Here is a 57,671-nt window from a genome sequence, read left to right on the forward strand (position 1 = left end):
AAACAGCATGCCCAGCGGCAGGTCGAACGCGCCACCGGCCAGTGCAATGTCCAGGGCCTCACGGGCCGATGGGCCGTTCCAGGGTGCCTGGCGGCTGATGATCAACAAGGACTTGGCCATTTCAATCGCCTCCGAAGCAGATCAGCCGATCGGCACTCTGCGCCGCCTCGTGCAGTTGGCCGAGCCCGGACAGCTCCCAGGGCTTGGGCAGGTTCGCGGCTGGCCGTTGATAGCGGTTGGCTTCGGCCTCGTCGAGCACGCCACGGCGCAACGCAGCGGCAATGCACACCACCGCGTCCAACTGGTGGAGGTCGATGAAGGTGCGCCATTGAGCGGCGACATCCAACTCGTCCTGGGGCGTTACCACGTTGGCCGAGGCACTGTGCACCCCGTCCTGATAGAAGAACAACCGGGCAACCTCATGCCCGCCGGCCAGCACCGCCTCGGCAAAGCGCAGGGCGCGGCGCGAGGAGGGCGCATGGGCCGGGGAAAAAACCGCGATAGCGAATTTCATGGACAACTCATGCAAAGGAATGCCGCCATGATAAAGCAAAAAAGCCCAACCCCGCTCATACAAGGACCTCGTGGCCTTGTGCAGAGGGGGTGGGCTTTTCAGCGAGGTGCTGAAGGGTCAGGCGCGCTCTTTGCTCTCTGGCAGGAACCAGTTCAGCACCAGGGCGCAAATACCGCCGGTGGCGACGCCCGACTCCAGCACATTGCGGATTGCCGCCGGCATGTGGGCCAGGAACTCAGGTACCTGGGCCACGCCCAGGCCCAAGGCCAGCGACACGGCAATGATCAGCAGGGCGCGACGGTCCAGCTGCGTGCTGGCCAGGATGTTGATACCCGAGGCCGCTACCGCGCCGAACATCACCATGGCCGCGCCACCCAGTACTGGCTCTGGTACCGCCTGGATTACTCCGGCAACCGACGGGAACAGGCCCAACAGCACCAGCATCACGGCGATCCAGATGCCGATATGGCGGCTGGCGATGCCGGTCAGCTGAATAACGCCGTTGTTCTGGGCGAAGATTGAGCTGGGGAAGGTGTTGAACAAGCCGGCCAGCAGCGAGTTGGCGCCGTTGACCAGCACGCCGCCTTTGATCCGCTGCATCCACACCGGGCCTTCGACCGGTTGGCGCGAGACCTTGCTGGTGGCGGTAACGTCACCAATGGCTTCCAGCGATGTCACCAGGTAGATCACCAGCATCGGAATGAACAGCGCCCACGAGAAGCTAAGGCCAAAGTGCAGCGGCGTGGGCACCTGGAACAGCGCAGCCTCGTGCATGCCGGTGAAGTCCAGGCGGCCGAGGTAGCCCGCCAGCGCATAGCCCACCGCCAAGGCGATGACGATAGCGCAGCTGCGCATCCATACCACCGGGATGCGGTTGAGAATGACGATGATCGCCAGCACCACGCCCGACAGCAGCAGGTTTTCGCCATTGGCGAAGGTGCCGTTGGCCATCGCGCCAAAGCCGCCGCCCATGCTGATCAGGCCGACCTTGATCAGGGTCAGGCCAATCATCAGCACGACGATGCCGGTCACCAGTGGCGTGATCAGGCGTTTGACGAACGGCAGGATGCGCGACACGCCCATCTCCACGAAGGAACCTGCGATCACCACGCCAAAAATGGCCGCCATCACGCCTTCTACCGGCGTGCCTTGCTTGACCATCAATGCACCGCCAGCAATCAACGGCCCGACGAAGTTGAAGCTGGTGCCCTGAACAATCAGCAACCCCGCACCAAACGGCCCGAAGCGCTTGCATTGGACGAAGGTGGCGATGCCGGAGATCACCAGCGACATGGATACGATCAGGTTGGTGTCCCGCGCCGAAACACCCAGTGCCTGACAAATCAGCAGGCCAGGTGTCACGATCGGCACGATGATGGCCAGCAGGTGCTGCAGCGCCGCCAGCAGGCCGATCAGCAGCCGTGGCTTGTCCTCAAGACCCAGCACCAGTTCATTGGCAGGCGCCGATGCGCCTGGGCTGTGTTCGTGTGAGCTCATTGCAGAAAGCCGCCCCGGAAGAAAAAAGGAGCGCATTCTACGGGCTGAAGCGCAATTGGGGTAGGGGCAAGCACGATGGCGGCATGATCGGTGTCTGTTCGCTCAATAAGCTGACTTTTAAGTCAGTCTTTGGCGCACAAAAAAGCCCGCCGAAGCGGGCTTTTTGTCATGAGGCGCGGTATCAGTCGTCGCGGCCCATGATGCCGAACAGCTGCAGCAGGCTGACGAACAGGTTGTAGATCGATACATACAGGCTGATGGTCGCCATGATGTAGTTACGCTCGCCGCCATGGATGATTGCGCTGGTCTGGAACAGAATGCAGACCGACGAGAACAGCACGAAGCCAGCGCTGATCGCCAGTTGCAGGCCGCTGATCTGGAAGAAGAAGCTGGCAACCACCGCACCCAGCAGCACGAAGAAGCCTGCCGTGATGAAGCCGCTGAGGAAGCTCATGTCCTTGCGGGTGATCAGCACATAGGCCGACAGGCCACCGAACACCAGTGCGGTCATGGCGAATGCCGAGCTGACCACTTCAGCGCCACCGGCCATGCCCAGGTAACGGTTGAGAATAGGGCCGAGGATGAAGCCCATGAAACCGGTGAGGGCGAAGGTGGACACCAGGCCCCAGGCCGAATCACGCAGTTTGTTGGTGAGGAAGAACAACCCGTAGAAGCCGATCAGCACCACGAACACGTTCGGGTAGCCGACGCGCATCTGCTGGGCCACGAAGGCCATGACACCGCTGAAGGCGAGGGTGAGTGCCAGCAGGCTGTACGTGTTGCGCAGGACTTTGCTGATCTCCTGCTGCTCGACCTGCTGGCCGTGGTGTACGGCGTAATCCTGTTCGCGCATGGCGAGGCTCCTTGGTAAACCTGTGGTTTCAGACGTTCAGATGCTAGGAGTCTATCAGACGTCCTGCAACCCGCGACACAGAGAGTTTGACAGCGTGTTTCATTACGGTATTATGGCGGCCGCAAAACGAGCTGGAAGCGTGGCCGAGTGGTTTAAGGCAACGGTCTTGAAAACCGTCGATGGGCAACTATCCTAGAGTTCTTATCTAAGGTTCCTTCCAGTTGCAGCTTGTTGTATCGCGTCATCGGAACAAACGGGGAATTGGCAGAGTGGTTGAATGCACCGGTCTTGAAAACCGGCGAACGTTAATCGCGTTTCCAGGGTTCGAATCCCTGGTTCCCCGCCGCGAATTCAGTAAAATCAAGGGTTTAGATGAAAATCTAGACCCTTTTTTTGTGCTTTTTGCTTTTGAAAAACGCCCATTATTCTATCAAATCCGTGCCTGATCACCCTCCGCTTAAAGGTGCAATCGTCCAGTTGCACGTTGTTGCGTTCTATTGCATCTTGCGCATGTCCTTTGACCTCTCGAATGCCATGGAGCCAGGGTATTGGTCGGTTATGTTGAATGACTAAAACGCTCAGCGCTGGTCGACGTCCCCAACAAAAAAGCAAGCGTGATTCGGCCCTATGCATTGCCTTGGTGGGGGAGGGGCTTGAGTTAAGGTCTACCCCTCAACCTTGAGATTGCACCAGCCTGAGGCGGTCGGAGCTGTCGCAGTCCGGCAGGATGCTTTCAGCTTTACCTCGCTGTGGGTGATGTCGCTCCTAGGAGGAGAGGCCAAAGGGTTGATCCAGTTTTGGCTGAAAGATCCCAGGCGAAATCCTGGAGAAGTCCAGCATTACCCCGAATCCGCTGCAAGTGGCTCACACTCGCCCAGTTGGCCTGCAGTGGTCTATTGAAAGGCTTGTGTCCGTTCGCAAAACCCTCCCAGCCGTCTAATCCTCCCCAAAGGCCACCTTACCTGCGTGACTGGTACTCGTACTGGTGGCTGGCGTGGTTAATTCATCAGTCCCGATCAAATGAATTGCGTCAGGCTTCCTTTGTTGGCAAGCGATGCTAGGGGGATGCGTTGTCCCAATAACCAGTCAATCTCCATCACCCCACAGCTAAAGCCTAATAATTATCATTATATTTTTATGCATCAGAATCCTGTTGCCTGCACGGCTATCTGCTCTCAGTCCCGTAGACAACGTTTTTATGCGGTTTCTGGAAAATGCGTATCCCTCCAGTATCCGTCCTTTCTCATGATTAAAAAGCGGTAAAGAACGCGTATTAAAAACGATATACTTTTGGCATACCCTAAGTTGCAATTAAATAATTGCATCTTGTTGATTTGTGAAAATTCCTGTGGAAGGATGCGCCGAAATTCGGAGCGATACGGTGCCGAATTATCTCCATAGGTAATAATCAGTTTATGAAACACGTTGAGCTATATGAGACGGTGCGCAATGGAACTCCTACGTTTAGGATTCTCTCGCCGGACTCAATGTTGTGTGAATTTTTTGATAGCTGGGCATATCAGCTGGCAAAAGCGAAAAAATGGTTGACCGTTAAGGCGTACTGCTATGCGGTTGCGGAAAAACTTAATTACATCCATCAAGTTGGTTTAAATAATGGTGGCCTGACGCCGTTGTTGCTTAATGAGGCACTGGATTGCTACGAAAGCTACTTGGTGTTTGGGAGTGATAGCGATTCTGAAATTGCACGGGATGCAGCAAGGGTTCTCGGGTCTCGTAATTTGAGCGGGTCTTCGGTTGCTGTGAGTTTGGCCGGCTGTAATAACTTCATTGCATCAAGCGAGGCGATGCGAGATGGATTGTTGCAAATGCAGGAGAGTGGATACATTACAGGTGTGGCACTTTCTATGGTGCCGCTTACTGTAGCGAAGTATGCCGATGCGCCTAGAAATATTAGCGCCGCTATTAAGGCGAATAGCTGGTTTGCAGGCTGTTTGGCCGGAGGTGCTAAAAAGATTAAAAGACAAAGGCTTGCGGCAACATCAAAGCCACAATTGATGGCGCGCACTGACGAATTCGGAGGTGACCAGACGGCGTTCCCTATCGACAAATGCGTCGAGTTGATCGAAAGCGCAGAGTGCTTGCGGGACAAGGTGCTTTGGTCTTTTCTTGCTGCAGCAGGATGTCGGGTTTCCGAAGCGCTGACTATAATCATGGACGATATTGTGGTGAACCCAGAAAGCCCACAGAACAATCGGGTTTACATTGTCGATCCCGACACTCGGCGAGAAATTCTGATCAAGTACATCCCTGAAGCAAAGCTGAACAAACTTGAGCACAAAGGGCGAGACAAGCCGGATACTTTTCTGATTGAGCCGTTTGCATCAATTTTTTGGGCAAATCTTGGCCTTTATCATGAAGAAGAGATTGCAAAGGAAAAGGCAAGGCATAGACCTGTCATACACCCTTTTTTGTTCCGTAATATGCGCGACGGCGGGGCAATGCCGTCATCCTATCAGGCGGTATGGGAGCGTTTTAATAAAGCAGCATTCAATTTGACTGGTACTAGCTACGGATTTCACTCGCTTCGTCATATGTACGCTTACTACTTGGTAAATCACTGCCCAAATCCGAGAGATCCAAATCGGTTTGGGCTTGACTTGAAAATGGTACAGCTTTTGATGGGCCATAAGTCGATCAAATCCACAGAGCGCTACGCCCGGAAGGATGCAAAGATGCTTGAGTCGACTTTTGCTGCTATGAACATGATTCGTATGTCGTCTTCAAATTTCAGTGTTGTAAAAGTACAGCTTCAGCACCTTGAGAGTGAGGTTGAGCAAATCAAAAAGCATCTTGAAGGGGGCGCCAAGTGATGATCAACCTTAGTAAGGATAAGGCAGTCTGGTTGTGCCCGAAGACGAAGTGATCGCAGCGTTCAAGAAGGCGGTCTCTTTTGTTCGAAGTATTTATCGGAAGGTTTCAAAAGGCAGGGGTACCTCGACAGAGAAAATTGAGTATTTATTCAATGGTTATGGCCTTGATTTTAGTCGTTGGGGACTAGCTCACATTGAGCGTTTGCTTGAGTCGACATATCGTGGATCAAGTACGCGGATTGGGGATATTGATCGATCATATCATGGCTTGCCGGAGAGTTATGATATGACGCTATCCCAATTCGTCCGGATGGTATTTATCACTCTTTGGGCACGTAAAGTGTTCATTGCTCCCTTGTCCATACAGACAATTAACCATCAAGTCGAAATTTTCGATGAGCTATGCCGCAATCTCGATCTTGAGTGCCTTACTATCATTCGCGGTGTTCATCCCGACTCTGAGATTGAGAGTATTTACAAGCGTGGTGAGTTTAACGACGGAAGCAGTCGAGTAAGCTTTTGGTTGAGGCTTTTGCTGAGTACCGATTTCTACACCGTTGATGACATTACTGAGGAAGGTTGTAAGGTACTCTTTGATGGCGCTAATGGTTCGGGTACGTTGCCGCTTCGAAGATATTATGTAAATGATTTTTTGTTGACCATCACCCATCCCCGCCCATCTAGTAAGAAGATGGTAGAAGATATCATTAGCGGGTATCAGGCCGTTAAGCGAGAGTGCAAGCCTGAAAGGGTGTACAAAGGACGTAGAATCGCGACGAAGACAAAGCATGCCAAAAGCTCTGCGCAACAGGCTCATGAGGCGGCGCTCAAAATGGCTCGATCTCTCGCCAATGGTGAGCTTGAGTTTAATTTTGAACTTACGTTCAAGACGCATTTCCCTACACACCGCATCAAAGGGCTCTTCAGCTTGGGTGAGGAGAATGATCGGCTTCCTTTCATTGAGGAGTCGCATCCTCAAGTGAAAAGTTTTGCCATTTATATGGATCAGGTGTTTGGCTCATTTATGAAGTCCAAGCGCCTGCAGAGATCGAGCGGTTATGAGTTTCTGCGTAATTTGTATATGAGCTATCTCACAGCTTATTTGCCAAATTTTTACATGCGGCGTGATGGCTCGCTTGAGAATTACCCTAGGACTATCAATCAGTTTAATTGCAGTCTCTATTTTACCCATGAGTCGGTTTTTCTGGATGGTGTGATCAAATTTGATAAGGCACCTCCGAGGACTTTCTTGGGTTACATGGAGGAATTCGCAAGCGCCCATGGCTGGGTTAACGAAACGCATTATGCTCGCGTTTTGGTGATTGATCATTTCTGCCAGTATATTGAAAGCAACAGGCTTGTGCTGCCAGATGCGGACAAATTTAAATGCAATTTTACGAATGCTTGCTATCCAGCTGTTGAGAAAAAGTCAGGCACGGTAAAAAGACCGATTCCAAGGCCCTACTTTGCAACATTCCTGAGTATGCTCTACAGTCTGGAGTATCTCACTGATCATATCAACAATATGCCCTACTATGATGGTCAGAATGAAAAAAATATTAACTATGGAGTTTTGAATGGGCAGCTTTGCCAGCCGAGCCTGACAGATCTGTTGAACAGCCACGCCTGGGCCGGGCTTTTTTCGAAGGAAGTGCGGGGGATTGGGGAGGTGAACCAATCACTGCTTAACTACACGCCAATTTTCTACCATGAGGGGAAAATTCATCGGTTTGAGGTGCTTCCTAGATTTTATAAAATTGTAGATTTTGAGTTTATGGGAAATGTGGTTCAACGCATTTCGCCAAACTCGGTTCGCCTGACCATCCTGATGTGTGAAACAGGACTGCGCCAACAGCACCTGATCTGGCTTAATAAAGAAAAGTACGACTGCGTCTTGGATAGATATTGGAAGAGTCCGTTGGCGCCTCTTTTTGTTAGTTCAGATAAATCGCATGGAGAGTGGACGGCGATTGTTTCGCGCCACGTGATTGATGTTTTGGATCGACAAAGGGCCTGGTATGACTCCTGCAGCTCTGAATCTTACAAGGAAAATCTTTGGTATGGATTTACCAAGGGCTCAAAATTTGGGCAGTTCAAGCCGCTCTTCAGAGAAGCGGGAGTTGGTGCTAGCCAGTGGGCGAATTATCGGCATTATCCTGTTTACCTACTGATGCTCCAACATTTCATTAGGGAGGTCATGCAAGACGATACTGGTGAGGACATTGTGTTTCTGAAGGGGGAAGATGGTAAGCGTGAGCCGGTTGAGGGCTATGATCATGCCTATCTGAGCACACTTTCTGCCGATGGCTTCACCAGTCCTCACACCCCGCACGGATTGAGGGCTGGGTTCGTATCCGAAGCTATGCGTTTTCTACCGCCTTCGTTGATCGGAAAGTTCATGACAGGCCAGACTGAAGAGCTGGTTTGGTACTACACCTTGTTTGACGGCGAGAACATGCCAGATCATCAAAAGCTGCTGGCTGATTACATGATGAAGAACATGGATAAGCTGAGCGGCGGCGAGGCTCCGGAGCTAGCGGAAGCTGCATTGCGGCTGAATGCAAGGCTGGGAGCAAGCATTCATAAAGATCCTGTGAAAGCTATTGATATGCATGGCCTGATTAGCTTGACGGGGGTCAGGGAAGGGCAGAGCGGCTTAGAGGTATTGCGTGCTAGGCGGTACACCAAGCTGGCCTATAACCTGTGTCATATCTGCCCGTTTGATAATCGTTGCCCTGAAGAAGTGGTGAAACAACTTGGAGCTGGTCGACCTTGCGTGCTTTGCCCATATGCCATCCGTGGGGTAGACCACCTGCCAGCTATCTGCGCGGAAAAAGATAAATCTAAGGAAATTATGAAGGAAATCCTGGATAAATTACGCGAGTACCGGGCGCTGAAAACTTCTGCACGCAATCCTCAGGTTATGGAAAACCTGAACATGGAATATGATCATCATGCTAGAGAGGCGTATGCTCTCGAGGCGATTGAACAGCAGCTTTACCTCATGGCCAAACGTGGTGAATACAAAAGCTATTTTATTCCTGAGAAGGAGGGGGTCGTTGCGCACCTTGAGAGGGTTAATGTTTCGGAGGCTGAACACATTCTGAAGCGTTTAGTTGATGTCCAGAACTTCCCAGATGCGACAAGTGAAAGCTTGAACAAGAAGTTTGCCTATATGCGTATGGCCATGCTGGTTCAGCAGGGTAAATTTGATGAGCTTCTCCGCGTTGATCCAAGGCCTCCGTGCCATCAGTTAACCTCTCAAATCTCCAGTATGATGACTGCCGGGGTGCTCGATGTGCGGGATGTGATTAAAATTGGCCATACGGTTGCTAACCCGCCAGTGGAAGCTAAGCCTGTTCGTTTGATCGCTTCAACCCTGGGTGTTGGTGAAGTTGAAGACTGATGGCTGTGGCTTTGAACGCAAGACTGGACTGACCTGATAATACGCTCGCCCCGCCACTACATATTTCTGTAGCGGGGCTCGCTATATCAGCATTATTTTGGTTGCCCGCAACAAATGTTGATGGGGCTGTAATTGTCACAGAACTATCGCATGGGGTTCGATTTTATGCAGCGTAAAGACACTTTTCAGGAACACAGGGATTCGCATAGGGCAGCACGTATTGCCCATATTAATAGTGCTCTAAAGGTACTATCTAGAGCTAATTACAAGAACATTACCAGCCTTGCTAGGGGTGTGGCTGAGATTGTTACAGAGTATGAGCTTAGCCATAATCTTAGCTTGCCAGAGCATGATAGAGAGAATGATTTAAAGCCAGTAAGTCACGTTACGCTGCTTAGGAACTCTGACTATCGAAAAATACTGGAGAAGACTCTTGAGTCGGAGGAGGTTTCAGCTCTACCAACATCGATTAGCTCTTCTGATTATGAGGCGTTGAAGATACGGAATGCAGGGCTTGAAGGGCAGATCGCTCAACTAAAACATACTATAATAAATCTAGACTCTGGTGGATTAATGGTGTCTGGTGATTCGGAGCAGTTTAAGGAAGAGATTGTCAAACTTAACGGCGACATAAGATTTTTGATGGCATTTATCGATGGTATGCAGAGCGAAGCTATGGATGTATTTGTAATTATTAAGCCGGGTGAGGAAAATTTTGAGTATAGTGAGGCTGGGTATCATGGGGTTATGAATATGGTCGCAACTTACGATGATCTTATACGTCTTGAAGTGCTGCGGCGGAAATTCGATGTATAAAAATTAGGGTTTAATGAACTTTCCAACGATGGCGCCAAACACCGCCACTGCAACCGTCATCTTGCCAGCGTCCGCAATGCCGCTGGTGCACTCCGGGCACAGCTCATCGTCGTAGTATTCACCACCCTTAGCGTAATTGTTGCATCCAGGGCTGCGGCAGACGTAGACGTCTTCGCCACAAGCCGGGCAGGAACACTTGTCACGTCTGACCAGGTTCTCCTCCGTGACGGTAGGAGTGACCACCTCAGCGCAGAAAGGACAGATACCCTTCGACTTTGTGCTCATGATGCTTCCCTACAGAGGACGCACAGCGATTCGGGTGGAACGGCACTTAGGGCAGTAGTTAGGTGTGCCAAAGCCTGCACGGCTCTTCCATTTGTTGCCACAGACGGGTTTTTTGGGGTCAAGGCATTCAGCCCAGTAGACCTGATCTTTTTTTGCGACAGCCATGCGCGCTCTCCATTTCTGATGTACGGACGTGAGCATAGGAGTGACTCTGTGAAATGTATACTGCCAAATTGCCGGATTTAACTTCATAAGAATCAGTTGGTTAGCGAGCTGTATTTATATACAGTTCTGTAAATTATTGATTTATCGACAAAAAATTTGCTGGTTGTGTAGATTGGGCGTGGAATCAAAATGACATTATGTGAACTGCGTCACAATGCCTTGGTTTCGGATGGAAACCCGGCGATGGAACTTCGCGGCTCTGAGTCGTGACCTTGGCCACCTACATCCTTCTCCTTTCTGACGCCGATAGCTCTTCAGGCGAGCGTCGTAGGGGCCTACATCCACTTTATGATGGCTTCGCGATGATCACCGAAACCATACATAAGGCCTGCCACTAGCCACTCTCCACCTGGATCACCTACCTTCTTGGCTACCGTTCATCATGCAGTGTTAAACTGCTATCATCTTTTGGTTTGGAAGGGATTCTCCTGTGAAGTCTGTTGTTGCTTGGGGCATAAAACATTGGGTATGGATCGCTATGGTCTTACCCATAGTGATCTTGGGTGGTGGCCTCTTCATCACCTACGCGCTAAAGCTTCCATTCATTTCTAGCAACCACTCAGCCTGGGCAAGCTTTGGTGCCTTGCTCGCAGGCTTTTTCACACTGACGAGCACGCTTGCCACAGTCGCTACTCTCCTTTTTCTGGCCCGCCAGAACAAAGGTATGCAGAAGGTTACTCAGGCCCAACTCGCAGCGATGACGTTTGATAGGTACATCAGCCATCGCAAGCTATTTATTGAGTTGTTAGAGGAGCAGGAGAAAAGTCTGGGTAAGAGTTACAGGTTTCGTAATCCGACACTCTTATATAAAGCGATCTTCCCCAACAACTCGCTTCACGATTGTGAGCTGACAGCTTCTCCACTTTTTGATGTGAATGGCGATGGCGTCAATCATTTGGGGAAGCTTTGGGCAAAGCTGGAGCGTGTTAAAAAAGCCTTGGCTAGCGCCTCTGCTAGTGACGAAGAAGGTCACGATTTTATTCTTGATCTGATTGGTCTTCGACATGATTTATTAATGGTTGAGCAGCAACGCGCTCTGCGAGAGGGTGATGTCCTGTTTAAGGGTAGGGCGCAGGGTTTTAATGTGTTTATGCTTGATAATGTTTTGCTTGATTCTGTTAAAGTGGCTGGCATAATATTCAATTTTGCCAATGCTCCGATTACGGATGCGGATTTGTATCACACTTGTCCATCAGATCTAAAGGATAAGATTTTGAAAGGGCTATATGTCCCTCGTAAAATATCGGATCTAACGGTTCATTCGGTGGGTGGGTTTATTGCCGAGTTAGTGTGGGTCAGAATTTCGTTGGCTGAGGTGTGCGAAATTGATCCTGAGTTTATAACCGCTAAGCATCGTCTGGATGAAGTTTTCTCAAATGTTCAGGCTGTTGAACGTTTGAAAGAGAGGGCTGTCCTCAGGACACTGATTGAATTATGTCTTAAAGATGTTAGATCTAAGTACGATAAAATGAGCGATGGCGAACATTTTTCGTTAGTTGGTAAAATTGATTCGCGTCTAAATCGTCTGAAAATTAATTTGTGATTTCTTTGGGCGGGTTACATCAGGAGATGTATGTGGGTAATGATATCAGGCAGGGTGATTCAAATTTTGCTTATTTGCCAGTAAAGACGCTGTTACTGGCATTTTGTATGGCTTTATGCTTTCGAATTGCAGGTGCAGGAGGGGATTTTCTAAAGGGTAATGCATCATGGGCCAACGTTGCCATGGCCATATCCATGTCATCGTGTTTGCTGGTGCTTTACTTTATTTCGGTCTTTTATCCAGGCAATGATAGTAAATTTATAGGGCTGGTGCGAAAGCTGTTTTTTGAGATTGTCAAATTTAGTTTCGATTTTGGATTCTTTGCAATTGGCTTTATTGTGGTGGTCGAGTTTGGGGATCCCGGCTACTGGGGGGCTCTGTCGACTTGGTTGCCTTTATATCTCGCGATATTCGTGGCATTCAATCACGCATTGTTGGTGGTGCATGGTGGTACGGGTGGTACGGTGCGCCTCGCGAATCGAGTGGATGAGAAGATGGGATGGAAGATAAATTTCACAATTGAAGATAATCGTATTGCATTTATGATGTTTGGTTCGCTTCTTGCGATTATCTTCGGCGCTATCTTTCTCCACTTGAAACAAGATATTGCTGGTACTCCATAGGCCGAAGCTATCCGGCCAATCACCTTGTATTCCTTGTTATTAGAAATCGGAATTTACGCCTTGGGATAGCAACAGCCCAGGGCGACTCCTGCAAATTCTTCCGCTCCAACTGTCCATGCGGCCTGAATGGTTGTTAGGACTTCCTCCAATAGTCCCTCACGCTCGTCAACGCCAGGCCAAGCTGATCAGCCACCTGCTGTTGCTTCATGCCAGCGGCTTTGAGGGCCAGGACTGCAGCTTCGTTGTCAGCGTTGAGCGGCTTGCCGCGTTTCCGTTTGACGAGGTTGCCGTCCTCGTCGAATTGCTCGGTCAGCGCCTTCAATCCTCCCTCAGCCTCAAACGCTGCGACGTGGGTCAGCGCTCTGCCAACGACTGTCAGAGCCGGCTCATTTTGTTTTTTGGCAATGGACATCGCGAGCATGGCGAGCGGGTCGACGCCGAGGCTCTCCGCAATCTGCTCGAGCTGCTCGATGGTGATGCTCGTCTTGGCGTTTTCCAGGGCGCTGATTTTGGTGCGGTCAGTCGCTTCAGACAGATCGGCGTATCGGGCCCCCCTGACGTGGCGAAAAGCGCGTAGCACGCCGGCGAAGGCAATCCTGAGCTGCATAGTTCATCCAAAAGTCAGGATATAGCCATAGCTGAGCTTTGCGGATAAACGGCAATTTACTGTATTATCCGTATCATGTGGATGGCCCTGGATGGCACGTCTAGGTGAGAGAGGGGCGGTCGGATGCCGCCAGGCTTCTCTGCAGTAGCACCAGCGAGGTGAGGAATTGGACACCGCTGACATCGAGCTCTTTAGCGAACCGTCAGAGCGGCGGGAGGGCGCAAGCGGGGATGAGGCGCAGCTGATCGAGCTTGTCACTGGCCGCTACCAGGCCAAGGCGTACTGCCTAGTTCGGGACTGGACATTGTTCCGCGCGGAGCTCACTGAAGCTGAGCTTGCGAAGGTCTCAGCGGCCGGAAACATCCCCTTATTCCTGCTTGCTCACAATGTGCTGGCAGATAGCTCTGGCCGCTTCCAGCCGGGCAATTGGGTGCGCTCGAGCATCGGCGTGGCGCTCGTGGACGGGTATTTCTTTGAGACTCGGAACACGGTGTACGTGCTCGTTGGAGAAGGAGTGGAGCAGAAGGCTTCGCTCAAAACGATCTTCTCATTTTATTGACACACACGAGCAAGGGCTCGCGGCTGAGGCTGATGTTTAGAACAAACGCGACAGATATGGCAGGCGTGCCAGGCATGTTTGGAGAGGGCTTGGCTCACTGGTATGGGGTGTCCAGGGCCTTGTCGACACACTGGTATCACGTAAGTGTGAAAAGGCGGATGGATGGTCGCTTTGTCTCCAGTGAAGAGATGCTGAATGACGAGCCTCGGTTGCATGAGCTAGTCAGTGCTCAAGGCGACGATCTTCAGATTCAAGACGTGCAAGTGGTGACGCCAGGGCGGCTGAATGGCACTGCGACTTGGCGTATGGAGCGACTGAGGTCTGTGTCTATGGGCTTTGACAGGAACGACTGCCCCGTATGCCTGCTCGAGGTCGAGAGTGGTCAGATCTACAACGACTCCCATGAGGGTGGGTTTGATCATGACTCTCTTCGGCAGGTGAGAGAGCTGTACCGGGCTCCGGTGTAATTTCATTTCGTGATCAGTTTTTGGCTGGGTTCAGCCATGCAAGGAGCTTTACGTGGCAGCGTCAAATACCTACTCCATCGATTTGCACAGCAGGCGGTTCACGGATTTTGATCTTCTACGTATTGCGCGCGCCGCAGGCCAAGGGTATGCAGAGCCTGTCACCGCTTACTTGGTGAACGCTCAGATCATTGCTGCTAGTGCTGTTGGTGTTGTTTTCGGCCATGTAAATGCTGGCCCGGATGGGCGATTTGCTGACGGGCACTACCTACGCAGCTCTGATATCCAGTCGTTGCATAAGGAGGGGCGCTTCTGGGTAGCGACTACTCAACGTTCCCGTTATGTCATTGCTTCTTTCCGGAAGGATGGTGGGCGTGCAGGGCTGCGGGAGTTTTTGAAGGGCGGGGCTAAAACCTTTTTCACAAGCCCGAACCGGCTCCAGTAAACCCTAATTTTTGAACAAGGTAGCTCTATTCGGAGCTGCCTGCGGTCTCCCTTTGCCTATCGCTAGGCATTGGATTTTTTGACAGGAGTTATATAGTGGCAGCCACTGATTACATCAAGGTCTCTGGGAAGCTTGAAGATATTCGTGTTTTTGAGCATCGCGAGGGAAGTGTCCAGGTCATCATGAAAATTGATGGTGTGCTGGTTCCAAACACTGTCATTCCCACTCAGCTCTATGAAGAGATTGAAGCTGGTAAGCACTACGACTTTTATTGTGTTTACAAGAAGTCAAAAAATAAGCTCAAAAATCACGGGGCGGTGTATGCGTTTAAGGAGGAGGGCGGATTCGCAGCCTTACCAAGCTTCGCTTGGCCACACCTGTGTATATGATGTTCCATGGAGCTATTTGGTTTGTCGTGGCATACGTAGCAGTATTTCTTCTTGCGCTTCTACCAGTGCTCGCAGAGCACCCTACCACGGGAGCTATACCCGTGCTGCACAGCTATTCGATGATAGGTGGGGCAATTCCTGGAATGTACTTCCTTTGGCGTGCTATTGATTTCTGGCGCAAGTCGGCGGATTTGGAAGCCTGGCCAAGTGTCGCCCCGAGTGTTGTGGTTGAGCGGTTCAGTAAGCTTCACAAGTAAAGTCCAGTGCGCTTGGGCGTGCCGCTTTGCGGCCAGGCTGTCGTAAACCGAGTCCCGCTTTGCGGGGCTCGGCCCTTCGGGCTTCCATCCTTCACGCCTCCGGCCTAGGCCTGCGCGCTCCACTTACATAGATGATCGGTTCTACGATGGTATGAGCGCATTCATGGCTAGGTAGGATATTGCTTTGAGCGTCTCAGCTGGTCAGTGCCTTTGCACCACTGGTGCTCGCCAGCTCGAGTAATTTTGAGCCAAGAGCCTTGGCCTGGGCGGGGGTGAACGTGAAATCAATGCCTCCAACAGTGAGCATTATCATATTGGCGGGATCGATGCCTGTCATAACTAGGTAGTTGTATGGGTCAGTGGAGCAGGTCTTTTCAGGAACATCAGGGGGCGAGAAGAATGCCATTTCATAATCAAGTTTTTCCGATTTTGTTTTCAGGAATGTATTGATAGGTCGTTTCACAGCTTTTATCCGTCAAGAAGGGTTCTAATGAATAAAACGGTTGTTGCTGGAAAAACTTGAGTGGGTAGCGAGTTTTTTATGCATCTTGTTACTCATGGTGTTATAGCCAGCTGATCAAGGAGTCAGTCGCCCATCATCAGGAAGTATTGAGCTGAATACAGTCTAAAATGCGTAATCTGCTTGCTCGACCCAATCGCCCGCTGGAGTACGTATGTGACGAAGCCTCCTAATACTCGAATCAAGAAAGGGCACAGGCGAGATTGTTCTTAGCCGGGGAGGAACTCTAAAGGGGCTGCTGGAGTGGAGGCATAAATACGGTTCTGACGTTGTGAGCTGGTGGCGGTAGCCGATACACCGTGAGCCTCAGTCAGCCTGTTACGTTGAGCTCTGGCCTGCTGTGAGGCCAGCAATTATCTGGATTAACCCCATGAGATCGCTGTACCCTTAGAGACATTTTACAGCCAATAGGATTCACAAAATGTCGCGCCTTGCCGAGTACCGTCGCTTGGAACAGCAGCTTGCAGCTCAGCTTGCCGAGCTGGAAGCCTTAAAGGAAGACAACGGCCTCAAAGAGGAAATGGAGTTTGAGAGCAAGCTGCGTACTCTCCTGGGTGAATACGGTTTCAGTCTGCGAGATGTCATCAATATTCTCGATCCGCAAGCCAACAGCCGTCTGCGCGCGGCAGCGGAGCCTGCTAGCCCTCGCAAGCCACGCGAGGTTAAGACGTACAAGAACCCACATACCGGTGAAGTGATTCAGACTAAGGGTGGTAACCACACCGTTCTCAAGTCGTGGAAGAGTGAGCACGGCGCAGAAGCTGTAGAGACCTGGCGTCAATAAGCTCCTCAGAGGCCTGCTTCGGGAGGCCTTTTCATTTGAGCGCTGTTCTAAGTTTTGTGCGAAAAGAGATGCGGCAAATCTTGTCTGGAGCTTGCCACGTAGTACCTGAGCAGAGCAGCCAGCGCGGGCCATCAAACATCAGTCGGCCGCTCAGGCGGGGCCCCTTGGCCATGGATTTCGATGGAGATCGGTGGCCACAGTCCAGGCCTCATCCTAGAGTTCGTAATGCTTTGCCATCGCGGAATTTACTTCCGTCGATGGCGTACTCTGAAAAACTCAGCGTTTGAGGGCTACTGACTGGGCTTTACAGGAGTTCGTACAGAGCCTAGAGACTATTCAAGGTCTTCATCGACTTCTGCTTGCGGGCGAACCCAGCCATGGCCGCTGAAGAAGCTGAATACCTCCGAAAATTGGGTATGGGCTCCCTTGCGAACTGTCTCCTGGAAAAAGTCGTCAGTTGATTGATGACTTGGCAAGTCATGCGGCTCCGCGTCTCGAAGCAGTCCCAGTAGAAGGCCCTCCGTCGCGGTAGCATTCCAGCACTGACTGTTACCCATGAGCGCACCTAGGAGAAGCTCCAGTTGTGAACGGTTGAGTCTTCCAGAGAACGGTGCAAGCAAGTTGCGGAAGCGGATCTCAGACCCTCTGAAGCTTCCAGAATCACCATAGCTCGAGACAGCCCGCTCCCACAGTTCTGTTATCGGGGAGGCACTAATCGCTTGTTCAAGATAAGTGTCACTCATGTCCTGGATGACTCTCAGCAGACCTTGACGCAAAGCGGGTACCGACACACCGGCGAGCGTCCGATAATCAGGCGCGTTCGCGGGATCAAAATTCGCGGCGGTTTCAACAAGCACGGTTTGAGTGGAGGGCTCCAGTTGCGACCAGAATGCTGGGAACGCCGCAAGCAGAGAAATTGCCCGAGGGCGTGAAGCTGGCTCGGCGCTATCAATGAGTTTCAGGATTGCGGAACGGATATCTGGCCAAGCGTCAGGAACCCGATCACGCAGTGCGATCAGGGTGTGGGCAATTTTTTGCTGGTGCGCTTCCCACTCTGAGGGAACGCCTTTCAATAAGGATTTACCCAGAATTGTGCCGAAATTTTGCACATTTGGCGTCTTGATGCGCTTCAAATACCGCTGATCCACGTATTCATAAATCTGGTCAGGGGCAGCCGGAAAACCTGTGGACTGTACGTCTAGGCTAAAGATGTCATAAATCGCTTTTCCTTGACGCGGCTCACGCGAAAGCACGCAATCAATGACATTAACGAGATGAAGCCTCACCAGTTCAGGTGAGGGTTCGAAAAGCTCGGCTTCAGCTGAGAATGCAGGGTGTGCGCATAGGTGTCGATCGTCGCGCATGCGTTGCAAATGGCGCTTGGCGATAGGATCAATGACCTGCGTGGTGTCTGTCGCGTGGTCAAGGATATCCGCCTCAAGGGTCAGTAATTTAGAGATATTGCCCGCAGCAGTGGCAGCATCCCATTGCTTGACGAACAGAGTAGCCGCTGCGTCCCCTTGAGCACTGATCTCACGATACTTGGCGATCAAATCATAGGCTAATGCAACCCAAAGCGACGTGAGTGATCCCCGCAGGGCGCCGGCTTTGTATGCTTTGACAGAATCGAGAAAATAACGCTTTGAAGCGGGGTTTCGAATTCGTGTGACTAAAATGTCTAAATCTACAAAGCCAAAATCCATCTGTGTCCATGCTCCGCAGTACGGAAAGATAAAGCTAGTTCACCTCAGCGACCCTTGCTTCCACAATAGAGCTAAATCGGCAGTCGACGACAAAGCACCTTCCGAGGACGCCGTTATTGGTACCTGGCCTCGTGAATATCCCATGCCAGTAAAGGCGCAGCCATTGAACGATCGAATGATGGTCGGCAGCGCCTCAGTATGATCGTCCTGCATTCGCGGTGAGTGTCCTGCCAAAAGCCGACACCTGTGATCAACAGGGGCATCGCGCATCGTCGGAAAGGTGTCTGCACTGGTGGCACTCCTTGATCCTCACAAAGTGGAAATTGCGCAGGTGGACTGATAAGCAGCCTGGGAGGTGAGGTCAGTGATTGCTACGCTTCAAAATGGGGGCATGCCCAGGCATACGCCTTGGCTCCTATTCCTTCGAGGTGGTTATGAAAAAGACACCTGACTATGAGGCTGGCTGGACGACGCCAACCGTCAACCCAGAAACGCTGTTCTGGAGGAGCAGCGCGCAACCTGAGACTCAAGGCAGCGAATGGAGCGAGTGGGGTTTACAGCGCGGGCTTTACTGCAGGGCTTGCCCATCTAGCCCCGCTGATAGAGGAATTTCAGCGAGAGCTGAGGAAAGCCCAGGCCATGAACATCGCAATGATGAAGCAGCTCGAGGCACTGAGCTCCACATCCCTCCTGCGAGGCAGGCGCCGTACATAATCTCGAGAGAGGTTCCTTGGACGGAGTGGATCGCAATGATGCTGGGAGTCCAGTCATCGATCACTGGTGATGCTCACCCGCAGGTGAGGGCAGAGGACATGTTAGTCCTCTGCCTGGGCTCGCTTTAGCTGCGCGGCTTGTCAGCGTCGCTGCGCTTCTTCCGGATCTGTCCATCATCGTTACGTGAGCGGGGCTGCTCGCCACCGCCTGGCTTCGGCACGTTCACATTCTTGTTGATAGGGCGTCGGTCTGTCATGACGGTATTTCCTTCGTAGATTGGACAAAGGTGAGATCGCTGAACAGCTGACCCTGACCTCTGAAAACACATGATGTGGTGCTTTCATCTAGGGTTGAGCACAACATAATGCGCTTCGCTTTACCGCGCAATACGGTTAGCTAAGGTTATTAGCAAGCTGTGATCGGGTGCGCCTTGTTTTGTCGCGTCGCCGGTAGGAGAACATTTGCATCCCTTCGAGCTACTCGTATGAATGCCCGTTTCAAACATCCGCTATGCCTTCTGGATGCCTCAATGGGGGCGGGCGGCTTTAGTAGCTTGGCGTGATCTGACGATAGTGCAGCGACTGGAGGTAAGTACCAAGACAATCGATCTCTATCGCGTTCGGGTGATGACGCGCACGAAAGCTGAAAGCTGGCCGGCTCTGGTAGGGGATGGCCATTGCTGCTGCCAGGTTGGTCACCGAGCCCGGGCAGTACATTCGAAGTGCCTTAAAAATCCCAGAGAGCATAAAGTTAGAGGCTAGGTGCGCTTAGTCGACGTGGCCATGACGCCGACTCTCTCGCAAGGTGGCACCGCGTCTGCAATTCTGCCGGCGCTCAATCTTCCTCATGGATCTGGAGTAGGTATGCGAAGGGATCAGATCACAGATGAGCTGACTCAGCTCGCTTTCGAGTTCTTTTATAGCTTTTCTCGGTTCGAGTTTTGTTTGAAAGAAAACGGTTTTCTGGGAAATGACCAGCCGGGTAGCGCCGCTGAACCAGGATGGAATGCATTTGTAGGGCGGTATTCGGAAACCTATACGTTGTGCCCTGAGGCCGAAGATCTGCTCGCGGCTCCTCCCAGCAAACAGGTGGTTGGTGAGAATAGCGCTTTAGAGTGGCGCGGTCTCAGATTCGGTGAGGGAGAATCGGATTTAGCAAAAGTGGTTCGTGTAGTTAAGACCGTTCGCAACAATCTTTTTCACGGCGGAAAACATGGTGACGCTGGGTGGGACAATCCAGATCGCACGCGGGCGCTTATCACGAACAGTCAGGCCGTACTGAGCACTCTAGTAAAGCTTGGAGATTTTCAAGAGGACTATGAGCGCCGGTACTGAGATATGGACGTACCTTCAAACGGGTGATGGCAATTCTTCTCCATCGCCTTGTAATGTCCAGTCCAGCAAGGGGGTACGGATGTGCTCTTTGTGGCCAAGGATAGGTTGGCCTGAGTTATATGGGCATCACATAAGGTTATGTTAATGTGCCATCATTCCGCTTGCGAGGGTAGGACGTCGGAGGGGAGCCTTTCCTTCACAAGCGCTGCAGTCAGCACTCGAAGTGGAGGGATGTGTTCTACTAAGCCGAGAGTCTGGGGTGTTGGTTACTGATTAATAAAATGTGGGATGGATTCTAAAAATGCCGATTAACCAAAAAACAGTGGCTTCCAGTGAGTGCGAATTCTCTGAGTGGGAGATCAATCCTTTAAAAGAAGACAAGCTTGTAGAAATCGTTGCCTATCTGTATTTGAGGCAAGAAGAGAATGCACAACGAGTAATTAGTCAGGTTGCAACGCAAAGGGTTGAGCCCTTTGGTAATGTTGTTGCAAATGTGATAAAGAAACTCGGGGTTCTCAGTTCAACAGACCCCTCAAATACTGCAGATCAGATAAAAAACTCGAGAATTCACCGAGATGGACTTTTGTTTCAGCATATATCTTGGGTTGTTACAAGGATTTCAATTCCAAATGGTGTCATGACTTCGCCGCATGTGCGACAAGCCGACAAGGGGTTTGACGGCTTCGTACTTGAGCTTGATGATAAAAAAGAGAAAGTTGATAGCATCATTATATCCGAAGATAAGGCATCGGCCAACCCCAGGAAACTGATTACGTCTAAAGTTTGGCCGGAGTTGAAGCAGATAATTGATGGTGAGCGTGATGACGAAATTTTGGCTGAGCTGGTTACTTTGCTCAAGGGGGTCGAGGGTGTAAATAAAGAAGGGGCGATAGGGCGGGTAGTGTGGGAGGAGGCGAGACGGTTTAGAGTTTGTGTGGCTACTGGGGAAAATATTCGAGATACTGTTTCTGGCAGTTTTGACAAGCTTATGAATGGTTTTTCAGGCACGGTTAGCGGAGCGACGAGTTCACGCACGGGTGGGGTTCTGGCATTCAAGGACGTTCGCGATGGTTTAGATAAGTTTGCTCTCGCAGTCATCGAAAAAGTGAAGGAGATCGATCGTGTTTGACTCCACTTCTCGTGCGCTCTTGAAGAGTGCTCCAGGCCTTCCCGAATTCGACCCGGATACCATCGATACTCTACTGACAGAGGCTCATGTAGAAATTGCGACCGCACGCCTGGCTATTCAGCGGGGTGCTGATCCGGACAGATCGACTCTGACCAAGGTTAGGCGACTGGCGTCAACCTTTGAAGCATATGTTGCACTTGATATACAACCTGAGAAAAAGCGAGCCGCCGCTTTCGTCGCCGGTGTTGCTCACCAAGTAATCTCGATGGCACGAAATGAGGAGAATAGTAAGCGCACGCTTCTTAGTGCAGAAGCTATTGACTCTACAATCTCAGCGACGCTGCTGTTTCTCATTGCGGATCGTTCAGCAGATGCCGCTGAAGCTGCCAGTCGTCTCACAGTAGTTAATGTCACTTCGCCAATGCGAAGCGCATTAATACTATCTGTTAAAGATCTGGCTATGGGGCGGCTTGACTCTCTTCTGGCGAGAGAATATCCCGTAGATGCGATGTACTCAGAGGTAAATATTGGGCGCGATAGTCGTGAGTTTGCTGCAGATCTACTTTTTCATGAGTGTGCAATAGCTGTCAAAGGTCTTGCAGCTGAGGCGCATGGCGCTGATTACGAAGTTGACGTAAAGGATGCTCTAAACAAAGTATTGGATTTATCGAGGGCGACTACTGAAAATCTACCTGGCCTATCAGGTGTGGTTAATTATCAGTATGCTGGCCCGCATCATTTGGCTAGTCTTTTACTTGCTATGATCGAAGGCGTCAGATCATCGATGCTTGCCCGTCTGGCGACTCCGGAAGGGGCCAATATTGGAGAATGGGATAAATGGACAATCAGCCAGTCTAAATTGCGACCGTTTTTATGGGTTAACCATCAAAAGGCAATCCAGAGCGGCTATTTGAACCGTGGAAATTCCATGGTGATGACATCGCCGACTGGCTCAGGGAAGACCACCCTTTCCATGCTGAAAATTGCAGCGGCTCGTTGTTCTGGGAGGTCAGTTGTTTATCTGGCACCGACGCATGCATTAGTAGATCAAGTCGAGAACGACTTCGCGCACCATTTAGCAGATATTGAAGCAGTGAGCGTTGAAGACAAGGCACTCGAAGAGCTTGGTGAAGCGCTTCCCCCATTCGCAGTTATGACGCCTGAGCGATGCCTAGCCCTCTTAGGTTTCGCTCCCGAACTATTTGGAAACGTCGGGCTTCTTGTATTCGATGAGTTTCACCTAATCGGTATGGATACAGATCCCAAGAGCGTTAAGGTGGGTTCGAGGTCAGTTGACGCTATGCTGTCGCTCCTTGGGTTTACTCGCCTATGTCCAACTGCTGATCTATTGCTCATGTCTGCAATGGTCAAAAATGCCAATGAGATCGCTAGTTGGATTAGCCATGTAGTAGGCCGAAGAGTGCATGTCTTTGACGATCCATGGAAGCCAACCCGTCAGTTGAGAACATGCGTCGTATATGATGAGAAAGCAGTTGATGCAGCCGTCGAGGTCGCTGCTAAAGGGGAAACAAAAAAAGAGCGCAGTCGAGTGTCCTCCGAACCTCTTGGCCTTTTTTCTTTAGTCGCAGGCTGGCACCCAATGCAAGCAGAAACATTTGCGATTAGAAGGCTTAGTGATGCCAATCCATTTTTAAATATTAATGACAAGGGTTATCTGACGGCTAATCGCAATGAGTTGGCTGCCACGCTAGCCGCAGATTTTGCACGCCTAGGCAAGAGGGTAGTGGTTTTTTGTAGCGACGTGAGAGTGTGCAGCTCGGTTGCTGATAGCGTCAACAAGTTATTGCCCCCGCCTTCTGTAGTTCTTGATGAGAATCAAAGATTCATCCGTGAAACCATCATAGAAGATGTTGGTGATGTTTCTGCTATTTTCGAGGTGGACTCCAGGCGTGCAGGTGTCCACCATAGCGACCTTCTTCCATTGGAAAGACGGTTGGTTGAGGCTGCTTTTCGTAGTAAAAGAGGAAAGAAAGAGTTGGGGCTTGATGTTCTGGCTGCTACCTCAACTATCGCCCAAGGATTGAATCTACCTTGTGATGTCGTAATTTTGGCAGGAACAGATCGTAGCGCCGCTGACGACCCAACTGGCAATCCTCGAACTGACTTGCGCCCGCATGAAATTTTGAATGCTCTCGGTAGGGCGGGCCGAGCCGCATACGCTGCTACTGGGCTTTCTGTGGTCATTCCCGCAAAGCCCATTGTTATTGAGCTAGACGAAGCTATCACTTCGAATAATGAAGATCTGTATACGACATTTGCTCAGCAAGATGCATGCGAAATAATTTACGATCCTATTGATTACCTGCTTGACCGAATTGAAGTTTCTTCTGCGAATGATCTGAGAGTGCAGGCTTTGATCCGAAGGCTGAATGCAGTCACTCCCGAGGGTAGCAGTGGTCTCGATGGAATTGTCAGGCGCTCATTCGGATATTTCCAGCGGAGCTCTCGAGACGCCAGCATTGCGGAGACTTGGCTCGAAGGCCGACGCGTTGCTTTGAAAGCTGCAGAGCAAGAGTTAGATGATCCGGAAGCTGACGACTGGCAGAAGGAACTAGCCATTCGCAATGGCGTTAGCCCGCGTGTTATTGCCAGCTTTGCTGAAGCCCTAGTAAAGTTGCCGGGTGAACTACGTACAACCTCGGATTGGGTTGGGTGGGCGTTTGACATAATTTCGAAAAATCCTACAGATCTGAATAGTTTCTTGCGCGAAAGTGCTCTTGAGTCTGTGTTTGCCAGGGCTCATGGGCCTGGTAATGATGCAGCAATAAAAATCCTCTCTGCGCTGAAAAAGCTAGTGGAGATGTGGTGTTCAGGAATAACTGTAGTGAATATTGAAGCGTGGCTTCTCGCGTTCATTCGAGAAAATGAGGGTGAAGTATCTAGGCAGGCGACTAAGTCGAAAACTGCGCATCACGCAAGGCGATTTATTGTTAGGTTAACGCCTGATATTGGCTTTCTCTGTGGGGTAATTGGACAGGTTGCTGCCCATGTGTTCGCGGAGATTGAAAACTCTCCACTAGACTTCATCGAGTTGCTACCGCAGATGATACGCGCTGGTGATTATAATCGGCACCAATTGGTGTTGCGTCAAAATATGGCTGGTAGTTCGAGAGTAGCTGTTCATGAAGGATATCTTCGTCTCCAGGCAAGCTTTGACCTGAATCCGAACTCAAGCATAGATGCGGTGCGATCTGAGGTGAAGGATGCCTTATTTTTAGACTTGCTAAGGGATTTTGACAGCTGACGCCGGATATCATTTTTCGTAACTGGTTGACTGGTCGACACCACATTCCCGACACGAGCGGATGCGATCGCGAAAGCGGAGGCGTTTGGCCATAAGCCGAATTTAGCTCATGTCCGGAATACCACTGTGGAAAACCCAGAGCATTGGCGTAGTGCTGACTGATTCGCAGATCCTTCTAAAAAAAATCCCTGAACCAGGGCTTTTTTGTGCCGGTCGTCAGCAATTTGTCACCACAGCCTTCGATTCTGACGGACGGCCACATGATATTGAATTCTTTGATTTTGAACGAACATTCATCGATGAATGGGGCAAAACCGGCATCGTGATACGGTGGATAACGTCAGGTTTCGGCCGAGAGAATTTGCCACCTATTGTCAAGCGTCTAGGCTTCTTCCGGCGACTAGCCTAGCGGCGGCCTAAATCGCGAGCGGCACAACCCACTTCGCCGCGAATCACCTATGGGGTACCTATCCCATGGAAGAAAATCTAGAACAGCGGGCTGAGCACTACCTTGGGCTCCGCACCCAAAATCCCGCTTGGTTAGTTCTTGCCTCTCGGCGTGCCCCGGTTTTTCTAGCCAGCCTGCGGCTGCTTTTCGAACCTGGTCAGGATGGCATCGAGATGAGTGATGCACTTCGCTCGATTGCCGACACGTTGGCGAACTGCTCCGACCCAGAGATCTATCAAGTACCTCGAGGGGCTGAGCTGCAGGAGGCTAATCGAGAGCTCAGGGAGTGGATCAACCGTCGGTTAATTGTCGAACGGAACGGGAGGATTTACGCGACTGACTTCCTCGAGTGTGCTTTTCGGTTTACCGAATCTCTGGAAGACCGCGTTATGACGTCGACCGCCTCACGATTATCAGTAGTGCAACGGGAGATCGAAAACCTTGAAACGCATCTGAACTCAGACCCGAAAAGCAGAATGTTGGCACTAAAACGTCGGATCAAAGAGCTACAGGCTGAGCTGGAGAAGGCGAAAGCTGGACTTATCCCTGTATTTGACGACGGGCAGGCGATTGAAGCCATACGAGAGGTGTATGGACTTGCGATTGGATTGCTGGCCGACTTCCGACGGATGGAGGACTCTTGGCGTGATGCCGACCGAGAACTGCGGCATTCCATAATTAGCGAGAAATTCCACAGGGGTGAGATCGTTGATAACCTTCTCGATGGTCAAGAAGCACTGCTGAACACGCCCGAGGGTAGGGTATTCGATAGCTTCCTACAGCAATTGTGGACTGATGAGCTCAAGAAAATGAGGCTCCGTCTTCAGAACATCATGCGCCACCCAGCTGCTCCCAAGGCACTCAACAAGTCACAGCAGTTTGAGCTGCTGCGTTTAGTACCGCGATTGATTCAAGAAACCGCGCTGGTTTTGCAAGCCAGGGCTCGGAGCGAGCGGGACGTCAAAAGCTTCATGAAAACCGGGCTTGTGGTTGAGCATCATCGGGTCGGACATCTGCTGAACGAGATTTTCAGTGTGGTCGTCAAGCTCGATTGGAATCGCAAAGCAATACGGCTCCTTGAAGTGCCGTTACCTCCTATAGGTATGGCCTTATACAAAGTGCCTGTAGTCGATAGGCTGCGTTTCAGGGGTATTACAGGTGAAGCTGCCCCAGTTCTCGACCTCAGTAGGCGCCGTGTGTCGCTTGAGCAGATGGAGGAAGAGTTCTGGCTCTCCTTTGATGGGCTTGATCGAGATGCCTTCATTAAGGATACGTTGAGGATATTGGCAGAGCAGGGGCGTCCGCTATCGCTTTCAGAGCTCGCCTCACTGCTTCCCCCTACGCATGACCTTGAGTGCTTCACCATCTGGATCACCATGGCTCGTGAGGCTGGCATTGACGTGTACGACGCTCAGACTGCCCCTTTTGAGCTCACAGACGCAGACGATCGGCGATGGCGGTTCCACCTGCCATTCACCCAACTTGAGAGCGAGAAGCTTCGCGATATCAAATGGGAGCTCTGACATGCCAAGTATTTTTGATGAGTTGACAGGCAGCCCTCCTGACGAGGATGGGTTCAACGAGAGTCCAGGGCAGGAGCCAGAGCCGGAAGACCTAGGGCTCATTAGCTCCGAAATTGACGATGACGATCGAACTCCGCGCAGAATTCGGGAGGTTGTACAGGAGCTGTTTAAGCACGGTTTCATCGAGGAGGCGTGCTATGAGCGGTTATATCAAACTGCATTAGGCAACGCCGAGCTGGTGAGTCAGATAGTCGAACCCTTCGATCTAAAGATCCAATTTGATGAAATTAGGGGCTTGGTTTTTATTCGAGTTCTCCATGAGACGGCTGAAGTGGCGGAGGGGTGGACGCATCCACTCATTCTTCACAAATCCTTCACTCTCGAAGAGACACTGTTGGTTGCTGTGCTGCGTCAATATCTGATTGAGTGCGAAATGGAGAATGGGGTAGGCACTGCAATACCCCAAATGACAGTGGATGATGTCATTGTTCAACTTCGGGCTTATCTTGGAGAGCGGGGAGCCGACTTCAAAGATAAGAAAAGAGCAATGGGGCTCCTGAAGAAGTTGAGAAGCCGCCACCTAATATCGATGAATGAGCACAGCGACCGGTTCACGATACGTCCGTTGATCGCGCATGTGGCCAATCCTGAAAGTCTGACCGCTTTACTCCAGTGGTTGTTAGCTCATGACTTCAGTGCAGATCAGTTCTCACCTACGGGTGAAGAAGGAGATGACTCTGATGATTAATTCTCCAAGCGGCAGCCCTGAAGGCTATGTGCTGACCGAGTTGATGCTCTACAACTGGGGTAGTTTCAATGGACTACACCCTGTTCCTATCGACCCTGCAGGTACGGCTCTTATTGGCGTTACAGGTAGCGGTAAAACTACGATAGTGGATGCATTCATGACGTTGGTTTGCCAATACCCTCGTTACAACCTCGCCTCTACTGGGGGTAATGATAGCGATAGAGATTTGGTTTCATACGTGCGGGGCGTGCAAGGTCTGGGCGAGGGTGAAAACCCAAAACAGCGGGGCACTCGCCTGGGGCAAACGATTACGGCTATCTGCGCCACCTTTTGCCGAGGTATTCAGCTCGTTAGGCTGGGGGTGGTCTTCCATTTCGAAGGCACTAGCTCAGCCATGGCAGAGCTTAATAAGTATTGGATATTTAGCACGAACCCTGAGCAGTCTTTGGAGTCTTGGCTTGCTGTTTTTCATGAAGAAGGGAAGCGAGGGCTCGAGCTTCTTGAGAAGAATGTTCAAGGGTTCAATGTTCATCCTGTCAGACGCGATTACATTGCACAAGTTCGTGCTCTATTCCAAGTCGGTGATAATGCTTTCGCTCTCTTGAATCGCGCGGCTGGTGTTAAGCAGTTGACGGATATTGACTCAATATTCCGAGATTTAGTATTGGATGACCGCTCAGCATTTAAGCGGGCAGGTGAAGTCGTCAAAAGTTTCGATGATCTGAACGTCATTCACCAGGAGTTAGAGATCGCCCGTGCGCAAGCGCACAAGCTCAAACCCATTGCCAAAGCCTGGGAGGATTTTCAGAACAAATCTCAAACACTCGATGAGCAAAAGCTTGTAACGGAGTTAGCACCCACCTGGTTCGCGGAGCAGTCTCATCACCTGTGGTCTGCCCAGAAGAATAAGCTGGAGGACGAGGTTAAGAAAGCCGTATTTGAAATGGAGCAGTTGGCTCAGCAACGGAATGAATTGAAGCAGAAATGTGAGATGTATCGTCAAGCCTACCTGCAAAAGGGCGGGGCCAGCATCGATCAACTGCAAAAACGGGTGAGGGAGTGGGAGTCCATAAGAATTTTAAGGACAACCCAATCTTCGCAGTATCAGGCGCGGATGCGTAGACTAGGATTTGATGATCAACTTACTGAATCTGTATTTTCGGCCAACAAAATTTTGGCAAGCCAGCATTTTGATTTTCTAGTGCATCAGATTTCCGAGCAGCGTTCCGAAGCGTTCCAGTTGGGTATAAATGAGTCTGACGCTAGGGTAAATCTCCATGGGCTGCAAGCTGAGATAGATGAGGTCAAGGCTCGGCCCGGATCAAACGTGCCAACCAAATACCACGATTTTCGCTGTGAACTCGCACAACACTTAAATGTAGATGAAGACCAGCTGCCGTTCGTGGCTGAAATGCTGCAGGTAAAGCAGGACGAGCAGCAGTGGAGGGGAGCAATTGAGCGTGCTATAGGAGGGAATCGACTTCGTGTTGTCATTCCGTCTGATATTGCCCAGCAGGCCCTGCAGTGGATTAATGGTCGTGATAATCACCTGCATGTGCGAGTTCTTGAGGTCGGTAAGGATGTTGAAGTCAAAGACACCTTCACTGATGGTTACGTTAAGAAGCTGAAGTTCAAACAGCACCCTTACAAAAAAACCGTCGAAGCGTTACTTTCTCAGTGCGATCGTCATTGTGTTGACAGTGTTGATGACCTGCTGGTTACCTCTCATGCAATGACAAAAGAAGGAATGATGTCTGGTCAGCCCCGGTTCTTTGAGAAACGTGATCAGCGACTTCTGCATTCTGATTGGTTTACTGGATTCGATAACCGTGATCGGTTGAACTTCTTGAGTCAGGAAATTGCTGGTGCCACTAAACAACTCGAAGTTGCTTCGGATGCTCTGGTGGCAGCACGTGATCGGTTGGGTGATCTGGAGGAGTCGGGCAGGATATACCAGTATATTAATGAGGTTGAATTTGACCTGATAGACCTAGTTGGGGCGGAGAATCAGTTGACGGACTTGCAGGGGCAGTTGGATTACCTGACCCGGACAGATTCTGATGTAGCCTCGGCGAAGCTACTCCTAGAGGGCGCTTCTAAAGCTGCAGAAGAAGCTGAAGGCGAGTATCTGCAAGTTCGTGATACCAATACTAGGTTGGTAGATCGTTTGGACTTTGCAATCAAGAAACTACGGAAAACATTGGACTTGACGGAACAGGGGCTGAGTCCTGAGGCGCGTGAAGTGCTTGTTAAGTATCTCCCGCCGATCAGCGCGGGTGATTTGGAGGATCTAGACAACATTGAATTGCGGTTTTTCCATGCTCATTCAAATGCTGTTCAGGTGATGCAGAATGAAATCACGCGCGCTGAGGGTGAGCTTATCAGGATAATGTCTGATGCCAAAAGTGTTGATACTGGTGCTTTAGCAGAAGCTGGTCGAGATATCGAAGATGTCCCTACGTATCTTGAGCGTTTGAGGATATTGACCACAGAAGCTCTTCCAGAAAAAGTCGAGCGATTCCTACACTATCTGAATCGTTCCTCTGATGACGGTGTTACACAGCTTCTAAGTTATGTTGAGCAAGAGGTTGTTCTTATCGAAGAGCGTATCCAGGAACTCAATAACACTCTTCGACGTGTGGAGTTCTTGCCAGGGAAGTATCTTCGGTTGGTAACGACAAAAATTGTCCATAAGGATTTGATATCTCTTCAGTCCGCTCAGCGAAAGCTCAACACCGCTCGTTTCACCGATGATGTCGGCGAAACCCATTACAGAGCGCTGAGGGTAGTGGTAGATGGTCTTAGGAAGGCTTGTGACAAACGGAAAACAATGGGCGCCCGGGCCATGCTTGACTCAAGGTTCAGGCTCGAGTTCTCAGTCGCAGTGGTCGATTCGCTCACCAAGGAAGCATCTGCTGGAAGGAAAGGATCTTACGGCGACAGTGGTGGTGAAAAGGAAATCATTGCTTCCTACATCCTGACCGCCGCACTGGGGTACGCCCTGTGTCCAGTGGGGGAGAGCAAGCCTCTATTCGGTACCGTAGTGCTGGACGAAGCATTCTCGAGAACCTCTGTGAGCGTCGCTGCTCGCATCATCGCGGCGCTAAACGAGTTTGGCCTGCACCCAATATTCGTGACGCCAAACAAGGAGCTGCGGCTGCTAAGGCTCCACACACGAACCGCAATCATAGTGCATAAAAAAGATGGCTCATCCTCCCTGGTTTCAATGAGCTGGGAGGAGCTGGAGCGTTACTACCTCAATCGTAAAGGGGAGGATGATGGTGAAGGCGACACTGGCTCTTCAGGGCCGCAGTAATGGCGATGAAATCACCTGGTGAGCTGCGGCAGAAGCTTGTGGAGTCTTGGAACAAGGCAGGAATACGTTCCAAGCAACTTCTGAACGCAGCGGCTTGGCCCTGGGAGCTTAAGATCGGGAAACCATCTCCTAGGTCTTTCAACACCCGTATCTCTACCGTTCAAAGCCATGTGGAGGCATGGCGCCAGGTGAAGGTTGGCAAGGTTGAATGGATAGATGCCTCCTATAGAAATGGAGCCGAATCGGTCAGGGTGCCTGCTAGATGGTGCCTGCGTACACCGTCAGAGTGGGTCGCGGCTACTCAAGACACGGGCATTGCAGAAGAGTACGAAGCGATGGGGTATCTGGTAGAGCGGGTACCCGATCATTTCCATAAATTGCTCGTCATCCAGCGAGGTCTATGGAAGGGCAGAGACCGTTCAGAGATCATCCAAGCCGCAATCGTAGCGTCACAACTGACACCGGGATGTGCCAGAGGCCTACCTTTGCGGCTGCTTTCAGGCTATGGCGTGGACACCAAGTTTTTTGAGCGACACGAGGTGCTCCTCAGAAAAATGCTGGACGTTCTGTTTGAGGGGGAGGCGTCAGAGCAAACCCTTTGCGGTTTTCTCGATGCCTATGATGAGTCAAACCATTGGGTGCTGGTGATGCCACTTGAAGCTGGGCTGCTCCAGTACCAACGGCTGAAGCTGACGACCTCTGAGCTTGGCCGAGTGGAGCTGCCTGGCGAGCGACTACTAATCGTCGAAAACGAAAAATGCTTTCATCAGCTGATCGATCTACCTGGAACGATCGCGGTTCTCGGATGTGGTCTGGATTTGGCGTGGCTTGGATCTGAAGCCCTCCGTAACAAAGCTACAGGCTACTGGGGTGACATGGATTCTTGGGGAATGCAGATGTTGGCTCGAGCAAGGGCCAAGCATGGTGGCATTACCTCCTTGCTCATGAATGAGGCCGTCTTTGATAAGTACAGGGGAGAATCCGCTGTGCCTGAGCCTGTACGGGCCCAAGAGATGCCCCCGGCTGGATTGACCGATTCTGAGTCAGCTCTGTTCAGACGTCTCGTAGAAAGCGCCAAAGGTCGGCTAGAACAGGAATTCATCCCGCACCCTGAGGTGCATCAAGCCCTAATGAGGTGGGTGGAAGATACGCGCACCTTCCAATCATTACGAGATGCCTAAATGCGACATAATTTGCATATTTGCGACGTGACCAAAGTGCCATCATTGAATGATTTTTTGAAAAACGGAGATCTATTGGTTTGAGATCAAAAACAAAGCATCAGTGGCCAAGCCACCTCATCCACTCAGATTGATCGCGCCGGCTGTGCGAATATTTATTGCTGTCCTCACGTTCTATCCGGCTATTTTGCTCAGATTTCGAGCAAATTTCGCCGAGATGGTGTGCTGCTACTGCCCCAGCCAGCAAGCTCGTCAGTTTGGGGCCGATAGGCCCCGGCTTTGTTTTTGCTCTCAAACAGGCACGTAAATAAGCCTGTTTTTTTTGTGGTTATTTGAACGATTGGCCATCATTCCAGGAGTATGTTTTGAAGCCTTCAAACGCCATTGCAGGCCGAACTCTCGAGATCAAGGCAGTGATCGAGGCCTACGGTTTTGTCTCTCCGAAGCTTTTCGGCTCAACGGTTCGCGGGCAGGACAGGGACGGAAGTGATCTGGATCTACTGGCGACCATTCCACCCTCGAGACAAGGGGCAATCTCTCTGTTCGACATTGCTGATCTTGAAGATGAGCTCGCAGCAATGTTAGGCGTATCAATCGATTTCAACATTGAAACCGACATCCCTGAGCATCTCCGATGCGCCATCATGGCCGAGGCCGTAGAGCTTTAGCTTGATGCTTTTCTTACACCCGCTACAGGTCGGGGCGGTGAGCCTATGCGAGGTCACCGTACATGCTCATGGCCTTCCGCAGCGTTTGGCAGATGTGCTCGCGCAGATAGCCAGGCTCCAGAACTTCGATCTCGTCAGCGTTACTCATCAAGAAGAGGCGCAGCCCTTGTGTGTCTTGGATGGAGCACTTCAAGATCGCCCCCGATTCTGTGGGTTCGATTTCCTGAGTTTCGCTGAGGCGATTTTCAGTGAGTCGGTTCAACAGGTTCGCCTCCAAGCGCAGTCTCAAGTTGATCGCTTCCTCGCTGTGCACGGTCATGAGGTCTTTCTGCACCTTGAATGACTTGAAGTTGTAGTGCTCCGGCTCAGGGATGTCGAGGAAGTCCGTGCGAACACTAACCACGCGGTGGAGCATCAGAACACAGGTCTTCCCTGGGCCGTTACTGCTGTATTTACCGCGCGGCTCATCAGGCTCGGGTTCCTTTCCTTCAGGCCACTCCTCTGAAAAAACATGGGCTGAGAGATAGATGTTTGAGTCCTGAAACGACAGTGCGAGTGGCTTCAGCACATACGTGCATTCCGCTCCGTCAGCGTCGCGAGGCAGGTAAACCACTTTCAGATTCCTGCCTGCGAGCATCTCAGTTTGAATGATTTCTAGGTGGGCCGGACTGTAGGCGCCTGGAAGGAGAGTCATGAAGCGCGTGCCAGACGTGATCCTGCCCTGGGCGACTAGGTCTTGGGTCGCGTTACGGTTAATCACGCCTTGCGCGTAGTCACGAAGCCGCACCATCTGCTCTGTCACCAGCTTGAAACCGAACCGTTCGGCGTGTTGCAGAATCGCGATCAGCGTCACCGACTCAGCCGGCTTCAGCACCAAGTCCAGGCTCACATTGTGCAGGCTCCAGTAATAGGATTTCTGGCCTTTGGGTTTTGTGCCAATGACCTGATCGTCATCCTGCAGAGATCTGAGGTCGCGCAATGTAGTTTTTATGCTGGGGACTCGATCGCGCCACTCTCGCTGCTCAGCATGAATCTCTTCAGTGGATAGTGATCTGCCTGCAAGGTGCAAAGCCCTCATCAGAGCGGTGCGTCTCAGCTCTCTGGAAGTTTTTCTAGGCATGGTGGTACTCAGGGACAAAAAGTGTCCCTATTGTCCTGCAGCATAGCTTTGCCAGCAACGAACCCCCGGATATTTCCCTGGAGCGTCCATGAAAGCCAAAGTGACACGTCGCACCTATCCCCCATACAAGCAACGTGCTGAGGTAAAAGCCTTCATCGAGTGGCTTGCTCAGCGCCTCGGATCGAATCAACCGTTGAAGCACGAGTACGTCAAACGCAAGACGGGTAAGCGCTGGCAGTTCGCTGACATCTACGACGCCTTCAAACAATATGAGTGGCATCACTCCGGTATTCCGCACCTTAAGGTCAGCGCCGGCAGCTGCGCAGCTAGTAATAACCAAGCGCTGAATGCTATGAGCACCGATCTCCTCACTGCGACCTGCGACAGCACGATGCTCCGAGGGACGAAAGCCATGATGTCCTGGGGTGGTGTGTCTGCTCACAACAATCAGTGGCTTGAGGACAATCAGGACGGCTTGGCCAAGACGATTGAGTTGGTCGCTGCAGTGCTGCGCGCCGGTGATCTCGACAGCCCTCAATTTGGGGCTGGCCTCCGGTTCAATGCAGGCATGACCAAGGTGTATTCGGTGATCTGTCAGAACTTCATCATTTACGACAGCCGTGTAGCTGCAGCCCTAGGCATGCTTGTAATCATCTATTGCGAGGAAAACGGGCTGCATGCTGTTCCTGATGGCCTGCGTTTCCCCTGGGCTCCTGCGAAGGAGGGTGAGAGCGCCGCTGTCCCTAAGCGTCGCAATCCAAGCAAAAACAAAGCATTCAAATTTCCTGGCCTGCGGCGGGGGAGCCATCATGCCCTTTGGAACATGCGTGCGAGCTGGGTCTTGAGCCAGGCGTTGGCTCACCCGCATGCAAAGAGCAGCCAGTTCCACGCGGGAGGTGGCAGCGCACTCCGAAAGCTCGAAATGGCTCTATTCATGATCGGATACGATCTCGGCAGTTCGGCAGCTTGAATGGCCATGAGCACCTTGCCTGATATCAAAGCGCTCATCGTCGAACTCATCGGACATGAAGTGGTGGACGCAACGTTGAGGGCGCTGCTGAAGGAACGATTGCCGTGCATGGCTGCAGACCAGATAGATGCGGCCCTCCTGGAGTTGCAGCGCACTGGTGTGATCACTGGAGCTGGCGGAATGTGGCTTCTAGGAGATGCCGAACTTGTGGAGTGCTACAACCCGGAGATCGTGGAGCAGTTGCTCAACCCGGGTGAATTCGTAGAGGTCGATGTCGATCAACTGATCGCCGAGCTCGAGGCCATGCTCGTTAAAGCTCGGTCGAAGAGCTAGCGTCGTGCCGAGAAACCGAGAACGTCTTCGATTTCGGATTTGGCGAACCTCTGCACCCACCGCATTACATGGCCCGCAGCGGAAAAGGAGCTTTTTTTCTGCGGATATTTTTGCGGATGTGTGTTCGGTCGGATCAGCATCGACGATAGGTTGCTCCATTCGGCAGCTAAACCACCCCATTGGCTTCATAAGCCTATGCTTAAAGGGTTGGACTGTCCCAGTGGAGGTACCGCCGCTATGTCCGATCCATTCACCAAACCGTATCTGAACCCTCGTACTGGCAAGACAAGCTCGGGAGGGGCCGCAAGAGAAGGGCGCATCAAGACTCTGGGAGGCGTTGACGAGATCATCAGCCAAGCCGTTACAAAGGCGCTGATAGCGAACGCTGACCAGATGCAAGCCACCACAAAACCTGGCAGGTGAGAGTAATTAGCCATGTTGGGTAAAGTGATTGAATTCAAGCCCGCTAACGCTAAGCAGCGAGAGTCCAAACCTCCTGTTAGGAGTAGCTTGGCAGATGCAATCCTTCAGCAGTTTCTGGCGGAGGCTGATGGCCCCACTAGGAACACCCATGCGCCGGCGCAAATCCTGGAGTTCAGCCCGGAAGGAAAGGGTAGGGCTTTGAGAATCATCTCCAAGGTTCAAATGCACCTTCCGTTGCCATTCACCTTGGCTTACTGGCTGAAAGAACTGATCGGCCACGTCGATCCCATATCTTAAGGGGAAAACAGCACAAGGAGTACAGATGTACTCCTTGCGTCTATTGGGGAAGATGTCGATCATCTCTGAGGTAGATATCAGGCTGCGCCAAGCCCTCAGCCGAGTGGCTAGCAATGAGACTAGGTCTTGCTAAGTAGCTGTGCTTAAGGCCAGGCCCGCTTTACTTGCTCAATCTTCAGGCTCGGGCATGCCCATCAATAGTTCGTTGAGCCCAGCAAGGCTTCGCTGGTGGCCAGCGAAATCTGGGCTCCAATTTGCTGGCAGCATGTAGGCTTCTGATTTGCCCAATCGGCGCTCCCGGTCGGAAGTCCAAATCTCCACAGAACCGTTGCAGTACATGAAGAATTTGAACTGCTCAAGGGAGATCTCGGACTGAATGTCGCTTCGGCTCTCGCGCCTTGTATTCAGCAGCACAAATCCATGGAGAGGGTCGATGATGAGGCGCTCATTTCTGAAGTCCATCCAAAATTCAATCGCCACTCTTCCATTAGGCGACTCGAGTCGGACGCCGAGCTTTCCTTCATTCATCCCGCCATCTGTCATGCGCATCCCGCCCAGGTGAACGTACGACTGACCTTTGCGAGCCATCACATAGAAATCATCAGGAAGCATGTACTCGCGGCCCTGAGCAAGCTCTCCTCTCCGGAGCGCCTCTAATTGCTCGTTGTCGAACAGGGCGCGAAAACCTTCTAGCTCGTAGAGGTGATCGCGCTCATAAGAGCATGGAGGCGGTACACCGAGCCGTTCATCCAATGCCAGCTCCGCGAGATGGCGCATCAACGGCTTGTCGAGATGGATTCGCTCGTGATCATCTGGATCGTCCGGATCGACGATATCTTCGCGCTCAGCGTGGGCGATTGCGTGACGCCCTTGGGTGGCAAGGTACTCGGAGATATCGGTTTCTTGCGCCCGCAACTCTTCACGCCGGGAGATTGCTTCTCTGTCCGTCATGCGGGGCAGGGCCTGCTCAATCCATGGCCCTCGTTCACGGCCATTGGGAAGAGAGCGTGCGAAGGCCTTGTAGAAGCCTAGGAAAGAATAAAAAGGATTACCGAGCGATAGACCTTCACGGTAATAGGCCAACGCCTTTCGTGCCTCATCACTCTGCGGAACATGAAGATTGTCGCTCGAGAAAAACTCGGTAAAAGCATTGTTGAGCATCCTGCCCACGCGGTGGGGGTGACTCCCACCACCCCACATCACGATGTCTACTTTCTTGCTTTCACGCCAAGCGATAGCCGTCGCCAAGCGCATGACAGCAGCACGGCCCTCGTTAACCGTCAGTCCAAAGCCATTTGCTCGAATCGCGATTGCAGGAAGGCTGCGGTGCTGGCCGTCGGCCATTGCCGGCTGCAGAAGGAAATCTAGACCCTCGAACCTGACGGTTTGAGGACGGCTTGGCCAGAAGACCTGGGTCTCCAATCCTCCTACCACCCATTGCCCTCGCTGATTCTGGTACTGCTCGGCCAGTTCGAAAGGATCGTCGGTTGCCAGCATTGAATAGCTCCTTGTTGGTAACGGGAACAATTGGGGGTCTAAAGCATCGACTTGGCTGGCAAAAACTCTGTCACTCAGGCCAGTATTAAAATTTGCAGCTAAAGCCCACTTAAATCAAGAGTGCTCTTTGGTCGCTCTTCTGCGAGGGCTGGGTACACGATTAGAAGCCAATCGATCGGTTTGTCTGTAGGGAATGATTTTGCGAATTCTTGAATTTCCGAAATTTCCGGATAGTCAAGCGTGGCAGATTTAAGTTTATCGATTGCTTTAGAATGTTCGCCGGATTCCCTGTAGCGCTCGGCAAGAGCTAGCTCCAGGCAGGCTTCTAATCTGCTCGGTATCTTTATTTCGGACGCCTTGTAGCGCTTTTTAAAATAACTCTCGTGGTGCTTTATTTGCTCGCTGATAGGCCAGCCTATGGATTCCCCAGTGGCTATGTGTGTGATAAGGGATTCAACTGAAGGCGCATTTATTTTGTCGAAATCTATCTTCTTCAATTTGGTTTGAGGGTGGTTGTGGGGGTGGGTAATCCTTGTAAAAATTAAATATAGTCCGACGAGTGATCTGTGTTGCTCCTGCTTCAGTTGGGCGCGTTGTTTTAGGCCTGTATCAAGCACGCCTCTCACATCGTAGGGCTTTTTGTTTGGAAAGCTTTCAAAAAACTGATCTAGAAGCGAAACATAGCCATCAAAATAAAGCCTGTAGCTGTTTGCTGACAAGCCGTCAGTCCTGGATATCCACGTGCTTGGGCACATTTTTGCCCTGATAATGTTTGGACTTTCTAGGGAGTAGTTGTACGGTTCTTTAATGATTTTCTCTTGATTAAGTATGAAGGATTGGATTACTGTTTTCGCTATTCTTCGCAAGCCCCTGATTGTGAATATAAGATCGTCACCTATGTGGACGGCTTCTCTAGAGTCCGAGAATGCCAAAAATTCGTTAGGCAGAGGTCTTAGAGTGTGTACATATTTAGAGCGAATGTCATACACATTGCCCAATGCAGTTTCAAAATCGCGCTTGCCCACAGGTGCGGATTCGCCAGATGCCTGAGGGGAGAAGTGATCATCAGTAATGTGCTTTTTTATGAATGCTTTGAATCTTTTGCTTGCTGCGACATGCTCCACCTCTACTATAGTATTTTTGATGATGTCGGCTTGAGCAGTGTCAACCCCTTCGAGTGCCTTTTCCAGTGGGCGGCGTTTACGTTCCTCGATGTCAGACCAGTTGCTTTCATATCCGTCAAAGTTTTGAACAAGTGTTTCAAGTGACATTACCAGCAGCGTGTAGGCCAGGTTTACATCTTCCTCCAGGCGGTGGAGTGCTGCTACATATGTCCGGATGGATTTCATTGCGCCTGTAAACTTTGCACGGGGCAGGCCTATTAGGTCTTTAGTCAATGCTTGAAATTGTGGGATTAGCTCCTGTCGTACATAGGTATTTTCTTCGAAGATCTTTGGTAAAAGTTTCTTTGCTGAATCGCGGCTGCGGCGGCTACCTTTATTTAAGAGCCTTTCCGCGACTGTTGAGCTCGGCGTGCAAATGCAGTCCAAAGCGAAAGAGATTATGTCGGCGCAATCGTCGATATATGTATCGATGCCGTTTGAGATTAAAACTCCTGGGCCATTTTCAGTCCCCTCTACCTGTTCTATGAGATTCCAGCTAATGGCGTTGCCGTGGCGAGAGTGAGCCAGAGGGGTGAACGTGCCTATAGCAGTTTCCACGCTAGTATCAGGAGGTAAATGAACATTTGTGTAGAGCACGCCCCTAAGCAAATTTGAGCGCGCGGGGTGGGTGAAAAGCTTGCCGCTTGCAACCTGAAGCATAACTACTCCATTAGTGTATGACCCAAGCATCGAGCCTATCAAACTGGAGGGTGTCAGGCGAGGTTAGAGCCGCCATTTGGCCGTTCTAAGCCTAGTGAAGTGTTTGATCAGCCTGGCTGGTAACCTAGAAGCCCGGGTTGTTAGGCACGTGAGGTATCGAGCTCACAGTGGTGGCTCTATTTTGCATACCGGTTTGCCGTGCTTTGAGATCACCACCGTCCAGCCAAGCTCAACAAGCTGGAGAATACGACGCCATCGGCGCCTAGCCTGGCTCATTCTAAAAACCTTATACATTACCTAACCTCCTCAGTCGTGTCGTCGCCGAAGCATGGGCTCAGTTTGGCGGCTGGCCTGCATGCTGCAAAGATCTGCCTTGGCGCCGAGCATACCGTTCGTCGAGGCCGGGACGTACAGCACGTCTATCAATAGAGTTTTCTACTGTCTCACTCTGAAGCTCCTACCTTGTCGGGTAGCCTGGACGGTCGAGATCATAGCTTCTAGTTTCTTAGCGTCTACGCAGAGCGGAAGACTTCTGGGTAATCAGTGCCATGCTAAGCATTTGGTAGCCCTTCTTCATGTATAGCGGCTGACGCACTGGCGAGGGTTAGGACCCAGCTCTATATTGATTTTGCACAAAAATGCACTGATTGGTGCGCTCATGGAGGGGTACAAATGCATTATCGAAAATTACTGACGCTGGCCTCTGTGTTATGCGTGGGTTGTTCGGCTACGAACCTTAAGGAAAGTCCAGCGCAACTCTCGTTCGAGAAGCTTGGTTCTGACTTCACTTCAAGGGGCGATTCGCTAGGGCATGAAAATCGGACTGTTATTAATGTGTCAGGTATGGGGCTGCCAGTTGGGGTTGGACAGACTGTGACATCCCCTGGTCGAGCAAATCCCGATCTTCTTGCTCTTCCTGTTTCAGCTACTTGTTCAAGAGTCGTCGTGACAAAATATGATACTGATGCAACGTATGACGATGTAAAGAGTGTTAGTGAGAAAATAGATGAGATCGCTGATGAAGCGGCGGAAATTGGGGCAGAAGAAGTAAAATTGGTGCTGATTGAGATTGCTTTATCTAAAGCATTTTCCGTAGATGCTCAAGCCTTTTCCAATGATATTTCGATAAGGTCAATTGCGGGATCGGTCGGTGCTGCCTCGGTTGACTCAGCGGGGTTCACAAAAGCAAAAACTGATGCGCTACAAAAAAAACTAGCGGCTATGCAGAAAGTTACGACGCTTCGTCGAGATCTGAGGGGGCTTTTGGGTAAGAAAAACATTATTGTGTCTAGATGGTCTGGCGATAATTCCGATTCGGGAGGCTTGTCTGTCGGTAGTATTGTATCAGTCGATGGGAAGGGAAGCTCGGCAGAGTCTGGATTTGTTGTGATGGCAGGGATTCGAGACGTTTCGCTGCAGTTGGGTAGGGATTTTATAACCAGGCTTAAAGTCGAAGGGAAGCAGTTTAAGTCCGGGAGGTATGGTGATGATGTCGAGACTATATTTGGTGATCCATATGTTGTTACCTTTTCTAGGTCTGCACAGTTCGTAAAATATTCGAGGCAGCTCGATGCTGCTGCAGCTCTGGCTTTGAAGTTGCAGCTAAGCCCTGAACAAATTACGACTATAGGTGGTGAGGGGCTTAAGGCGCTTTTGGCTCAGCAGAGTTTCCAGGTCGGATATGCTGTGTCAGCGGCTATTGCAGCATCGAATCAAGGCGGCCTTTCAACGCCAAGTCGTGAAGCATATGAGTATAGATTCTGGGCGCGAGAGGTTAGGTCGAGATCGCTAGAGCTTGAAAGCAAAAGAGGTCAAGGCTATGGAATGATCTATTATAATCGTGCTGATATTATTAAAGCTCGGGAAAGGATCGGGGACGCCAGTTCTGAGGCCGATGAATGTATGCATGTCGTACCGAAATCGGGAGCAGTGATGAACTCGGGGATTGAGCGGTTGGGGGATGAGTTTTGCCTGCCGATTAAGGAAGGAAATTGGAGTGATAAGACATGGAAGAGTTGGCGTCCGGACATTAATCACTGCATTAATTTAGGCGAAAATATCTTGTCCAGGTAAATTTACACAGGTTCGCCTTTTGTGAGTGCGCGCTAGGGCAGGTTCGGCTGTAATGAAGGGCTGGTGAGGAAACTGACCAGCTCTATTGCACTTCTAAATTTCACTAAAACAGTCTGCGAAGCAATCCCTCAGTCTGACTGCCAGCATGCTTCATGCAAAGCTCATCGAGCTTGGCGTTGCGCCCTTCACCATCAACCAGACTTAAGCCGTGAAGAGCATTTACCAGCTTCTGTTGCTCAACCATGCCCTCTTGAACCTCGAACCACATTGAAGTCACCTGCTTCAAGACCACGTCGACCGCGACGGCGTGAACCTGCGATTCGATGAGCTTGTTGCCGTTCAACGCTGTCTTCAGCTGTTGCGCTTTCTCTTCAAGTATCTGTAGCTTTTCAGTCAGACGCTCTGCTTGATCGAGTGATGCCGGCACCCCGTCAATGTAAGTCGTGTCGTCCTGAACGCAATAGATCGCTAGCGAACCATCCCCGCCACCGGTGATGTCAAGGGCGATGACGTTACCGAGCCTCAAGGGGCGGGGCACCCAAGTGTGGCCTGTGCACACTCTCCAGACTTCCGAGACGCCATCCCGAAAGTGCTTTTTCACCCGCTCTCGCCCCCAAAGTGCCACATCCTCAAAGGCTTGGTTATCCAGCTCTGCCAAGAACTTGGGCCATGCCACTCCTGCTGGCACGTCCGCGTGTACGACCCCAACGATCCCGTTCTCTGTTTCGATTTCGATAGCCAGAGGTAGGCTGCTCAGCTTATCGATGATCATGCTTTTTGATTCGTCAGCGATCGTGAGCCACCAACCTGCGCCGTGAGACGCATAGCGGGCCGAGGGGTTCTCACGGCATGCATCGATCAGCATTTGCTCGTGGTTGCCTCGTGCGCTGAAAAACCAGGGCTCGCCTAGCAGCTTCAGGCCATCTAGAACCCCAGGCCCGCGATCAATCACATCCCCTACTGCGATCACCCGATCTTTTGTTTTGTCGAACCCCAGAGCGTGCAGGCCACGGTGCAGATCCATCGTTTTAAAGTGAATATCGCCGACTACAAAATCTCGGCCGAAGTGGTTGACTGGAAGGCGAAGGATCTTCGAGCTCATAGAGGAGGGCTGGCTCCAGATTGGGTGTGCGGTAAATCCTTAGATAACCTATTTTCCGCTTGATTGGTGCATAGGTCTACCTTAAAAATCCCATGGGTAGCGCCTGCCATAATGTTCCCAAAAAGGATCATTAACACCCTTTTAGTGGCTTAATGTTCCCAAACGGGATCACTATGACGAGCGCTGATCGCCACGAAGGAGGGGGCAATGGATCACAATCCAAGGACTCCTCTGCTTCCGGACGACCCGCTGTATCAGGAAGCGGTTGAGTCACTGAAGAGGTATCACCAAGCCCAAATTGACGAGAGACCGGCTGACGAGATTGAGCGGTTGCGCTTGGAGGCTGAATAGGCGTTTCAGCCGGTGACGGATTACCAGATTGAGGCTCTGGGTGGCCCTTCTCCAACACGACAATAGAGCCCGGCCTCGGTGGCCTCGTGTGACTCGACTCAGGTCGATATGCGGTAGGATGCCGTAATCGCTGCAGACCACGTCGGGACTGCACCAGACCTGTTTGAGACTCGCTATGGCCAGGCAATCGGACGCCTTCATTGATCTTGATCGAACCTTCACCAAAATCCTTATGGATGGCGATGTTTCCGACGATACCGATTTGAGCAATCAGCTTGGCAGAAGCGGAGATCTACGTTGGCCTGATTTGCTCAACCATCACCGAGTGGTGCTGCTCTCGGAAGCGGGTTCTGGCAAGACAGCTGAAATTCGGAATGCGACCCGCCGGCTTCGGGCAGAGGGAAAAACCGCGTTCTTCCTCCGGATTGAAAACGTTATCGCTCAATTGGAGGATGCGTTTGAGGAGGGTGGCACATACGATGAGTTCGAGCGCTGGGTCAGTTCGGATACTGAAGGCTGGCTGCTTCTGGACTCAGTGGATGAGGCCAGACTCAGTGATCCCAGGGAATTCGCAAACGCAATCCGAAAGCTCGGCAGATTGACCAAATCGATCCGCGCCAAGGCACACATCATCATCACCGGACGTAGCACTGCTTGGCGTGCTGTCACAGATCTAAAGACTTGCGAACAGGCCTTTGAATTCGACTCTGCCCTTCGCCAGGCGCTACCCGCAGAAGACGGCGGAATAGAAAGCGCTGTGCAAACGACCTCAAATAAAACAGGGCCAGAGGCTTCGTTCCTGGTGGTGACCTTGGACGATATCCATGGGGAGCAAGTTGACCGGTTTCTCGAGGCTACTGGCGTTAATGACGCCAAGGCGTTTCGCACTGCAGTAGAGCGAAAGGAAGCGGAATCACTGACTACCCGACCATTAGATTTCCTAGAGTTAGTCGATTTCTGGCATGAGCACCATCGGATCGGGACACGGTTGGAGCTGATGCGGAGCAGCATTAATCGCCGGCTTGAAGAGCGTGATCAAAATCGAGCCGAATTCAAGCCAATTGCTCCGGAGCGGCTGCTTGAGGGGGTACGCCTACTTGCGGCAGCAACGACACTCGGTCAGACCGCCGCAATCTGTGTCCCCGATGGAGATGCAAACAAAAAAGGAATTCCCGTTCGTTCGGTGCTGATAGGTTGGAATGATGCCGACGCAGGAGCTCTTCTGAGCCGACCCATTTTCGAGCCTGGGATTTATGGAACAGTCCGATTCCACCATCGAACTGTCCGAGAGTAACTAGCCGCAGAATGGCTCAACGGGCTGATCCGGAACTTCGCTTCGCGGGTCAAAATCGAGAACCTGTTTTTCCTTACTCAATACGGTGTGCAGGTCATCAACCCCTCCCTGCGCCCAGTGTTGCCGTGGTTGGCAATCTTGGATGAGCGTATCCGTACTCGGCTCGAACAAGTCGCCCCCGAAGTCTTTTTTGAAGGAGGCGATCCTAGTGAGCTCCCGCTCAGTACCCGTCAGAGCATTCTGCGGAAAGCCTGCGAACAGTTAGCTCAACCTGCTCATAGCTGGGCGATGACAGACTATTCGGCTGTGCAGCGCTTTGCTCACAGTGACCTAACAGCTGACATCAATCAGCTGTTGGTGCTTTATCGCTCAAACGACGACATCGTCTGGTTTCTATTGAGAATGGTGTGGTACGGCGAGGTGGTGGGGGCGCTTGCAGAGGTCAAGCATTTCGCCTTGTACGCCGACCAGAAATATACGCGCCTGGCAGCGATGCGAGCCATTATTGACCTGGGAACGCCTCAAGATATCGCTGACGTCCGCTACGGCCTTCTAGCTGGTGAGGCCAAGCTCAGCCGGGAATGGTTGGCCGAAGTGATCGATGGACTACCACTCGATAGCGAGTGGCTGCCATGGCTTCTACACGCGATCGAGAGAACCACTAAAAAGGAGCGATTCAGCGGTAGGGACACCCTAGCGGTGAAGCTTTTTTCGTTAATAGCTGAGTGCGCCCTTGAAAAGCTTCCCGCCTTCATTCGAGGCCTTAGCGGTCTCTTGGACAAGCCTCCGCTCAAAGAGCAAGGCTTCAGCGCTATCTCTAAGAAACACCGGTGGCTAGCCGAGATCGCAGGAGCAGCGGTTCTTCGTCTGCTGGAAGCGCGAGACCCATTTACGCAGGACGATTCAGCGCTCTCGATTCTGAGCAAGCTTACTCATGGGCGTGATTATGATGATCGAGATGATCCAGGGCTTTGCGAGAAAATACGGGGAGTTGTTCCGACGTGGCCTGAGCTTGACTACAAATTGTTTTGGTATGAAGTTGCGGTTGCCCGTGGGGGCCGGGTGCACCGCGACCCCGTTATTCATGTATCGCAGTTGATGGGCTTCCAACCATTTTGGTCACTGAACAAAGAAAATTTCAACGTCGCCTGCGACGACATCATGAGGCTAACGGATCAGCAAGATCGTCTTATGGCGCTCAGCATGGCGTACAGAATTTTCGCAGAGAATGGCACACCTGACCCATGGGAGATTCAGCTAAGAGCTGCGACCGAACGGCAGCCAGAGCTGCGCGGTAAGCTTGAGCTTTTCTTGAATCCACCTGAGCATGAGGTTCAAGAGTGGGAGATTCAGCAGGCCGACTGGAAAGCGAAATCTGATCAGCGCAAAGCCGAAGCAGCGGAGCACCGTCGCTCTTGGCGCGAAGGGCTCGCTGCTGACGTAGACCGGATCAGAAGCCCAGAAGCAGGCGTCATGACACAAAGCCAGGCTTATCTGCTGGATCATATGCTCGAGCGCTCCTCGTCGAATAAATGGGGAAACAGCGATTGGCCTTTGCTGATTGATGAGTTCGGTCTCCCTGTCACAGAAGCGTTTCGTGATGGCGCTATGAGCTTTTGGCGCGGGTATCGCCCAACGCTGCCGTCAGAGGGCGCGGAACCCAACTCAACCCCGTATCAAGTGATCTTCGGACTCTCAGGGCTCGCGATCGAAGCCAGAGAGCAGCCATCTCGCTTTAACCAGATGTCCGCTGAAGATGCTCGAAATGCAGCTCGATATGGGCTGCTGGAGTTGAACGGATTCCCTGAGTGGCTTCCAAGGCTATTCAAAATTCATCCTAAACAGATCCAAGAAGTCGTAGCCAATGAAGTTCACTATGAGCTGGATACTCCTCATTCTGAGCCCGGCAGGTATCGGGTGCTACAAAGGCTGAGCAGGGGAGGGGACTGGATTTGCGATAAACTGGCTGCTTCCCTTTTGATCCGGCTAAAGCAACCTCTTAAGCATCTAGAAGCCCTTCAGCTTGCTCTCACCATTGTCCAGGAGTCTTCGATTGTTGATGACGCAATAGCTGCGCTCGCGAGCAAAAGGGCATTGGAGGAAAGCAGCAATTTAGAGGTCGCACCAACCTGGTACGCAGTGTGGGTTGGTACTCAACCCTCTCTCGCCATACCAGCCTTGGCTGAACGTATCGAATCGCTTTCGTCCGATGACGAGAAGGCAAAATTCGCCATGGTTTCCCTCATAGCTCTGGTGGGTAGCCGTACCGCCAGTCGCTGCCGACAGAACTACAAAGCTGTTGAGCATGCCAAGGCGCTGTACCTGCTCATGCACAGGTATGTTCGCATCGCAGACGACATTGATCGTACTGGCGGAGGAGTGTATTCGCCAGGCCTTCGTGATGATGCGCAGCATGCTCGTGACGGACTTCTCGCCATCATTCGAGAGACACCAGGTAAAGCATCATTCCTAGCCCTTCAGGAGATCGCGCAGGCTCACCCTGCAGAGAGCCTACGGCCATGGAGCGCTTTTTATGCCCAGCAGAAAGCTACCGCAGACGCCCAAACACCGCCTTGGAGCCCCGATAAAGTCATCGATTTCCATAACAACCTGGAAAGCACGCCCTCTACACATCGTGAGCTCTGGAATCTTGCAGTCGACCACCTTCTGGACTTGAAGCATGATCTGGAAGACGGCGATTCGAGCTATGCCGAGATACTGCTGAAGACGAGCCAGGAGACTGCGATCCGAAAATTCATCGGGAACTGGCTGAGAGATCGTACGGCAGGGCGCTATGTCGTCCCGCAGGAAGAGCAGCTAGCCGATGACAAGCGTCCGGATTTCAGGATCCAGAACAGCGACTTTTACGAGCCGGTGCCTGTCGAGCTGAAGTTGTCGCAAAACTGGAGCGGCCCTGCCCATTTTGAACGGCTCGAGAATCAACTGTGCGGTGACTACCTGCGGGGCATCAACTCCAGCTGCGGCATCTTTTTGCTGGTGAACCATGGTGGTCAAGCTGCGTGGGCGTCGCTGAGCAATGATCTAGTAAACTTCGAGGGCCTGGTCACTGCTTTGCAGAATCACTGGCTGGCGATTGCACCCAAATTTCCAAACGTTGAGGACATCAAGGTCATTGGCATCGACCTTGTCAAACGTGGTGGGCAAGCTGCTGCCAAAGCTGTCGAAAAGAATCGAGCAATGGTAAATCAACCGAATGAATGAACCTGCGGTTGGGCTCATGGAAGGAGAGCGCCAAAGGCGGAGGCTTCTTTGGGCACTTTCCGCCTTTCAGCCGGGCGACCCCAGAGCGACCGCTTTGCTTGACCAGCTGGATGCGCTTGAGCGCGATCTGGGTACAGTCGCTCATCCTTGTAAACATCTCCTAGACCTGGTCAAAACCTCAACGCCCTCCTCAGGGCGCAAAGTTTTTGACGAGCAGACCCTACCGTCGCCTTGGCGCGAGCGATTCGATCAAGCGAGCATTGGTTCGACACGGCTAGCTGTGGGCCCATACTGGGCCGACCTTGAAAAATTTGTAGATGAGTGGCAGCGCGAGATGACTCATCTACAGGCGCACCGTGACAGATTGAAGCCCCTCGGATAATCAAGCGCCAATCGACGAATGCATCTGACTTTGGCTTTGAAGCTGATGAGATGCTTTCATGTTGCTGGAATCGTGGGCGTGACTGTTGGCGAGCTATCGGGACTACATGCCGCCTTGGTCACCGTTGTAACGTAGTTTCTGGAATGTAACGCCACCGATGTTACATTCCAAAAACTACGTTACAACATGCGCCAGGCGGGCATTCCAGGCCGGTGTACGAAATGATTTCACACCAGTCGCATCGCTGGCGTGACCGGAGCGAGCGCGCCATAGAGATGAGCCGTTTCCAGGACATCAAGCACCTCATCATCAAGCTTTCCGTACCACATCAAGGCAAGGGTCTGCTTGGCTGCAACCTCCAGCTGCGCCAGGTTGGCTGACCTCCACTGAAGACAACTGATGGCCGTGTGAGAAACGCCACCTGGGGCAATTTCGACGTCTGCCTCAACCTGTAATAACGATGATCTGAGCATGATGGTTCCTCTCCCTGTCGGTAGCTTGAAATCAAGACGATGGGGGGAGGTTGGTTAAGGTGACAGCGGGGAGGTGAGAGTAAAATCCGAAGAAAAACAATATTTTATCCGCATACCCTTTGCGGGAAGCAGGTCAGATATGGCTGGTCTAGGCGTCGGATTTTGGCAAATTTTTGCGATGCATCGGTGAGATGAGATCCCGGTAGGACTCGCGACTCTGCAGTACCTGATCGCGAATTTCTTCTGGGTCGATCGCCATGCCTCCGCCGGGGGTGGTACGGAGGGTCTTGAGCTGGTTGACGGCTCGGATGAACTGACGCTCGTCCTCTTTCTCCGCTTCTGACCTCTTGTCCGGGGAGATCCAGTCGCAGAGTCGATTGAGTATTTTCAGCATGCCTGCACCAGAGTCGGATACGTGTTAGCGAATGGTAAAGGGCCCAAGCCTGCATGGCCATTGCTGTCTTGAACCTGGACGCAACGTCATTTCAAACACTTTCGGAAAGGGTGCAGATGTTAAAGGCGCATGCTGATCTCGCTATGGTAATTTCAGCCGGCTGAGAAGGCCGCATATGCAAGGGAAATCGTGTGGGCAAGATTTGGATTGAAGGTTTCATTGAGAACCTTTTGTCGGCGACTATCGGTGATATGTATATCCCAAAGCTGACGGCGAGGTGAGGTGATTTCACGTATTGTAAATCTCGTCATCTCTGGAGTCCCGCCTCAACTAATTGCGGTTTATTTTGGGCGGGATGATCGAAGCCTGACGACAATTTACTCAAGCGCTGACTGGCTTCCCGATCACATAGATAGGCGTCCAATTGCTGGGATAGTTTCTCGATTTCCAGGACGCCGTAAATCTCTCCAGTCCCAGTATATCTTCGGTGACATAAAATAGCGCGTAAAATTTTGTATAATGAGGATGTTTCCCATATCCTATTACGTCGTCACTAATTTCCGCAAATGCAGAGTCTAAGTTAGCCTTGGTTCTGGATAGCTTAACCTCTATTCCTATGCCTAACTCCTCAATGTAAATATCGCAAAAGTATTTCTTATTAATTTTTGGATGCGCTACGCTTGAGCCGATCGTTGTGGGGAATATGATCTGCAGGTAGTCTTTTAGAGCATCTTGTATGCATTTTTCTTTTTTTATTACAGTTTTAGTTGCTGCGCAGACTTGTACAGTTGAGCGTAAGACACGTTCTAAGATGGTTATCTGTAACTCATTTTGGGTTAGCGTGCCGGATCCATAGAAATTCAACCCTCTGAGAAAGCTTTTTATTTCGATTAAGTGATTGTTCGCGTATTCACCTGTTTCATGTATGTAAGCCATGGCCCTAGCTGCGCTAATGGCGTCAAAATCTTCTCCAAATTTTGAATAAAATTGCCTCAATAATGAATCCTTTTCAAGGAGGGATAGATAGGCGATGATCGCTATATGAAGCTCGCTAAGTTGCGAGTTCAAATAGTTTCCATGTTCCTCTTCTTCTTGGCAGAGTTGGGGCGGGGGAGGCGTTTCGCCATTTATTATCTCCCAGTTCACTAGATCGATCTGGAGGAGGGCTAGCGGCTGAACCAGTTGCTCTGCGCATTCGACCATGTTGAGAATAAGTAACTTCTGCTCCATCTTGTCCATAATTGCTCTTGGCTTTGAAATAATTGCTAATGGGTGTGTGATGTTATTGTACAAGGTGCTGAAGGTATTCTACCGTGCAATTGCTCAAACCACCTCAAGTTTGGCAAGATTCAAAAATATTATAGGGGACGAGCGGTGGCTAAATCGGGCGCGCAAGACGTTGCCGCCTCTCGCTCCTACGTCTAGGCTCTACGAGCGATACAGCTGCACGTTTCCGAACAGACCACCCCGCAGCATCCTGGGAGCCATCATGAGCAAAAATCCAGAAATTTTCGTATTCACCCGAGAGTCGCTTCGACAACGAGACCTGCAGGTGGCCGCGAAGGCCCACCAGGTTACTGTGATCAGTACCTTACGTAAGGCTGCAAGCATGAATTCTGGGCAGCTTGTCCAGGCCTGTAGCAACGGCGGCAAGAGCCTCTACTGGGAGCAGTCCAAGCTGGAGAAGTTTGTCGATTCGCTTGATTTGGAAGAGTAGTGCCTACGCGATGCTCATCTGGAGTGGCCTAGGCTCTGTACGTAAAGTCTTGATACTCGGTGATGCTGCGTTGAAAACAGCCTCGGAATGCTCATTTACAACCCGTAAACTCTGCTTCCTCGGCTGTTTTCGCCTTGTCTGACCTTCTTCTCAAGACTTTTCATACAGCCCCTAGCCTCCGATGACCCGATTGCAGCGGTGGTAGCGCTGGTATCGGCTCAACAGGCATGCCGTTCGAATGTCGATGAGTGGCTTCACAAAGTCGGCGTTTTGGCGCCCAATCAAAAATTGGGGCAGCTGCCAACCCTTACAGATGAGCTCAAAAGCAGCTGCGAAATCTGTAGCCTCAGCGAGCGTGTGGATTCGATGCTGATGTGGAGTCACTACGGTTGCAACCACACAGGCTTTGCCATGGAGTACGGCTTCACTAGCCTCCATCGGAATAAGTCCCCCATCTTCACGCTATGGCCGGTCGCCTACACAGAATAGCTAATCGACGTCACCCACATCCTGATAGCCCGTCGCGCTGGCAAGGACTACAACGAGTTTTTTGGCATTGCTGCATCGTTGTGCAAGGCTCTCGATTGGGAGTACGAGCGTGAATGGCGCTGGGTGATTCCTGATGGCGATAGGAGTGTCGAAGGTTTCAACCGCCCAGCACCTCTAAAGGCCGTGCACTTGGGGGCAAGAATCAGCGATGCTGATGCCCTGGGCATCTTGAGAATCTGCAGTGGGATCGACATACCGATGTTCAAGGTGATGCTCGAGTCCCACGAGTATCGTATGGTCTCGGTGCCTACTAGCTTGGAAGATTGGTGTTCGATACATGGACAGCAGCAGGGCAACATGCCCTGGTAGTCTTTAACTGTGAAGGAGAGGTGCATGGACGTGAAGTGGGAACCATTGGTGGTGCATAACAACGGATTGGGCGTGCTTCGAGGCCGTGTAACAGAGGACGGGAAGCTGCTCGTGGAGAACACGCCAGAAGCCAAACTCAGTGGCTTCATGCCTGGAGGTGTACGTCCGATGGGTGATGTACTGAGAAATCCTGAGAATGCACTCATAGTCGCGGGCCCTAAGGCTTTCGCAGGTGAGTGGCTGTGTGCAGGTAAGGACAATGAAAGCGCAAGCCCATCAACCCATGCGGCGTTCATCTTCTTTCGGAAATGAGGATGGCTGACTGGTTTCTGCTCATCGTCGTGGATACGCAAAGTCCCGAATTCCGCACAGTGATCCTATCCAAGGGGATGGTGAAAACAGGTGCGGAAAGCGGCTAGGGATAGCTGGGAATAAGGGGCGTAATGGCGAGAGTTCATGAGCCGCTCAGGCACGACGCTCGTGAAGCTAATCGGACTTTACCGCTCGAGCCCGAGCGCTTGTCTCATTTGGATGATCGCCATGTCCGCCTCTCCATTTAGCAACGTCTCTGCCCTGTAAGGAACGTCTACTCGAGAACCTGGCGGCACTTGGCTTAAAGTAATGTCGATTCCCGCTGTCCTCAGCGCGTGCACAATTACATCAACGATTGGATCAAGGCTGGCAAGGCCATCCCACGACTCTCGAGTTTCCCACGCATCTCTCAGTGCACCCAGTAGCTCATGGAAGTGTGGGGTCAATTCGTTGGCAAAGTGACAGCGCGAGTCGATATCGGCTTCTTCATCGAGACCATCCAGATGACCAAGCAGGTAGGCAGACATTTTCAGAGGCATGGCAATTTCACGTGCTGTCTCGACCAGAAGGCGAGCGACGTCGCTGTGCGTCCGATAGTCTTTGATCGCGGAACGAGCTCGGTCTATAGCACCCAGAATCGACGTTTCTAATCCTTGTGTGTAGCTGGCAGTCATTAACGACCCTTGGCTTATGAGCGCGCTAAGCCGGCACGCTGCATACTCTTCCCAGAGAATATGAGCTGTCTCCCGAAGCGTACTTGTGGCCCAGTCCCCCTCATGTTGGGCCAGCATGACACCTGGAGAATGTGCTTCAAACCATCCTGCGGTCTGCACATGGCCGAGCTCATGGGCAAGAATATTGGCTGCCCCCCAGAACTCGTCACTTGTCGGTTCATGCTTAACCAGATCGAGTAGGACATGTCCGTTCAGCACAACGTGCATTTTGATCTCGCCGTCTCGACGAACCCTCAGCGCTTTGCCTACGCCGAGAAGATTTTCCTGCTTGGTGTACTGCTTCGCAATCGCTGACTCGTAACCCAGATCGACAGAGGCGAGCGCGTCGTCGTAGTCGAGCCGATAGTCACGCCGTCTAGATTGGACAGGTTCATGTATCGGCCTGTGGTTTCGGTAAGCTTTTGGATAACTGCAATGAATTTATCCTTCCATGGCGCATCTTCGGGGATGCTTCGGAAGGATATCTGGCATGTTGAAGGTATTGAGCAAGGAGGGAGTTGATGCATCTCAGAAGCAGTGTCATTTGTCACGATCAGAATTCCTTTCATTGTCCGACACGTAATACGGAACCAAAACGCCCCAAGGCGGGGCGTCTGGAGTAGTAGTTTATTGAGCCAATCTGCGGCTCCAGCCGTGTTTTGCGTAGTCGAGGGTCACAATGGCTGCAGCTTCTGAAGCCACCTTGTGGAAGGTGTTGTCTTTACTTTTGTCACCGTAGTCGCTGATGCCGCGCACTACCAGGACGGGCACGTTCTGCTTTTCGCATGCGTCGAATACGCCGTATGCCTCCATCTCAGCGACCACTGCTTTGTCATGAAGGCCTTGGAAACTTTCGAAAAGCTTCGGGTCTCGGATCAGCAGCTCCCCAGACGCGATTGTCGCTGGCGATACTTTCAAATGGGCAGCGACCTCGCCGGCTTTGGACTCGGTTGGCATTGCAAAGCCAAGCTTGCTCGCTTGCTCTTGCAGCCGCTCAGGTAAGGACGCGGTCGCGAAATAGGCATTGAGGTCTTGCTGAGTGGAGAGTCCGGGCCGAGGCGTTTCTGGTCGAGGCGCAAGATTGCCACCCGCGAGGGCTGCAGCCCCTTCGTAATACACAACTCGTTCGGACAGAATGACTTCACCGAGGCTCAGTTTTTTACGCCGGCCTGCCGCGATCCCCATCATCAGTACCTTTTTAGGTTTGAGCTCTGACAGCAGGAGCGTGGTGATGGCGCTTGCGTTGACGTTGCCAGCATTGCCCAGAGAAGCAATGACGCAGGAGAGTGGGCCGTCTGCTCGCTGAATCGTCACCGGCCAATAGTGCACACCGTTTGCGGTGAATCGAGCTGGTACGTCTTCGCCAATCCCGAAGACTTTCTTTGCGGCAGCCAGCTCAATGGCGATGGCTGTGATCACCAGGAGATCTGGAGTGCGTGCGGCGTCCCGGGCCTCACTTTCAGCCTGGAACAGGCTAACAGAGAGATCTGCGATCTTATCCAGGCCGTAGATGGGCTCCTGAAGCGACATGCTATCCAGGCGTCCTTTCACTTGCTCGCCAGTGAAGGGGAACATGGTGAGGGGTTCTTTGAAGAAATTCGCCCGCAGTCCAAGCGCACCTTCGCCATCTTCGCTGAAGCCGCCGAGCTGAAGGTCAAATGGCAGCACTGGGAGCTTACGTTTGCGGAGCTTACGTGCTCGGTCGGAGACGCCTTTACCACCGCCCACGGCAATCATCGCCGTGGCGACTTCAACTTGCTCATCGCCGATATTGCCGCCGGTGATCAGGTCATCTTCCACATAAATGACCTCAGCGTAATGTTCTGCTGAGAGTCGTCGAATAAGCGTGCGCTGTTCGAGCGTCATTTTCTCTCGCATGGCCAACTGCGATGTGACGATCTTCAGCTGGTGGACGGGAGCGTACTCAGCCAACAGTTTCTCTGCCTCATAGGCCACCGTCCAATCGAAGGTCAGAGCATCACCGGCCTCATTGGTAGGTAAGCCAGCCAGGTAGACCACGAGGCCACCCTCAGCGGCCAAGACGCTTTTCGTTACTGCGCGAGTGAAGTCGTGCGCGAGGTCGATTGAGGCCTTCTCTGTCTTCTTGGAGATGCTGCCCGCAATCAGAATGAATTCATTTTCAAGCTTTGCCATCGTGACAATTCCGGTAGCTAAGGTGTTAAGTGTTGGCTGATTTTCTAGGTATCAATACTGAATGAGGTCTTTGATCTCATCCCTATTCTTCAGGGCCAGCTGGATGACCTCGGGCCTCTGATCGGCTTGGTCTTCATTCAGGTTGAGCTGGAACAGGAGATACAAGAGAAGGGCTCGGCGACACTTCACGTGCATCTCGCCGTTCTCCATCAGGAAGTCGGACTCGATCAATTTGCGCTGGGCTGGGGTGAGACCAGGGTGCGGGACGAGAATCACATTTACGATGGTGTTCCAGGCGTAGTCTTCGTCATCCCGATCCCGATCTTGCCCCACATATTTGCAGTGTTTGATGCGCGTCAGAGAGAAATCCCGGAAAGCTTTACGCTTGTGGCAGTACGCCCGGACGTGCCAGCGGTTACCGTCATGCACCAAGGCATGAGGAGACAGCATCCGCTCACCCCCTTCAGGGTCTGTCAGGGATTGGTAGAAGACCTCAACAAGTTCGTTCTCGCGAATCGCGCGGAGAATTACCCCAACGATGTCCGCATTCAGGCGACGCCCCAGCTTGGGCACGGCCGCGACAGGCGATTGCCAGCCCAGGAAGCTGCCGTAGGGGATCTCTGGCTGAACGGCGACGCGCAGCAGGTCATCCAGGTAGCGCTCAACTGAGGTGGACGAGAAAACCGCTTTGAATGTGTCGGTCGCCTTGTAAACCCTGGCCCTGGTGTCGTACTCCAAGTTGCTCTCAGCGAGCTTCGAATACTCAGTGATGTCCAGCGAAGCTTGTGGCACCGAGATACCAAAGAAGTCCGTGAGGCTGCTTCGGTTGATCTGGCCATCCCACCGCAGTCGATAGTCGATGAATTCCAACCGACGTTCCTGGCCCCAACGTGCTCCTTGCCGTCCCTTGCTCGTGGGGTGGTCGTCCGTGGGTTTGGACTCGTTTGTCATGATCGAACCTCAATAGCGTATAAATACTAGACTAGCGTAAAAAGTACCCGTATAGTAATTATACGCTAGCAAGCTGAGGTTCGCAATTTCCCTTTGCTGGATCCCCTAGGGGTTTATGGATGGTGTGAGGGAGGGGGGAACTGCAGTGAGCCGTAAAGGTGACCCGGGCCTTTGCCTCGAGTTACCGCGCCATCTCATCCGTCGGCATGTGGTGTAGCTGCTGGTAGGGATGCTTTGCGACTAACACAACATTTCTAGGAGGGGATGGCACATGCCACTCACCAACACTCAGATCAAGTATTACGACAGTAACGTCCTGCGCCTGCCGAAGGAGAAGCGTGAGACCTACAACGCCCAGGTCGACCGGTTGATCGCAGCGCTGAAGGACAGCCTGAAGAAGCAGGACAAAATCACCATCAAGAAGGTGGTGAAGGCAGGCTCCTTTGCCAAGCACACCATCCTGCGGCCTAACGCTCAGAACCCCGCCGATGTGGACGTGGTTTTCTACATCAGTGGTCAGAAGGTAGATGAAGAGACCTTCGCAACCCTCAGCCAGAAAATCTACGACGCGCTGGTCAACCTGTACCCCAACAAGTCTGTTGAAGACTTCGAAATCCAGCGTAAGGCAGCGAAAGTGACCTTCGTGGGTACAGGGCTCGAGGTGGATATCGTTCCGGTCATCGAGAACCCGAACAAGGAAAACTTTGGCTGGCAGTTCGACCGGATTGACGGCTCAAAGACTGAAACCTGTGCGCCGTGTCAGGTGAATTTCGTGAAGGTTCGGAAGGATGAGGATCCGGACTTCCGCACCCTGGTTCGCCTGGCTAAGCGCTGGCGCACTTGGAAGGAAGTGCCGCTCAAATCCTTCCACATTGAGCTGATCATGGCCCATGTGCTTGAAGTGAACGGCAAGGCTGGTTCGCTGGAGAAGCGCTTCCGGGACTTCCTGCTGTACATCGTTCAGTCCGGACTCAAGGAGGTCATCAAGTTTCCTGAGAACGGCTGGGTGCCTCAATTCCAGGACGCAGTAGTGATCATCGACCCGGTATCTGACACCAACAACGTCGCGAGTCGCATCACCGAGGATGAGCGCAAGGAAATCGTTCAACTGGCCGAAGAATCGTGGGAAACCGCGCACTTCGCCTCGATGGAGGATGACTTCGAGGTGTGGAAAGAGCTATTCGGTAAAGGCTTCAAGGTGGAGGACGCAGCATGAGTTCTACCTCCACCCAAACCAACACCTTCACCACGACTGATATTGAAGCGGTCATGCGGCGTATCACGGCTGACCTCGTGATGATAGCTTCCAGCAGCGGCGCGATCACCGAAGCCGAGGCTCGTCAGTGGGGGCACGACATTGAGGTTCTGGCCAAGTACGGCTACCTCGAGTACGTCGATATCACCTTGTTGAGTTACGGAGTCGAGTACAAGGCTGCGCGATTCTACGTCAATGAGTCTGGCTCGCTTGCGAACCAGCGGCCAGGAAATGCCCTCTGGCCAAGACTCTCGAGCCCAGAACTGCGGATCGTTCTCGGCACCGTTGACGCCTACGATGCGAATGCTCAGGAAAAGATGGCCAGCAAAATGAAGTGCAGTTGGTCGACCAGTTACGCGGACATTTCTCACTCTCAGCTGACCCAGAGTGGTGGGCGTGAATACTCCAGCAATGGCTACGGCATGGAACGTAAGGACTACACCCGATGAGCACTACCTCCGTTTTTGACTCGGCCATTGAGCTGCCGGACATCCAGCTGACTGATCGCGAGATAGTATTGCTCGGATTTGCTGGCCGCTATGAGCGTGTGCAGAACCAACTCCAGCTGCTGCTGAACCAAGGCCAGCTGTCCGAGTGGAGCAAGCAGCATCATAAAAGTGTGCTGCCTATCTGCAACCTCGTAGCCGATCAGTATCCCCTGGTGATCTTCCATGGCGACGTCGGTACTGGCAAAACCGCAACAGCGGAGTGCATTGCTAACCGTATCGTCCGAGATTCGCGTGCTGAGGACTCGGTGCTGTTCAAGCTGAGCAACCGCGTTCGTGGTTCCGGTAAGGTCGGCGAGATGGGCACGTTGTTGACCCAGGCCTTCGCAGAGGTTGCTGAGGCTGCAGGTAAGAAGCGCCGGGCAATTCTGATCATCGACGAAGGTGACTCGATTGCGGCCTCCCGATCGCAGAGCCAGAGTCACCACGAAGACAAGGTCGCAGTGAACACCTTGATTCAGGGTGTCGATGAGTTGCGTAAGTATGGCGGTCGCATCGTGGTGATCCTGTGCACCAACCGGCTTTCCGTGCTGGATGCGGCCCTTCGCCGTCGTGCTGCCATCGTTGAAGAGTTCACTCGCCCGGATGCAGCGGAGCGGAAGGAGCTGTTCAGCATGGATTTGGCTGGCATGGGGCTTTCGGACAAACAACTGACCGACCTGGCAACTGTCACCGGTGAGCGCAACGGTCAGCCTGCGTGGACTTACTCCGATATCCGGACTCGCCTGTATCCAACGGCAATGGCGAAAGCGTTTCCGAATCGCCCACTGGACTTCAAGGATCTGACCGAGTCGATTCTTTCGA

46 protein-coding genes, 2 tRNA genes and 1 pseudogene (2 of these 49 only partly in view) are annotated in these 57,671 nt (G+C 51.9%); 31 read left to right on the forward strand and 18 right to left on the reverse strand.

Annotated elements, in window-relative coordinates; genetic code table 11:
• From tusC to AC5PZ0_RS02230, 4 genes are all read right to left on the reverse strand, one after another.
• On the reverse strand, positions 1-120 hold the 5' portion of the coding sequence (gene tusC / locus AC5PZ0_RS02215; RefSeq protein WP_027592722.1) for a sulfurtransferase complex subunit TusC. It extends 240 nt beyond the left edge of the window; 120 of the gene's 360 nt are visible here — the first part of the coding sequence; it begins with the start codon at positions 118-120; the stop codon falls past the left edge of the window.
• Between the two features lies 1 nt (position 121).
• Positions 122-514 (reverse strand): sulfurtransferase complex subunit TusD, encoded by a 393-nt coding sequence (gene tusD, locus AC5PZ0_RS02220; RefSeq protein ID WP_493854202.1) that lies wholly within the window; start codon positions 512-514, stop codon positions 122-124.
• A 117-nt stretch (positions 515-631) separates the two neighbouring features.
• Positions 632-2,011 (reverse strand): nucleobase:cation symporter-2 family protein, encoded by a 1,380-nt coding sequence (locus AC5PZ0_RS02225; RefSeq protein ID WP_033696754.1) that lies wholly within the window; start codon positions 2,009-2,011, stop codon positions 632-634.
• Between the two features lie 181 nt (positions 2,012-2,192).
• Entirely contained in the window at positions 2,193-2,864 is a 672-nt protein-coding gene (locus tag AC5PZ0_RS02230) for a Bax inhibitor-1/YccA family protein (RefSeq protein ID WP_003251184.1), read from the reverse strand.
• A 133-nt stretch (positions 2,865-2,997) separates the two neighbouring features.
• Here AC5PZ0_RS02230 and AC5PZ0_RS02235 point away from each other — a divergent pair.
• The 5 genes from AC5PZ0_RS02235 (at position 2,998) to AC5PZ0_RS02255 (ending at position 9,917) form a co-directional block, all read left to right on the forward strand.
• Positions 2,998-3,084 (forward strand) — tRNA-Ser (locus tag AC5PZ0_RS02235).
• 35 nt (positions 3,085-3,119) lie between these two features.
• Positions 3,120-3,207, forward strand: a tRNA-Ser gene (locus AC5PZ0_RS02240).
• Between the two features lie 1,072 nt (positions 3,208-4,279).
• Positions 4,280-5,695, forward strand: a complete 1,416-nt coding sequence (locus AC5PZ0_RS02245; RefSeq protein ID WP_493854203.1) for a tyrosine-type recombinase/integrase — start codon at positions 4,280-4,282, stop codon at positions 5,693-5,695.
• 34 nt (positions 5,696-5,729) lie between these two features.
• Entirely contained in the window at positions 5,730-9,101 is a 3,372-nt protein-coding gene (locus AC5PZ0_RS02250; protein WP_493854204.1) for a hypothetical protein, read from the forward strand.
• A 165-nt stretch (positions 9,102-9,266) separates the two neighbouring features.
• On the forward strand, positions 9,267-9,917 hold the full coding sequence (locus tag AC5PZ0_RS02255; RefSeq protein ID WP_493854205.1) for a hypothetical protein: 651 nt from the start codon (positions 9,267-9,269) through the stop codon (positions 9,915-9,917).
• 3 nt (positions 9,918-9,920) lie between these two features.
• On the opposite strand, the gene AC5PZ0_RS02260 is transcribed toward AC5PZ0_RS02255, so the two are convergent.
• Complete coding sequence (locus tag AC5PZ0_RS02260) at positions 9,921-10,202, reverse strand: hypothetical protein (protein ID WP_132578191.1); 282 nt, start codon at positions 10,200-10,202, stop codon at positions 9,921-9,923.
• A 655-nt stretch (positions 10,203-10,857) separates the two neighbouring features.
• Between AC5PZ0_RS02260 and AC5PZ0_RS02265 the strand changes: the two genes are divergently transcribed.
• Together AC5PZ0_RS02265 and AC5PZ0_RS02270 are read left to right on the forward strand one after the other, a co-directional pair.
• Positions 10,858-11,970 (forward strand): hypothetical protein, encoded by a 1,113-nt coding sequence (locus tag AC5PZ0_RS02265; protein WP_493854206.1) that lies wholly within the window; start codon positions 10,858-10,860, stop codon positions 11,968-11,970.
• A gap of 32 nt (positions 11,971-12,002) precedes the next feature.
• A complete protein-coding gene (locus AC5PZ0_RS02270) occupies positions 12,003-12,593 on the forward strand; it encodes a hypothetical protein (RefSeq protein WP_493854207.1) in 591 nt (196 codons plus the stop codon).
• A gap of 133 nt (positions 12,594-12,726) precedes the next feature.
• Here the strand turns inward: AC5PZ0_RS02270 and AC5PZ0_RS02275 are convergent, their stop codons facing one another.
• Complete coding sequence (locus AC5PZ0_RS02275) at positions 12,727-13,200, reverse strand: helix-turn-helix domain-containing protein (protein ID WP_493854208.1); 474 nt, start codon at positions 13,198-13,200, stop codon at positions 12,727-12,729.
• 166 nt (positions 13,201-13,366) lie between these two features.
• Between AC5PZ0_RS02275 and AC5PZ0_RS02280 the strand changes: the two genes are divergently transcribed.
• The 3 genes from AC5PZ0_RS02280 to AC5PZ0_RS02290 all read left to right on the forward strand — a co-directional run bounded on the left by AC5PZ0_RS02280 (position 13,367) and on the right by AC5PZ0_RS02290 (position 15,057).
• Positions 13,367-13,759 (forward strand): DUF6957 family protein, encoded by a 393-nt coding sequence (locus AC5PZ0_RS02280; protein ID WP_493854209.1) that lies wholly within the window; start codon positions 13,367-13,369, stop codon positions 13,757-13,759.
• A gap of 519 nt (positions 13,760-14,278) precedes the next feature.
• On the forward strand, positions 14,279-14,668 hold the full coding sequence (locus AC5PZ0_RS02285; protein WP_493854210.1) for a hypothetical protein: 390 nt from the start codon (positions 14,279-14,281) through the stop codon (positions 14,666-14,668).
• A 95-nt stretch (positions 14,669-14,763) separates the two neighbouring features.
• Positions 14,764-15,057: a hypothetical protein gene (locus AC5PZ0_RS02290; protein WP_493854211.1), complete on the forward strand. Its 294-nt coding sequence runs from the start codon at positions 14,764-14,766 to the stop codon at positions 15,055-15,057.
• A gap of 450 nt (positions 15,058-15,507) precedes the next feature.
• On the opposite strand, the gene AC5PZ0_RS02295 is transcribed toward AC5PZ0_RS02290, so the two are convergent.
• Positions 15,508-15,777, reverse strand: a complete 270-nt coding sequence (locus AC5PZ0_RS02295; RefSeq protein ID WP_493854212.1) for a hypothetical protein — start codon at positions 15,775-15,777, stop codon at positions 15,508-15,510.
• Positions 15,778-16,036: 259 nt separating this feature from the next.
• Between AC5PZ0_RS02295 and AC5PZ0_RS02300 the strand changes: the two genes are divergently transcribed.
• Together AC5PZ0_RS02300 and AC5PZ0_RS02305 are read left to right on the forward strand one after the other, a co-directional pair.
• Positions 16,037-16,123: a hypothetical protein gene (locus tag AC5PZ0_RS02300; protein ID WP_493854383.1), complete on the forward strand. Its 87-nt coding sequence runs from the start codon at positions 16,037-16,039 to the stop codon at positions 16,121-16,123.
• Between the two features lie 132 nt (positions 16,124-16,255).
• Positions 16,256-16,618 carry a histone-like nucleoid-structuring protein, MvaT/MvaU family gene (locus tag AC5PZ0_RS02305; RefSeq protein ID WP_493854213.1) on the forward strand — a complete coding sequence of 121 codons (363 nt, stop codon included), beginning with the start codon at positions 16,256-16,258 and terminating at the stop codon, positions 16,616-16,618.
• A gap of 332 nt (positions 16,619-16,950) precedes the next feature.
• Here the strand turns inward: AC5PZ0_RS02305 and AC5PZ0_RS02310 are convergent, their stop codons facing one another.
• Positions 16,951-18,321 (reverse strand): hypothetical protein, encoded by a 1,371-nt coding sequence (locus AC5PZ0_RS02310; RefSeq protein ID WP_493854214.1) that lies wholly within the window; start codon positions 18,319-18,321, stop codon positions 16,951-16,953.
• A 1,496-nt stretch (positions 18,322-19,817) separates the two neighbouring features.
• On the opposite strand from AC5PZ0_RS02310, the gene AC5PZ0_RS02315 reads away from it, so the two are divergent.
• The 9 genes from AC5PZ0_RS02315 to AC5PZ0_RS02355 all read left to right on the forward strand — a co-directional run bounded on the left by AC5PZ0_RS02315 (position 19,818) and on the right by AC5PZ0_RS02355 (position 32,647).
• Positions 19,818-20,369 (forward strand): hypothetical protein, encoded by a 552-nt coding sequence (locus AC5PZ0_RS02315; RefSeq protein WP_493854215.1) that lies wholly within the window; start codon positions 19,818-19,820, stop codon positions 20,367-20,369.
• Positions 20,370-20,670: 301 nt separating this feature from the next.
• Positions 20,671-21,498 (forward strand): hypothetical protein, encoded by an 828-nt coding sequence (locus tag AC5PZ0_RS02320; protein ID WP_493854216.1) that lies wholly within the window; start codon positions 20,671-20,673, stop codon positions 21,496-21,498.
• Positions 21,491-24,763: a DEAD/DEAH box helicase gene (locus AC5PZ0_RS02325; RefSeq protein WP_493854217.1), complete on the forward strand. Its 3,273-nt coding sequence runs from the start codon at positions 21,491-21,493 to the stop codon at positions 24,761-24,763. The genes AC5PZ0_RS02320 and AC5PZ0_RS02325 overlap by 8 nt, the downstream gene beginning before the upstream one ends.
• 109 nt (positions 24,764-24,872) lie before the next feature.
• Positions 24,873-25,172, forward strand: a complete 300-nt coding sequence (locus AC5PZ0_RS02330) for a hypothetical protein (RefSeq protein ID WP_493854218.1) — start codon at positions 24,873-24,875, stop codon at positions 25,170-25,172.
• Positions 25,173-25,237: 65 nt separating this feature from the next.
• Positions 25,238-26,734 carry a DUF3375 domain-containing protein gene (locus tag AC5PZ0_RS02335; RefSeq protein ID WP_493854219.1) on the forward strand — a complete coding sequence of 499 codons (1,497 nt, stop codon included), beginning with the start codon at positions 25,238-25,240 and terminating at the stop codon, positions 26,732-26,734.
• A 1-nt stretch (position 26,735) separates the two neighbouring features.
• On the forward strand, positions 26,736-27,482 hold the full coding sequence (locus AC5PZ0_RS02340; RefSeq protein ID WP_493854220.1) for a DUF4194 domain-containing protein: 747 nt from the start codon (positions 26,736-26,738) through the stop codon (positions 27,480-27,482).
• Positions 27,475-30,798, forward strand: coding sequence for an ATP-binding protein (locus AC5PZ0_RS02345; RefSeq protein ID WP_493854221.1), 3,324 nt, complete (start codon positions 27,475-27,477; stop codon positions 30,796-30,798). The genes AC5PZ0_RS02340 and AC5PZ0_RS02345 overlap by 8 nt, the downstream gene beginning before the upstream one ends.
• Entirely contained in the window at positions 30,798-31,979 is a 1,182-nt protein-coding gene (locus AC5PZ0_RS02350; protein ID WP_493854222.1) for a Wadjet anti-phage system protein JetD domain-containing protein, read from the forward strand. Before AC5PZ0_RS02345 ends, AC5PZ0_RS02350 begins: the two co-directional genes overlap by 1 nt.
• Before the next feature lie 365 nt (positions 31,980-32,344).
• Positions 32,345-32,647, forward strand: a complete 303-nt coding sequence (locus tag AC5PZ0_RS02355; protein WP_493854223.1) for a nucleotidyltransferase family protein — start codon at positions 32,345-32,347, stop codon at positions 32,645-32,647.
• A gap of 43 nt (positions 32,648-32,690) precedes the next feature.
• Here AC5PZ0_RS02355 and AC5PZ0_RS02360 read toward each other — a convergent pair whose 3' ends face one another.
• Positions 32,691-33,767: a helix-turn-helix transcriptional regulator gene (locus AC5PZ0_RS02360; RefSeq protein ID WP_493854224.1), complete on the reverse strand. Its 1,077-nt coding sequence runs from the start codon at positions 33,765-33,767 to the stop codon at positions 32,691-32,693.
• An 88-nt stretch (positions 33,768-33,855) separates the two neighbouring features.
• On the opposite strand from AC5PZ0_RS02360, the gene AC5PZ0_RS02365 reads away from it, so the two are divergent.
• The 3 genes from AC5PZ0_RS02365 (at position 33,856) to AC5PZ0_RS02375 (ending at position 35,790) form a co-directional block, all read left to right on the forward strand.
• Positions 33,856-34,737: a hypothetical protein gene (locus AC5PZ0_RS02365; protein WP_493854225.1), complete on the forward strand. Its 882-nt coding sequence runs from the start codon at positions 33,856-33,858 to the stop codon at positions 34,735-34,737.
• A 6-nt stretch (positions 34,738-34,743) separates the two neighbouring features.
• Positions 34,744-35,070, forward strand: a complete 327-nt coding sequence (locus AC5PZ0_RS02370) for a hypothetical protein (RefSeq protein ID WP_493854226.1) — start codon at positions 34,744-34,746, stop codon at positions 35,068-35,070.
• Between the two features lie 435 nt (positions 35,071-35,505).
• Positions 35,506-35,790, forward strand: a complete 285-nt coding sequence (locus AC5PZ0_RS02375; protein ID WP_493854227.1) for a hypothetical protein — start codon at positions 35,506-35,508, stop codon at positions 35,788-35,790.
• Positions 35,791-35,958: 168 nt separating this feature from the next.
• On the opposite strand, the gene mauJ is transcribed toward AC5PZ0_RS02375, so the two are convergent.
• Both mauJ and AC5PZ0_RS02385 read right to left on the reverse strand, forming a co-directional pair.
• Entirely contained in the window at positions 35,959-37,287 is a 1,329-nt protein-coding gene (mauJ, locus tag AC5PZ0_RS02380) for a methylamine utilization protein MauJ (protein WP_493854228.1), read from the reverse strand.
• Positions 37,288-37,385: 98 nt separating this feature from the next.
• Positions 37,386-39,110 carry a hypothetical protein gene (locus AC5PZ0_RS02385; protein ID WP_493854229.1) on the reverse strand — a complete coding sequence of 575 codons (1,725 nt, stop codon included), beginning with the start codon at positions 39,108-39,110 and terminating at the stop codon, positions 37,386-37,388.
• A 672-nt stretch (positions 39,111-39,782) separates the two neighbouring features.
• On the opposite strand from AC5PZ0_RS02385, the gene AC5PZ0_RS02390 reads away from it, so the two are divergent.
• Positions 39,783-41,183, forward strand: a complete 1,401-nt coding sequence (locus AC5PZ0_RS02390) for a hypothetical protein (protein ID WP_493854230.1) — start codon at positions 39,783-39,785, stop codon at positions 41,181-41,183.
• A gap of 103 nt (positions 41,184-41,286) precedes the next feature.
• On the opposite strand, the gene AC5PZ0_RS02395 is transcribed toward AC5PZ0_RS02390, so the two are convergent.
• On the reverse strand, positions 41,287-42,285 hold the full coding sequence (locus tag AC5PZ0_RS02395; protein ID WP_493854231.1) for a metallophosphoesterase: 999 nt from the start codon (positions 42,283-42,285) through the stop codon (positions 41,287-41,289).
• 526 nt (positions 42,286-42,811) lie between these two features.
• On the opposite strand from AC5PZ0_RS02395, the pseudogene hyoA reads away from it, so the two are divergent.
• Positions 42,812-47,152: pseudogene (gene hyoA, locus AC5PZ0_RS02400) on the forward strand (NACHT domain-containing antiphage protein HyoA).
• Positions 47,153-47,761: 609 nt separating this feature from the next.
• Here hyoA and AC5PZ0_RS02405 read toward each other — a convergent pair.
• The 3 genes from AC5PZ0_RS02405 to AC5PZ0_RS02415 form a co-directional block, all read right to left on the reverse strand.
• Positions 47,762-48,007 carry a hypothetical protein gene (locus AC5PZ0_RS02405; protein WP_493854232.1) on the reverse strand — a complete coding sequence of 82 codons (246 nt, stop codon included), beginning with the start codon at positions 48,005-48,007 and terminating at the stop codon, positions 47,762-47,764.
• A gap of 148 nt (positions 48,008-48,155) precedes the next feature.
• Positions 48,156-48,401 carry a hypothetical protein gene (locus AC5PZ0_RS02410; RefSeq protein WP_493854233.1) on the reverse strand — a complete coding sequence of 82 codons (246 nt, stop codon included), beginning with the start codon at positions 48,399-48,401 and terminating at the stop codon, positions 48,156-48,158.
• A gap of 381 nt (positions 48,402-48,782) precedes the next feature.
• Complete coding sequence (locus tag AC5PZ0_RS02415) at positions 48,783-49,640, reverse strand: PD-(D/E)XK nuclease domain-containing protein (RefSeq protein ID WP_493854234.1); 858 nt, start codon at positions 49,638-49,640, stop codon at positions 48,783-48,785.
• A 250-nt stretch (positions 49,641-49,890) separates the two neighbouring features.
• Here AC5PZ0_RS02415 and AC5PZ0_RS02420 point away from each other — a divergent pair, with 250 nt between their 5' ends.
• Together AC5PZ0_RS02420 and AC5PZ0_RS02425 are read left to right on the forward strand one after the other, a co-directional pair.
• Complete coding sequence (locus AC5PZ0_RS02420; protein ID WP_110677150.1) at positions 49,891-50,118, forward strand: hypothetical protein; 228 nt, start codon at positions 49,891-49,893, stop codon at positions 50,116-50,118.
• An 882-nt stretch (positions 50,119-51,000) separates the two neighbouring features.
• Positions 51,001-51,288, forward strand: a complete 288-nt coding sequence (locus AC5PZ0_RS02425; RefSeq protein ID WP_493854235.1) for a hypothetical protein — start codon at positions 51,001-51,003, stop codon at positions 51,286-51,288.
• Positions 51,289-51,473: 185 nt separating this feature from the next.
• On the opposite strand, the gene AC5PZ0_RS02430 is transcribed toward AC5PZ0_RS02425, so the two are convergent.
• The 3 genes from AC5PZ0_RS02430 to AC5PZ0_RS02440 all read right to left on the reverse strand — a co-directional run bounded on the left by AC5PZ0_RS02430 (position 51,474) and on the right by AC5PZ0_RS02440 (position 55,025).
• Positions 51,474-52,229 carry a hypothetical protein gene (locus AC5PZ0_RS02430; RefSeq protein ID WP_493854236.1) on the reverse strand — a complete coding sequence of 252 codons (756 nt, stop codon included), beginning with the start codon at positions 52,227-52,229 and terminating at the stop codon, positions 51,474-51,476.
• A gap of 399 nt (positions 52,230-52,628) precedes the next feature.
• The gene (locus tag AC5PZ0_RS02435; RefSeq protein WP_493854237.1) at positions 52,629-54,155 is read right to left on the reverse strand and encodes a phosphorylase family protein; all 1,527 of its coding nucleotides are present in this window, start codon (positions 54,153-54,155) and stop codon (positions 52,629-52,631) included.
• 51 nt (positions 54,156-54,206) lie between these two features.
• Complete coding sequence (locus AC5PZ0_RS02440) at positions 54,207-55,025, reverse strand: WYL domain-containing protein (protein ID WP_493854238.1); 819 nt, start codon at positions 55,023-55,025, stop codon at positions 54,207-54,209.
• Between the two features lie 352 nt (positions 55,026-55,377).
• Between AC5PZ0_RS02440 and AC5PZ0_RS02445 the strand changes: the two genes are divergently transcribed.
• The 3 genes in view from AC5PZ0_RS02445 to AC5PZ0_RS02455 are tightly spaced (each overlapping or abutting the next) and all read left to right on the forward strand, a layout consistent with a single transcriptional unit that may run on beyond the window.
• Positions 55,378-56,322, forward strand: coding sequence for a CBASS oligonucleotide cyclase (locus AC5PZ0_RS02445; RefSeq protein ID WP_493854239.1), 945 nt, complete (start codon positions 55,378-55,380; stop codon positions 56,320-56,322).
• Positions 56,319-56,810 (forward strand): HORMA-1 domain-containing protein, encoded by a 492-nt coding sequence (locus AC5PZ0_RS02450; protein WP_493854240.1) that lies wholly within the window; start codon positions 56,319-56,321, stop codon positions 56,808-56,810. The genes AC5PZ0_RS02445 and AC5PZ0_RS02450 overlap by 4 nt, the downstream gene beginning before the upstream one ends.
• Positions 56,807-57,671 carry the 5' portion of an AAA family ATPase gene (locus AC5PZ0_RS02455; protein WP_493854241.1) on the forward strand. 32 nt of this gene lie beyond the right edge of the window, so only the first 865 of its 897 coding nucleotides appear in the window; the start codon lies at positions 56,807-56,809; its stop codon lies off the right edge, out of view. The genes AC5PZ0_RS02450 and AC5PZ0_RS02455 overlap by 4 nt, the downstream gene beginning before the upstream one ends.

The organism is Pseudomonas sp. 5.2, assembly GCF_059025405.1.

Excerpts from the sequence above, each read along its gene's own strand:
- tusD (WP_493854202.1), bottom strand. The coding sequence starts at position 514 with ATGAAATTCGCTATCGCGGTTTTTTCCCCGGCCCATGCGCCCTCCTCG.
- AC5PZ0_RS02225 (WP_033696754.1), bottom strand. The coding sequence starts at position 2,011 with ATGAGCTCACACGAACACAGCCCAGGCGCATCGGCGCCTGCCAATGAA.
- AC5PZ0_RS02230 (WP_003251184.1), bottom strand. The coding sequence starts at position 2,864 with ATGCGCGAACAGGATTACGCCGTACACCACGGCCAGCAGGTCGAGCAG.
- AC5PZ0_RS02245 (WP_493854203.1), top strand. The coding sequence starts at position 4,280 with ATGAAACACGTTGAGCTATATGAGACGGTGCGCAATGGAACTCCTACG.
- AC5PZ0_RS02255 (WP_493854205.1), top strand. The coding sequence starts at position 9,267 with ATGCAGCGTAAAGACACTTTTCAGGAACACAGGGATTCGCATAGGGCA.
- AC5PZ0_RS02260 (WP_132578191.1), bottom strand. The coding sequence starts at position 10,202 with ATGAGCACAAAGTCGAAGGGTATCTGTCCTTTCTGCGCTGAGGTGGTC.
- AC5PZ0_RS02275 (WP_493854208.1), bottom strand. The coding sequence starts at position 13,200 with ATGCAGCTCAGGATTGCCTTCGCCGGCGTGCTACGCGCTTTTCGCCAC.
- AC5PZ0_RS02305 (WP_493854213.1), top strand. The coding sequence starts at position 16,256 with ATGTCGCGCCTTGCCGAGTACCGTCGCTTGGAACAGCAGCTTGCAGCT.
- AC5PZ0_RS02310 (WP_493854214.1), bottom strand. The coding sequence starts at position 18,321 with ATGGATTTTGGCTTTGTAGATTTAGACATTTTAGTCACACGAATTCGA.
- AC5PZ0_RS02315 (WP_493854215.1), top strand. The coding sequence starts at position 19,818 with ATGACGCCGACTCTCTCGCAAGGTGGCACCGCGTCTGCAATTCTGCCG.
- AC5PZ0_RS02320 (WP_493854216.1), top strand. The coding sequence starts at position 20,671 with ATGCCGATTAACCAAAAAACAGTGGCTTCCAGTGAGTGCGAATTCTCT.
- AC5PZ0_RS02330 (WP_493854218.1), top strand. The coding sequence starts at position 24,873 with ATGTCCGGAATACCACTGTGGAAAACCCAGAGCATTGGCGTAGTGCTG.
- AC5PZ0_RS02335 (WP_493854219.1), top strand. The coding sequence starts at position 25,238 with ATGGAAGAAAATCTAGAACAGCGGGCTGAGCACTACCTTGGGCTCCGC.
- AC5PZ0_RS02340 (WP_493854220.1), top strand. The coding sequence starts at position 26,736 with ATGCCAAGTATTTTTGATGAGTTGACAGGCAGCCCTCCTGACGAGGAT.
- AC5PZ0_RS02345 (WP_493854221.1), top strand. The coding sequence starts at position 27,475 with ATGATTAATTCTCCAAGCGGCAGCCCTGAAGGCTATGTGCTGACCGAG.
- AC5PZ0_RS02350 (WP_493854222.1), top strand. The coding sequence starts at position 30,798 with ATGGCGATGAAATCACCTGGTGAGCTGCGGCAGAAGCTTGTGGAGTCT.
- AC5PZ0_RS02360 (WP_493854224.1), bottom strand. The coding sequence starts at position 33,767 with ATGCCTAGAAAAACTTCCAGAGAGCTGAGACGCACCGCTCTGATGAGG.
- AC5PZ0_RS02365 (WP_493854225.1), top strand. The coding sequence starts at position 33,856 with ATGAAAGCCAAAGTGACACGTCGCACCTATCCCCCATACAAGCAACGT.
- AC5PZ0_RS02370 (WP_493854226.1), top strand. The coding sequence starts at position 34,744 with ATGAGCACCTTGCCTGATATCAAAGCGCTCATCGTCGAACTCATCGGA.
- AC5PZ0_RS02375 (WP_493854227.1), top strand. The coding sequence starts at position 35,506 with ATGTTGGGTAAAGTGATTGAATTCAAGCCCGCTAACGCTAAGCAGCGA.
- mauJ (WP_493854228.1), bottom strand. The coding sequence starts at position 37,287 with ATGCTGGCAACCGACGATCCTTTCGAACTGGCCGAGCAGTACCAGAAT.
- AC5PZ0_RS02385 (WP_493854229.1), bottom strand. The coding sequence starts at position 39,110 with ATGCTTCAGGTTGCAAGCGGCAAGCTTTTCACCCACCCCGCGCGCTCA.
- AC5PZ0_RS02390 (WP_493854230.1), top strand. The coding sequence starts at position 39,783 with ATGCATTATCGAAAATTACTGACGCTGGCCTCTGTGTTATGCGTGGGT.
- AC5PZ0_RS02395 (WP_493854231.1), bottom strand. The coding sequence starts at position 42,285 with ATGAGCTCGAAGATCCTTCGCCTTCCAGTCAACCACTTCGGCCGAGAT.
- AC5PZ0_RS02405 (WP_493854232.1), bottom strand. The coding sequence starts at position 48,007 with ATGCTCAGATCATCGTTATTACAGGTTGAGGCAGACGTCGAAATTGCC.
- AC5PZ0_RS02410 (WP_493854233.1), bottom strand. The coding sequence starts at position 48,401 with ATGCTGAAAATACTCAATCGACTCTGCGACTGGATCTCCCCGGACAAG.
- AC5PZ0_RS02415 (WP_493854234.1), bottom strand. The coding sequence starts at position 49,640 with ATGGACAAGATGGAGCAGAAGTTACTTATTCTCAACATGGTCGAATGC.
- AC5PZ0_RS02420 (WP_110677150.1), top strand. The coding sequence starts at position 49,891 with ATGAGCAAAAATCCAGAAATTTTCGTATTCACCCGAGAGTCGCTTCGA.
- AC5PZ0_RS02425 (WP_493854235.1), top strand. The coding sequence starts at position 51,001 with ATGGACGTGAAGTGGGAACCATTGGTGGTGCATAACAACGGATTGGGC.
- AC5PZ0_RS02430 (WP_493854236.1), bottom strand. The coding sequence starts at position 52,229 with ATGCACGTTGTGCTGAACGGACATGTCCTACTCGATCTGGTTAAGCAT.
- AC5PZ0_RS02435 (WP_493854237.1), bottom strand. The coding sequence starts at position 54,155 with ATGGCAAAGCTTGAAAATGAATTCATTCTGATTGCGGGCAGCATCTCC.
- AC5PZ0_RS02445 (WP_493854239.1), top strand. The coding sequence starts at position 55,378 with ATGCCACTCACCAACACTCAGATCAAGTATTACGACAGTAACGTCCTG.
- AC5PZ0_RS02450 (WP_493854240.1), top strand. The coding sequence starts at position 56,319 with ATGAGTTCTACCTCCACCCAAACCAACACCTTCACCACGACTGATATT.